The 54,902-nt window shown below is 61.9% G+C and carries 61 protein-coding genes and 2 pseudogenes (1 of these 63 running past the window's edge); 34 read left to right on the top strand and 29 right to left on the bottom strand.

Features of this window, described 5'->3' with window-relative positions; genetic code table 11:
- The 3 genes in view from VF769_RS17795 to VF769_RS17785 are tightly spaced (each overlapping or abutting the next) and all read right to left on the bottom strand, a layout consistent with a single transcriptional unit that may run on beyond the window.
- Positions 1–195 carry the 5' end (the start) of a FecR family protein gene (locus VF769_RS17795; RefSeq protein WP_331009776.1) on the bottom strand. It extends 762 nt beyond the left edge of the window, so 195 of the gene's 957 nt are visible here — the first part of the coding sequence; its start codon is at positions 193–195; its stop codon lies beyond the left edge, outside the window.
- The gene (locus tag VF769_RS17790; protein ID WP_331009775.1) at positions 167–721 is read right to left on the bottom strand and encodes a sigma-70 family RNA polymerase sigma factor; all 555 of its coding nucleotides are present in this window, start codon (positions 719–721) and stop codon (positions 167–169) included. Before VF769_RS17790 ends, VF769_RS17795 begins: the two co-directional genes overlap by 29 nt.
- Entirely contained in the window at positions 708–1,016 is a 309-nt protein-coding gene (locus VF769_RS17785; protein ID WP_331009774.1) for a hypothetical protein, read from the bottom strand. The genes VF769_RS17790 and VF769_RS17785 overlap by 14 nt, the downstream gene beginning before the upstream one ends.
- A gap of 82 nt (positions 1,017–1,098) precedes the next feature.
- Here VF769_RS17785 and VF769_RS18500 point away from each other — a divergent pair, with 82 nt between their 5' ends.
- Positions 1,099–1,335 (top strand): helix-turn-helix transcriptional regulator, encoded by a 237-nt coding sequence (locus tag VF769_RS18500; protein ID WP_349258165.1) that lies wholly within the window; start codon positions 1,099–1,101, stop codon positions 1,333–1,335.
- 98 nt (positions 1,336–1,433) lie between these two features.
- On the opposite strand, the gene VF769_RS17780 is transcribed toward VF769_RS18500, so the two are convergent.
- The 5 genes from VF769_RS17780 to VF769_RS17760 all read right to left on the bottom strand — a co-directional run bounded on the left by VF769_RS17780 (position 1,434) and on the right by VF769_RS17760 (position 4,588).
- Positions 1,434–1,850, bottom strand: coding sequence for a hypothetical protein (locus VF769_RS17780; protein WP_331009773.1), 417 nt, complete (start codon positions 1,848–1,850; stop codon positions 1,434–1,436).
- A gap of 53 nt (positions 1,851–1,903) precedes the next feature.
- Positions 1,904–2,209, bottom strand: coding sequence for a hypothetical protein (locus tag VF769_RS17775; protein ID WP_331009772.1), 306 nt, complete (start codon positions 2,207–2,209; stop codon positions 1,904–1,906).
- The gene (locus tag VF769_RS17770; protein ID WP_331009771.1) at positions 2,206–2,514 is read right to left on the bottom strand and encodes a hypothetical protein; all 309 of its coding nucleotides are present in this window, start codon (positions 2,512–2,514) and stop codon (positions 2,206–2,208) included. The genes VF769_RS17775 and VF769_RS17770 overlap by 4 nt, the downstream gene beginning before the upstream one ends.
- Positions 2,515–2,945: 431 nt before the next feature.
- The gene (locus tag VF769_RS17765) at positions 2,946–3,707 is read right to left on the bottom strand and encodes a hypothetical protein (protein WP_331009770.1); all 762 of its coding nucleotides are present in this window, start codon (positions 3,705–3,707) and stop codon (positions 2,946–2,948) included.
- A 5-nt stretch (positions 3,708–3,712) separates the two neighbouring features.
- Positions 3,713–4,588 carry a hypothetical protein gene (locus tag VF769_RS17760; RefSeq protein ID WP_331009769.1) on the bottom strand — a complete coding sequence of 292 codons (876 nt, stop codon included), beginning with the start codon at positions 4,586–4,588 and terminating at the stop codon, positions 3,713–3,715.
- A 119-nt stretch (positions 4,589–4,707) separates the two neighbouring features.
- On the opposite strand from VF769_RS17760, the gene VF769_RS17755 reads away from it, so the two are divergent.
- Positions 4,708–5,352 carry a rhomboid family intramembrane serine protease gene (locus tag VF769_RS17755; protein WP_331009768.1) on the top strand — a complete coding sequence of 215 codons (645 nt, stop codon included), beginning with the start codon at positions 4,708–4,710 and terminating at the stop codon, positions 5,350–5,352.
- A gap of 24 nt (positions 5,353–5,376) precedes the next feature.
- On the opposite strand, the gene VF769_RS17750 is transcribed toward VF769_RS17755, so the two are convergent.
- The 3 genes and pseudogenes from VF769_RS17750 to VF769_RS18540 all read right to left on the bottom strand — a co-directional run.
- Positions 5,377–5,979 carry a hypothetical protein gene (locus VF769_RS17750; RefSeq protein ID WP_331009767.1) on the bottom strand — a complete coding sequence of 201 codons (603 nt, stop codon included), beginning with the start codon at positions 5,977–5,979 and terminating at the stop codon, positions 5,377–5,379.
- Complete coding sequence (locus VF769_RS17745; RefSeq protein ID WP_331009766.1) at positions 5,960–6,655, bottom strand: hypothetical protein; 696 nt, start codon at positions 6,653–6,655, stop codon at positions 5,960–5,962. Before VF769_RS17745 ends, VF769_RS17750 begins: the two co-directional genes overlap by 20 nt.
- 45 nt (positions 6,656–6,700) lie before the next feature.
- Positions 6,701–6,874 (bottom strand): annotated as a pseudogene (locus tag VF769_RS18540) (HNH endonuclease); the annotation flags it as partial.
- 231 nt (positions 6,875–7,105) lie between these two features.
- Between VF769_RS18540 and VF769_RS17740 the strand changes: the two are divergent.
- On the top strand, positions 7,106–7,663 hold the full coding sequence (locus VF769_RS17740; RefSeq protein WP_331009765.1) for a hypothetical protein: 558 nt from the start codon (positions 7,106–7,108) through the stop codon (positions 7,661–7,663).
- 10 nt (positions 7,664–7,673) lie between these two features.
- Here the strand turns inward: VF769_RS17740 and VF769_RS17735 are convergent, their stop codons facing one another.
- Positions 7,674–8,489, bottom strand: coding sequence for a hypothetical protein (locus VF769_RS17735; RefSeq protein ID WP_331009764.1), 816 nt, complete (start codon positions 8,487–8,489; stop codon positions 7,674–7,676).
- Between the two features lie 349 nt (positions 8,490–8,838).
- Here VF769_RS17735 and VF769_RS17730 point away from each other — a divergent pair, with 349 nt between their 5' ends.
- From VF769_RS17730 to VF769_RS17710, 5 genes are all read left to right on the top strand, one after another.
- The gene (locus VF769_RS17730) at positions 8,839–9,504 is read left to right on the top strand and encodes a hypothetical protein (protein ID WP_331009763.1); all 666 of its coding nucleotides are present in this window, start codon (positions 8,839–8,841) and stop codon (positions 9,502–9,504) included.
- 211 nt (positions 9,505–9,715) lie between these two features.
- The gene (locus VF769_RS17725; RefSeq protein WP_331009762.1) at positions 9,716–10,348 is read left to right on the top strand and encodes an HNH endonuclease; all 633 of its coding nucleotides are present in this window, start codon (positions 9,716–9,718) and stop codon (positions 10,346–10,348) included.
- Between the two features lie 202 nt (positions 10,349–10,550).
- Positions 10,551–11,189, top strand: coding sequence for a tyrosine-type recombinase/integrase (locus tag VF769_RS17720; protein WP_331009761.1), 639 nt, complete (start codon positions 10,551–10,553; stop codon positions 11,187–11,189).
- A 36-nt stretch (positions 11,190–11,225) separates the two neighbouring features.
- Complete coding sequence (locus VF769_RS17715) at positions 11,226–11,702, top strand: thiol-disulfide oxidoreductase DCC family protein (RefSeq protein WP_331009760.1); 477 nt, start codon at positions 11,226–11,228, stop codon at positions 11,700–11,702.
- Between the two features lie 2 nt (positions 11,703–11,704).
- Entirely contained in the window at positions 11,705–13,336 is a 1,632-nt protein-coding gene (locus tag VF769_RS17710) for a DUF4166 domain-containing protein (RefSeq protein ID WP_331009759.1), read from the top strand.
- A gap of 98 nt (positions 13,337–13,434) precedes the next feature.
- Here VF769_RS17710 and VF769_RS17705 read toward each other — a convergent pair whose 3' ends face one another.
- Positions 13,435–15,747 carry a putative bifunctional diguanylate cyclase/phosphodiesterase gene (locus VF769_RS17705; protein WP_331009758.1) on the bottom strand — a complete coding sequence of 771 codons (2,313 nt, stop codon included), beginning with the start codon at positions 15,745–15,747 and terminating at the stop codon, positions 13,435–13,437.
- Positions 15,731–16,348 (bottom strand): methylamine utilization protein, encoded by a 618-nt coding sequence (locus VF769_RS17700; protein ID WP_331009757.1) that lies wholly within the window; start codon positions 16,346–16,348, stop codon positions 15,731–15,733. The genes VF769_RS17705 and VF769_RS17700 overlap by 17 nt, the downstream gene beginning before the upstream one ends.
- Before the next feature lie 104 nt (positions 16,349–16,452).
- On the opposite strand from VF769_RS17700, the gene VF769_RS17695 reads away from it, so the two are divergent.
- From VF769_RS17695 to VF769_RS17665, 7 genes are all read left to right on the top strand, one after another.
- Positions 16,453–17,316 carry a DUF3034 family protein gene (locus tag VF769_RS17695; RefSeq protein ID WP_331009756.1) on the top strand — a complete coding sequence of 288 codons (864 nt, stop codon included), beginning with the start codon at positions 16,453–16,455 and terminating at the stop codon, positions 17,314–17,316.
- Between the two features lies 1 nt (position 17,317).
- Positions 17,318–17,812, top strand: a complete 495-nt coding sequence (locus VF769_RS17690) for a group 1 truncated hemoglobin (RefSeq protein WP_331009755.1) — start codon at positions 17,318–17,320, stop codon at positions 17,810–17,812.
- A gap of 328 nt (positions 17,813–18,140) precedes the next feature.
- Positions 18,141–18,797, top strand: a complete 657-nt coding sequence (locus VF769_RS17685; protein WP_331009754.1) for a hypothetical protein — start codon at positions 18,141–18,143, stop codon at positions 18,795–18,797.
- A 282-nt stretch (positions 18,798–19,079) separates the two neighbouring features.
- Positions 19,080–19,412: a hypothetical protein gene (locus VF769_RS17680; protein WP_331009753.1), complete on the top strand. Its 333-nt coding sequence runs from the start codon at positions 19,080–19,082 to the stop codon at positions 19,410–19,412.
- A gap of 136 nt (positions 19,413–19,548) precedes the next feature.
- Positions 19,549–20,856, top strand: a complete 1,308-nt coding sequence (locus VF769_RS17675; protein WP_331009752.1) for a hypothetical protein — start codon at positions 19,549–19,551, stop codon at positions 20,854–20,856.
- Positions 20,857–21,299: 443 nt separating this feature from the next.
- Positions 21,300–21,695, top strand: coding sequence for a hypothetical protein (locus VF769_RS17670; RefSeq protein ID WP_331009751.1), 396 nt, complete (start codon positions 21,300–21,302; stop codon positions 21,693–21,695).
- Positions 21,696–21,940: 245 nt separating this feature from the next.
- Entirely contained in the window at positions 21,941–22,279 is a 339-nt protein-coding gene (locus VF769_RS17665; RefSeq protein ID WP_331009750.1) for a hypothetical protein, read from the top strand.
- 87 nt (positions 22,280–22,366) lie between these two features.
- Here the strand turns inward: VF769_RS17665 and VF769_RS17660 are convergent, their stop codons facing one another.
- Entirely contained in the window at positions 22,367–23,416 is a 1,050-nt protein-coding gene (locus VF769_RS17660) for an AraC family transcriptional regulator (protein WP_331009749.1), read from the bottom strand.
- Positions 23,417–23,510: 94 nt separating this feature from the next.
- Here VF769_RS17660 and VF769_RS17655 point away from each other — a divergent pair, with 94 nt between their 5' ends.
- Positions 23,511–24,239, top strand: coding sequence for a DUF4386 domain-containing protein (locus VF769_RS17655; protein WP_331009748.1), 729 nt, complete (start codon positions 23,511–23,513; stop codon positions 24,237–24,239).
- An 11-nt stretch (positions 24,240–24,250) separates the two neighbouring features.
- Positions 24,251–24,655: a DUF6326 family protein gene (locus VF769_RS17650; RefSeq protein WP_331009747.1), complete on the top strand. Its 405-nt coding sequence runs from the start codon at positions 24,251–24,253 to the stop codon at positions 24,653–24,655.
- A 155-nt stretch (positions 24,656–24,810) separates the two neighbouring features.
- Here VF769_RS17650 and VF769_RS17645 read toward each other — a convergent pair whose 3' ends face one another.
- The 3 genes and pseudogenes from VF769_RS17645 to VF769_RS18495 all read right to left on the bottom strand — a co-directional run bounded on the left by VF769_RS17645 (position 24,811) and on the right by VF769_RS18495 (position 25,923).
- Complete coding sequence (locus VF769_RS17645; protein ID WP_331009746.1) at positions 24,811–25,098, bottom strand: addiction module antidote protein; 288 nt, start codon at positions 25,096–25,098, stop codon at positions 24,811–24,813.
- Complete coding sequence (locus VF769_RS17640) at positions 25,095–25,400, bottom strand: type II toxin-antitoxin system RelE/ParE family toxin (RefSeq protein ID WP_331009745.1); 306 nt, start codon at positions 25,398–25,400, stop codon at positions 25,095–25,097. Before VF769_RS17640 ends, VF769_RS17645 begins: the two co-directional genes overlap by 4 nt.
- A gap of 72 nt (positions 25,401–25,472) precedes the next feature.
- Positions 25,473–25,923, bottom strand: a pseudogene (locus VF769_RS18495) (tyrosine-type recombinase/integrase).
- Positions 25,924–26,085: 162 nt separating this feature from the next.
- On the opposite strand from VF769_RS18495, the gene VF769_RS17630 reads away from it, so the two are divergent.
- Positions 26,086–26,376 (top strand): helix-turn-helix transcriptional regulator, encoded by a 291-nt coding sequence (locus tag VF769_RS17630; protein WP_331009744.1) that lies wholly within the window; start codon positions 26,086–26,088, stop codon positions 26,374–26,376.
- Positions 26,377–26,445: 69 nt separating this feature from the next.
- On the opposite strand, the gene VF769_RS17625 is transcribed toward VF769_RS17630, so the two are convergent.
- Entirely contained in the window at positions 26,446–28,191 is a 1,746-nt protein-coding gene (locus VF769_RS17625; protein WP_331009743.1) for an alpha/beta fold hydrolase, read from the bottom strand.
- 114 nt (positions 28,192–28,305) lie between these two features.
- Here VF769_RS17625 and VF769_RS17620 point away from each other — a divergent pair, with 114 nt between their 5' ends.
- Entirely contained in the window at positions 28,306–29,304 is a 999-nt protein-coding gene (locus VF769_RS17620; RefSeq protein ID WP_331009742.1) for a hypothetical protein, read from the top strand.
- Between the two features lie 99 nt (positions 29,305–29,403).
- On the opposite strand, the gene VF769_RS17615 is transcribed toward VF769_RS17620, so the two are convergent.
- A complete protein-coding gene (locus VF769_RS17615) occupies positions 29,404–29,823 on the bottom strand; it encodes a hypothetical protein (protein WP_331009741.1) in 420 nt (139 codons plus the stop codon).
- Positions 29,824–29,983: 160 nt separating this feature from the next.
- Here VF769_RS17615 and VF769_RS17610 point away from each other — a divergent pair, with 160 nt between their 5' ends.
- Positions 29,984–31,126 carry a helix-turn-helix transcriptional regulator gene (locus VF769_RS17610; protein ID WP_331009740.1) on the top strand — a complete coding sequence of 381 codons (1,143 nt, stop codon included), beginning with the start codon at positions 29,984–29,986 and terminating at the stop codon, positions 31,124–31,126.
- A 53-nt stretch (positions 31,127–31,179) separates the two neighbouring features.
- Here the strand turns inward: VF769_RS17610 and VF769_RS17605 are convergent, their stop codons facing one another.
- The 3 genes from VF769_RS17605 to VF769_RS17595 form a co-directional block, all read right to left on the bottom strand.
- The gene (locus VF769_RS17605) at positions 31,180–31,572 is read right to left on the bottom strand and encodes a hypothetical protein (RefSeq protein WP_331009739.1); all 393 of its coding nucleotides are present in this window, start codon (positions 31,570–31,572) and stop codon (positions 31,180–31,182) included.
- Positions 31,573–31,898: 326 nt separating this feature from the next.
- Positions 31,899–33,344: a TonB-dependent receptor gene (locus tag VF769_RS17600; protein ID WP_331009738.1), complete on the bottom strand. Its 1,446-nt coding sequence runs from the start codon at positions 33,342–33,344 to the stop codon at positions 31,899–31,901.
- 234 nt (positions 33,345–33,578) lie between these two features.
- Positions 33,579–34,493, bottom strand: coding sequence for a LysR family transcriptional regulator (locus VF769_RS17595; RefSeq protein ID WP_331009737.1), 915 nt, complete (start codon positions 34,491–34,493; stop codon positions 33,579–33,581).
- Positions 34,494–34,599: 106 nt separating this feature from the next.
- On the opposite strand from VF769_RS17595, the gene VF769_RS17590 reads away from it, so the two are divergent.
- The 14 genes from VF769_RS17590 (at position 34,600) to VF769_RS17525 (ending at position 50,147) form a co-directional block, all read left to right on the top strand.
- On the top strand, positions 34,600–36,168 hold the full coding sequence (locus VF769_RS17590; RefSeq protein WP_331009736.1) for a proton-conducting transporter membrane subunit: 1,569 nt from the start codon (positions 34,600–34,602) through the stop codon (positions 36,166–36,168).
- Between the two features lie 14 nt (positions 36,169–36,182).
- A complete protein-coding gene (locus VF769_RS17585; protein WP_331009735.1) occupies positions 36,183–38,735 on the top strand; it encodes a DUF2309 domain-containing protein in 2,553 nt (850 codons plus the stop codon).
- 330 nt (positions 38,736–39,065) lie between these two features.
- Positions 39,066–40,928, top strand: coding sequence for a type IV secretory system conjugative DNA transfer family protein (locus VF769_RS17580; RefSeq protein ID WP_331009734.1), 1,863 nt, complete (start codon positions 39,066–39,068; stop codon positions 40,926–40,928).
- Positions 40,929–40,932: 4 nt separating this feature from the next.
- Positions 40,933–41,367 carry a hypothetical protein gene (locus tag VF769_RS17575; protein WP_331009733.1) on the top strand — a complete coding sequence of 145 codons (435 nt, stop codon included), beginning with the start codon at positions 40,933–40,935 and terminating at the stop codon, positions 41,365–41,367.
- Complete coding sequence (gene trbB, locus VF769_RS17570) at positions 41,364–42,281, top strand: P-type conjugative transfer ATPase TrbB (protein ID WP_331009732.1); 918 nt, start codon at positions 41,364–41,366, stop codon at positions 42,279–42,281. Before VF769_RS17575 ends, trbB begins: the two co-directional genes overlap by 4 nt.
- 140 nt (positions 42,282–42,421) lie before the next feature.
- Positions 42,422–42,796: a TrbC/VirB2 family protein gene (locus VF769_RS17565; RefSeq protein WP_331009731.1), complete on the top strand. Its 375-nt coding sequence runs from the start codon at positions 42,422–42,424 to the stop codon at positions 42,794–42,796.
- A gap of 9 nt (positions 42,797–42,805) precedes the next feature.
- Positions 42,806–43,087: a VirB3 family type IV secretion system protein gene (locus tag VF769_RS17560; RefSeq protein WP_331009730.1), complete on the top strand. Its 282-nt coding sequence runs from the start codon at positions 42,806–42,808 to the stop codon at positions 43,085–43,087.
- Positions 43,088–43,097: 10 nt separating this feature from the next.
- Entirely contained in the window at positions 43,098–45,560 is a 2,463-nt protein-coding gene (gene trbE, locus VF769_RS17555) for a conjugal transfer protein TrbE (protein ID WP_331009729.1), read from the top strand.
- Positions 45,560–46,267 carry a hypothetical protein gene (locus VF769_RS17550; protein WP_331009728.1) on the top strand — a complete coding sequence of 236 codons (708 nt, stop codon included), beginning with the start codon at positions 45,560–45,562 and terminating at the stop codon, positions 46,265–46,267. Before trbE ends, VF769_RS17550 begins: the two co-directional genes overlap by 1 nt.
- Positions 46,268–46,276: 9 nt before the next feature.
- Positions 46,277–47,338 carry a type IV secretion system protein gene (locus tag VF769_RS17545; protein WP_331009727.1) on the top strand — a complete coding sequence of 354 codons (1,062 nt, stop codon included), beginning with the start codon at positions 46,277–46,279 and terminating at the stop codon, positions 47,336–47,338.
- The gene (gene trbF, locus VF769_RS17540; RefSeq protein WP_331009726.1) at positions 47,335–48,018 is read left to right on the top strand and encodes a conjugal transfer protein TrbF; all 684 of its coding nucleotides are present in this window, start codon (positions 47,335–47,337) and stop codon (positions 48,016–48,018) included. The genes VF769_RS17545 and trbF overlap by 4 nt, the downstream gene beginning before the upstream one ends.
- A 2-nt stretch (positions 48,019–48,020) precedes the next feature.
- A complete protein-coding gene (locus VF769_RS17535) occupies positions 48,021–48,842 on the top strand; it encodes a TrbG/VirB9 family P-type conjugative transfer protein (RefSeq protein WP_331009725.1) in 822 nt (273 codons plus the stop codon).
- Entirely contained in the window at positions 48,839–49,855 is a 1,017-nt protein-coding gene (locus VF769_RS17530; RefSeq protein WP_331009724.1) for a TrbI/VirB10 family protein, read from the top strand. Before VF769_RS17535 ends, VF769_RS17530 begins: the two co-directional genes overlap by 4 nt.
- Before the next feature lie 31 nt (positions 49,856–49,886).
- Positions 49,887–50,147 carry a hypothetical protein gene (locus VF769_RS17525; RefSeq protein WP_331009723.1) on the top strand — a complete coding sequence of 87 codons (261 nt, stop codon included), beginning with the start codon at positions 49,887–49,889 and terminating at the stop codon, positions 50,145–50,147.
- Between the two features lie 9 nt (positions 50,148–50,156).
- On the opposite strand, the gene VF769_RS17520 is transcribed toward VF769_RS17525, so the two are convergent.
- From VF769_RS17520 to VF769_RS17495, 6 genes are all read right to left on the bottom strand, one after another.
- Positions 50,157–50,420: a type II toxin-antitoxin system VapC family toxin gene (locus VF769_RS17520; protein WP_331009722.1), complete on the bottom strand. Its 264-nt coding sequence runs from the start codon at positions 50,418–50,420 to the stop codon at positions 50,157–50,159.
- A gap of 360 nt (positions 50,421–50,780) precedes the next feature.
- The gene (gene galE / locus VF769_RS17515) at positions 50,781–51,758 is read right to left on the bottom strand and encodes a UDP-glucose 4-epimerase GalE (RefSeq protein WP_331009721.1); all 978 of its coding nucleotides are present in this window, start codon (positions 51,756–51,758) and stop codon (positions 50,781–50,783) included.
- 58 nt (positions 51,759–51,816) lie between these two features.
- Entirely contained in the window at positions 51,817–52,344 is a 528-nt protein-coding gene (locus VF769_RS17510) for an adenine phosphoribosyltransferase (protein WP_331009720.1), read from the bottom strand.
- Between the two features lie 17 nt (positions 52,345–52,361).
- Complete coding sequence (locus VF769_RS17505) at positions 52,362–53,492, bottom strand: DegT/DnrJ/EryC1/StrS aminotransferase family protein (protein WP_331009719.1); 1,131 nt, start codon at positions 53,490–53,492, stop codon at positions 52,362–52,364.
- A 14-nt stretch (positions 53,493–53,506) separates the two neighbouring features.
- Positions 53,507–54,430: a Gfo/Idh/MocA family oxidoreductase gene (locus VF769_RS17500; RefSeq protein WP_331009718.1), complete on the bottom strand. Its 924-nt coding sequence runs from the start codon at positions 54,428–54,430 to the stop codon at positions 53,507–53,509.
- A gap of 8 nt (positions 54,431–54,438) precedes the next feature.
- The coding region (locus VF769_RS17495) for an SIS domain-containing protein (RefSeq protein ID WP_331009717.1) at positions 54,439–54,902 on the bottom strand (464 nt) is incomplete at its 5' end.

The following is a 54,902-nucleotide window of genomic DNA, read 5'->3' as shown; positions in this document are numbered from 1 at the left end:
CGCTTCCAGCCGCGCCAAGAGATCAAGCTCGTGCCAGGTTTCGGAGGCGCCCACGAAGGCGGCGCGATGCGCATCGGACTTGGCGATCCAGCGGCGAAAGCGGGCCACATCACGCGCGTCCCAATCGGGGGTATCGAACAGCACGACCCAATGGGCCGCCTCCATTTCAATCCGCGTCGGTTCCTCGCCCGCCATGTTCCAATCCGTGCGCTCCGGCGTGCTCGAAGGCGTGCAGCGCCTTTCGGCATTTGGCAAGCGCGCGCGCAAGGTAATAGGGCACGTTGTGTTGGGACTCGCCCAAACGTTCGCCAATCTCGCGATGGGTGAGCCCGTCCTGCTTGGCCCACAAGAGCGCCAGTCGCTCTTTTTCCGGCAGCGCCAAAATCGCGCCCATCATGGCGGCAAAGCGTTCGCCGCGGACAAGTATCTCCTCGGCCGAGAGCGCGTCCGATGCGCCGGCCAGATCGTCCACATCTTCCGCGCGCACCGATGTCACCGGCGCGTTGGCGGACCGTCGCGCCTCATCGATCGCCAGATTCATGGTCATCCGCGCCAGATAAGCGCGCGGCTCGCCGATCTGAGACACATCAACCTCAAGCATCTTCGCGAATGCGCTCTGCACCACATCCTCGGCTGCGACCTTTCCCCGAAACCGCCGCAAGCGCTTCAGCAGACGCGGCGCCTCCGTCGCAAACAGCCGCGCCAGATCAGCCGGCTTCACGATAGGCCTCCTGCAACTGCACCAACCGCGCCACCAGGCGATCAAGCTCGCTCACATGGAAGCTCTCGATCCCATCCACGCCGCCAGGGTGATCCAGGGTCTCGTAGACCAGTCCTGCCCACACGAACGTGCGCTCAGCGACCATCGTTGCGAGGGCGGTGCAATCGGCGTCGCTGTTTGTAGAAGTGCAGCGCACGACTCCAAGCGCTCCCCGATCAAGCTCGATGGCTAGGTCGGTCGAGCGATCCTCCAAGGCAACTCGAGCGATGACGCCGAGTGACGTCTCGGATTCCACCCGTCCCTCAACATGGTCCGCGAGTGTCGAATACATATTATAGTACATAACACTAAAGTGTGTGCTTTGCCACCGTGCCGCCATGGATATGCGGGCGCTGGTTGGGCGCAATTTCTCGCGGATCCGACGGGAAAAGGGCCTCACTCAAGAGCAGGTGGAGGAGCGATCCGGTTTCAGCCAGCAGTACATCTCTGGCCTCGAAAACGGTCTGCGAAATCCGACTGTGGTGACCTTGTTTGAGTTAGCGCAGGCTCTCGGTGTTGGCCCTGTCGATCTGCTGATGCCCGACGGAAAGGGCAGACAACCTCGTAAGAGGTGATTGAAGTTGCATCCTACGATCGCTCGCTCTCGGCGATCGCCTCACGTCCTGCAGTGTTTTCACCTAAATGGCGCCCGATGCTAGCGGGCAGTAAGGGATCACTCCGCCGGCGGCTCCTGATCGTATTGAATCAGCTTCGCCCAGGCGATGACGCTGATTATCAGGGCTGAGAGCGCGGAAATGATGATCCGCCATACAAAGGTCGCGTCGCCTTCCGCCGTGAGCTGCCACACGAGCGCGTACGTCACAAAAGCAGGCGGCGTGACGAAGATGATGGAAAGCAAGGCGCGAGCCGGCAAGGAACGGAGCCGCGCAAACAGAACCCGCATGGTCCAAAGGCACACGAGCGCCGCCAAGCCTCCAATGAAGTAAGCCCCACCGCTGCCGGCCCCGCTTTCGTGCGCGAGCATGCCGACATAGATGCCGACGGCCAACGGCATCGCGTAGGTCACAAACCCGTACGCGAGGTAGGCGAGGAACGCGAGCACGATCCCGATGAGAAGAACGAGCAGCATGGCGAACACTGCAATGCCAGCTCTTTGCGCTGAGCCCCATTGGGGGAGTTCCCCTATTTGCTTTCGAAGCGCCTTCCGCGAAGTCGTGATCCGAACTTCTTGCGCCGCTCGTATTGGCTCGACGTCTCGCCGCCCAACCGCTTTGCCTTCGCGATCTCTTTCACGTCGCGCAGTGTTTTGATCTTGTGGCAGGCAACGCACATGAGTTGATCGGGTTTGCCAGGGCGCAAGGCGTTGGGTGTGGAATGTTCGGCGATCAAGCCTTCGGTCTCCGGGCAATCGGGCGTGACGCACTTGAAGCCCTGGCGCTCCAGCATCGCATCGTACTCGCGTTGGGTGAGATGGAGCCGGCCGGTCATGAGCCGCCCTCCGGGCCGGATGGGATGCGCTCGACCGAGTGCGCAACGAAGCTCAGGCTGTGATAGGCAAGTTCTCGGACCTGGCGTCGGTTTTGCTCGATGTCGCCTTCGACGCTCACCGGATCGCCGCGACTGAGCGTGTTGACCTTTGCCAACAAGGCGCTGTCGCGCACTTCGCAGAGGATGAAGGTCTCATGCGCTGGCGCATTGGCGCGGGTCACCTGCGCGGAGACGACCAAGGTGGCTGCGCCGCGCGTGCCTTCAAGCACGCAGCAAACCAAGCCAGAAAGTGAAAAGGTGAGCATCGGGATCATCCGGCCGGGTGGCGCCGGCGGCGCGCCGCGGACCTTTCCCGCGACGTTCATCTGCGGCGCACGTGGGAAGAGGGCGCGTGCAAGGGCGCGCGGAACGCGCCCGCAAGGCTTGGCCCTTGCGCGCGGCCGACCGCGTGCGAAGCAAAGGAGGAGCGGGAAGGGGCGCGGTGCTCAGGTGCTGGAGCGACTGAGGGTAAGGTCTTGCCGAGCGCTGGGGGCCGCTCCGGGGCATTTTCAGACTCTGCAAAGGGTACCCAGTGGCACAATTGCGGACCTTCGCCGATCAAAGCTCAGGTGCCCGGGGGCCATCAAATCCGCGGCGCGCCAACCGATAACCAGTTGACTGGATTCTAGCGCGAGTGGCTCGCGATCCATGCCACTTGGCGCGATTCGAAGAACGAAGGCTATCGATCATAGCCGCCTCAATAGTGCATGATATTGGAGTGAAGCTTCAGCGCGTAGGTCATGGGAAGCAACGTCTGACATGCTTCACTGAAAAGCTCTTCCGCCCTCTCTCTCGTTGGCCTGTAAGCCCGACCATGCGCTACTTCATTCCGTTCTTGGTTGATCTTGGATTTTTTGATCCGAAGAAATTGCTCGGCAATCCCCTTGCCGGGGATCGCTCCGATCGCTTCGTCTGAGGGCTCCGTGGGTCTATTCGGCTTCTTCGGGATCGCGGCAATAAATGCGGCGGCCTCAGCGGCATCAAAGGGCCGCGTGTGATCGGCTTGGACCGCCACGGATAGGGTCAGGTTTCGCATGTCTTGAAATGCGAACTTCCTGATTGCTTGATAAAGGTTCTTTGATCGCTCGTTCACAGCGTCAAGCGCGGCAACGCCTCTGACCTTGCCAAAGGGGCGATAAACTAGCTCAGCGTATAGATGCAAGTTGAAGAACATCTCATAGGCTTGGCATGTCTGCGTCACGCACTCCATGTAGCGTTTGCGGTCGAGCAGTCCGCCGCCACGCTGTAAGATCATGTCGTGAGCCTCATTGATGCTATCGCCGACAATGCGGAATGGCTTAGCGCACGCGGGCAACAGGCAAACTACATCGCGTCCCCCGATAGGCTCCGTTGTCTTCAAGTCCGATATGCGATTGAAGATGATTTCTTGCTGGCAATGGGGGCAAACGGCGAAGACGTTTTCGTAGTCCGCCTCGATATGAACATCGGGAAGGATCATGTCAGTTATGCCGTCTCGCGGCCTCCGGCTGACGGTGGACTATCGATGGGCGCGCCGCCATCGCGAAGCAATGGAGTCATGTCCAAGCCTTCGGGAATCAGGATCGACCGCTCAAGATCGTTCAAGTGCTTCCAGTCTTGGCCATTCCAAACCGCTGCTTCGTCTCGCCACATTTGCACTTTGCATTTCGGGCACTCAAAGAGCGTCGTGGTCATGCGGACGTTCCCTTTGCTCGCGCCAAGATTGGATTTGGCCGCGAACTCCACGGAGTCCACGGGGTTCGCGAATAGATTGTCGTAGTAGGCGCCAGCGGCATCGCCGGATTCAAAGTGCCGTTCTTTCACAGCGCGACGCCGATAGAAGAGATTGCAGGGTTTGCACGTTGGCGCCGTGAACAGCATGAGCACGACGAACAGGCCGCCGACGAGGAAGCCCACGAACTCGATGATCGCCAGCCAATAGCCGAATTCACCAACCGGCCCTGTTGGCGTCGCTCCCCGACCGACACGCAATTCCGTTTGTGTCAGCGAAATATCGAGATACTCGGCAAATCCGACAACGGCGCTCGCTCGCGTGCCGTCGTCCAAAACAAGTGTCTGATACTCAAGATAGTAGATCAGTAAATTCGTCGCTGCGGCGACGGCAATCATCTGCACAATGAGGAAGAAGCCGGGGCGCAGTTGGAGATACTTGCAGCCGAAGTAATAGCCGGAAGCCGCAGCGGCTCCGACAAGCAACGCGCCAACGGGGATGACGACGAAGAAGCTAAAACCGAAGACGTTGAAACCCGTGAGATTGGAGACGACTGTCTCGGCAATGGCGATTAAGAGCGCGGTCGCGATCCCGATTATCGAGACGCCTAGGAATTTGAAGAGACTCATTCGAACACCCCCAGGGTTGCACTTTATGCGCGAGCACACGCGGTGCATAGTGACGGCGTTCGGGGGCCGCGATGTTTCCATTAGGCGACGACATAGCGAGGGGACTGAAGTACCCGGGCGTGCTGGTGCTCATGCTCGCTCTTGTCGTGGGCGAAGCGCTCCAGTGGTGGTTAGGCGTTGATTTTTCAGCGTTCGCAGGGTTTCGCCCCATCGAGTTTTCCGTTCATCCCTGGGTGAGCGTGCTGACGCTGGCGTCGTCGGTTTTCTTGCACGCTGGCATCATTCACCTACTTGGAAATCTGCTCTTCCTCTGGGTGTTCGGTCGCACGCTCGAAGGACTCTTCGGCCATCGAAATTTTCTGATCGCATTCCCATTGCTGGGCATGGCCGGGAATCTCGTTCATTGGGTCATCTATCCGAACTCAGACATCCCCGTGATTGGCGCATCTGGCGCTATCTCCGCGCTCATGGGCGCCTATCTCGGGCTCTTCCCCCGTGCCCGTGTACGAATTTTGTTTTGGCTCGCCGTTCCTCTCGGCATTTGGGCGCCAAGAGCATGGCTACCGCTTTCAGTTTGGATTGCGCTTCAACTGCATTCGGTGTTGACCGGCGAAGGTGAGGTCTCAGGCGTCGCCTACGCTGTTCATGTTGGCGGGTTTGTTGTCGGTTTGGTCGCGGCGATTATCTGGAAGGTTCAATCTATCGGCGGTGAGGAGCAATTGACTGCTTACATCGCGGAGCGCCAACGGCAGAACGGCAGCTAGCGCTTATGTGGGAGACAGTGGTCACTACCGCGCTGGCGGACCCAAGAGTTGAACCCATCTCCGATCAAGCGCTGTCCAGACCCAAAGCCGTTGGACCGGGTCAGATATGGAGTGAATAAAGACGCGATTGTAGGAGGAATTTCGCAGTGCCTTTTGCGTCCACCTATCAATCTCGCCGGTGTCTACCCAAGGCGGCAAAAAAGTAGAGACGACGGCGCCCGGGATTGGGACCCCACACGAAATCAGAAGCCAAGCCTCACTGAAGGTGCTGAAGTCATGCCGCTTGGCGATGGCTGACTTTTCTTCAATCGACCGACGAAAGGAATTTAGCACCTGGTTGGGGTTGCCGGTGCCCCAATGGAAGTAGACGCCATCGTTTTCATTCTTTGCTCGCTGATACGCTTTGGCTTCAGAGCTTCGATCCGCACCACGAACCACGCCAAAGTCAGGCGTCGTCACTTGAACGCCAAACTTCATCCCCCGCGAATGAGCGATGACATCGACTCCGCGTTCGGGCACGTTGCCAGCGTGTGGGTCTTCGTAGGAATCAACGGGCAGCGTCAGCGCGTCGCAAAGCGCTCGAACGAGTCCGCACTCCAGATCAAATTTAGGCTGCTTCGCTGTCATCTAAGTTGTGCCAATGCTCGCCGGTCTCCAGATCGTGTGTGTATGCAATCGGCTTGTGTTGAACCGCGATTCTCCGAAGGTGAACTCGATAGGCGGGCTTTCCGAAGAGTCGGATTTGAAAGACCGCGTGCGGTTTATTGCCTTCGAATGCGATCCCATGAAACGGCGCGACATCCTTCGCCGTCAGCTTCTCCAATTTGAAGGCGTCGGAGTCACGGCGTGTCTCCTTCAACACGGCGCGAAGCTCTTCAAGCTGAGGGCTGAGGGCGTAGATGGCTTGGCCGACCAGCAGCGCTGTGAATTCATATGCGATCTTCACGAAGAGAAGCGGGTCGACTTCCGGCGCTCTGAGATCGGGCCCGGCAAGATAGGCGGCAAGTTTCTTCGCCGCCCATGTCGGCGACATGTTCACGACTTCGCCCGGCTCCGCAGCCGTATAGCGGGCAATAGAGGCCGCAATCTCTTCGGGCCTCAGTCCCTCGGCTCGCATCCTACCTCGAAGGGATTCAATCGCCTGATCCTCGGGGGCAATGGCTGAGCCATCTGGCATATGATGCCATGTGCCTTGGATTTCGCCGCCGCGTTGCTTGCCGTGAAGCATCGCCACTTCGGTATGTATGAGGAACCGCTGTCCTTCGTCGATGTCCGCGACGATCTTGGGCACATTCTTGGCCACGGCGCGGGCTGCGCTCCGAATGGAGGGATCGCTCTTCGCTGACGCGTCGATAGAGTGCCCGAATAAGCTATTGCAGTCTTCGCAGAGGAACCGACACGTCAGCGCACCGCCCAGCGCGTCCGGGAATATGTGCTCCAGTGAGAGTTTGCGCTCTTCCAGGCAAGTAATGCAGAGATTTCCGGGCCACGGAATTTCTTCGATTTCGCTCTTCGTGCTCATGCTTGCAGTTTAGCGCGGATCATGACGGGCTGCGCCGAAATTTTTGGTGAGCCATTTTTCAATCAGCGGCTCTTGGCCGATTTTTCGTGTAAAATGTTGAGGTTGCGAAGGCTGTAGCGTGGGTGTCCGACGTCTGCTTTGCGACGTGATGGCGCGGACATCCGCTGCTGGGATTGCTCCGAAGCCGAGTAGATTCAACAAAACGTGCGTAGATTAGTTGGGGGAGCGTCGATGGCAAAAGCGCCTACAGTACTCAGCGACTTTGATGAGGTCGCGCTACAGGTGGGCTGGGCGCACGACCGTTGGGGCGGCGTCGAGCACGAGCTGTCCAATGTCTATGTCTATGCACTCAAGGCCCAATATTTAGTCGCTGCTCTCGATGCCTTCTATGCGGTGCAAAGCTTTGAAGGGAAGCTAGGCGTCGCGCATGCAGCCGTTTCGCGCATCCTCGCGTCAGAATCGCCGCTGCTCACGGAGTGGGAAGGTCTTCGAGAGCGCATGAAGAGCAAGAATAGGTTTCGGAATAGAATTGCTCACGGCCGGATAATGGAGCTTCTTATCGACAGCCCGCGAGGCGTCTTCTGGATGTCCTACTACAAGCCCCATCAGTTGGTGGACGCAATGAATGCCGCGCAAAATCCCCTTGGCGCGCGCAATGCAAAGCAGAAAGGGTTGGGGCATCTGACAGCAAAGCAAATCCAGAATGAGGTGGCGGAGTTTGAGGTGCTCGGGAGAGACATTGGAGTGTTTGCAGAAAAGCTGCGCGTGGAGGTCGGCTACGTTAGTTGAATTCTAGCGCTCACCCTTGCAGAAAAGGATACTCCGACTCTGGAAGGTCGCGGTTGCCGCCGCGCCGGTACGCAATGAAGCGGTCCATGACCCGCCATGCGCGTTCGGAGATTTGCGCTCCCACATCCGCCTCAATGCGAGGATGATTTCCGTGCCGCTTAGGTGCTGACGTATCCGTGATGAGCTTCAGGTATTCCATGTCAAGATTGAGAGCCGTTCGCATTCGTCGCCATGCTTCAGGTGTAGCCGCATCCTCTCCGGCAATCATCACGCGGATCGCCTCAACGACGCGGGCGAAGTTGGTTGGAGAGAGATGGTAATTGGCGAGCGCGGCATTCAGATCGTTTAGTGCGACGAAGAACGGTGCTTCCTTCACAACCAAAGACAGGACCTCATCAAAGCCATTGTCGATAGAATAGGAAGTGCAGAACTCAGCTAGATCCGGAGAGGAGGACATCATGGGGTGCTCGATGCCGTCTTGAACCGCTGTGTCCAATAGGACAGCTAAGTGCATCCCGCGAGCAAAACAGATCAGGTCAATGATCGTTTGGGTTAGGTCTAGGGCGCGCCGGTGGAGTCCCCACAGGTCCCATGACCCACCGGTGGTGCAGTCAATGTGTATTTGCGACTCTTGAATCGCGATCGAGAACTCAGCAGAGGAACCAGTTTCACTCAGCGTAGCTCGCACTGTGTAAGGGTGATTAAGCGTTATTCGAAAAAACTCTGGCAACACGCGGCCTCTAAAGGCCACGGCGCTCGTGTCTGTCAGCGGAACGCGAGCGGAGTTCACCATGTGGCCTGTTGTCCCGGCCTCGTTCTCAGTCATGTGCGTGCGCCTTCTTACGGTTTCCTGCGACAGATTTAGAAATTGTCGGATCGCCGCGCGACATCTCGCGTGAACCTAGCGGGATTGAAGTTCGGCCGAAACGGAATGTCCGCTCACGGGCCGGCAACCCGTATGTCTCTTCTTGGGATTTTCAGGACCCGTCGAACGGCACGAATGGTGCCGCGTTCTGGTCGCTCGTAGCTGATATGTCAGTGGGGCAGGGGATGGCCCAATCCGGTCGCTGGACCTCCATCTTTGATGCGTTAGAGATTGTGAGCGATGGCGAGGCGATGCAATTTGTCGGCGGCTATCTGAAGTGAGCGATAAATTCAGAGAGGTGGGGGGATAGATGGCTGATCTCGACGCGCTCTATTTTGTCCTGCCAGTGTTATACGATGCGGTTGACAGACATCAGTCGAAGTCGCACGCACTCAACCACGTCCTGGCGTTTGGCCTCAGCATGCAGGACCGCAGGCTGCAATCCATGATGTACGAGAAGTACGATGTGATGGGCTCAAGTGGTGCGCTCGCCCGCACGGTCGATTGCGGCTTGGTCCAGCACTGGATGGAAAACGAACTGCGACCGTACCTTAGGCACGGCATCAAACCCACAGAATATCTGGCTGTACACAATGGCGTCGCCGCCACGTCAATATATCTCGGCACCTGGATTCCGCGCTACGTCGACGCGGAGAACCAGAAGATTCACGCCTTCACATTGCAAGCGCTGATCCTTCTCATGGCGCTCCAGTCCATCGCGCTCGTCAGAGGATCCAAGGGCGATGTGATGACAAGCGCGGAGGAAGTGCTGACGCGCATGGAAGCGCAGAAAGAGCTGAACCGCTGGGTAAGAAGGCTCGAAGTGTTGGACGAACGGGTCGAACGGCACACCGTTGCCTGTGCGGATGAAGAAAACCAGCCCATCTCTCGAATGGACTTAGAGTTCTTTGGTCACGAGGAATACTTCGCGGCTCTCCGTTCGAGAATCTCAGAGCAACTCGCCGCGATGCGCTAGCTTGACCGCTTCTCGCCCGGCGAGCCGCTCAAAAACTGTAGTGATGCCGATAGCTATCGCGCTCGCGCCCGCCTCCTAAGGAGCAGGCTGCATGACGCGAATGTCTGTTTTCGAGTGCTTTGCCAGCAATGTCTGCTAATGGGATGTCGCGCAGGATGGAAGCCGGAAAAGTCGCGATTGGTGTGCCCCGATCGTACAGCGGAGTAATGAAATGACGATGGCCATGAGACGGTGCCTCCTGGAGCCGCCACCTGAAGTCTGGCCCGCCGCTGAACGCCTCTTAGAAGCTGTGCGCCTGCACAACGCAAACGACATGTCAGGCGCAGCTGAATGCTTCCGTGAGGCCGACCTACCGATCATTGGCGTCTGGTTCAAGAAAGTGGTGGGTCCGTACGACGCGTCCCTGCATGGGCCGCACCCTGAAGCGCTGGATCCGCCACGACTGCCGATGCATGAGCGAAGGCGGCCTCGGATGGTTAGCTCCGCCGGAAGGCGCGATATACTCGCCCGCGACGGTTATCACTGCCGCTTCTGCGGAATGCCAGTGATCCCCAAAGACACGATCAAGGCCATCGCCAGCGTGTACCCGAAAGATGCGCCCTGGACGGACAATGCCGCTGAACAGCACCGGTTCTTTCAAGCGGCAAACCTGCAGTTCGACCACATCATTCCGCACGCTCGCGGGGGCGAAAGCAGCGTCGGCAATATGGTCGTTACCTGCGCCGTGTGTAACTACGGTCGCATGTCCAATACGCTTGAGGAGTCGTTCCTCATCGATCCCCGCGCATTTCCTGTCCAGCGCTCTAGCTGGGACGGGCTCCAATGCTTTGTCCCACAGCCTTAACTCAAGCGAGCCGCCGAGCGAATGTCGCGTTCGAGCCGCGCGCGGACTAGGGGCCGACGTCCGCTTGCGGGCGCGCTCGCGCCGCTCGGATTTCAGAGTCCGTTCCTGGGATGTCTCACCGAATGCACGGGCGGGTGTATCCGTTTGAAATCCCGTCCCACTAAGCGCCGCTATTCCCGTCCTCCAGCAAAGGAGGACAGAGATGGAAACGCATACACAAATTATCGAAGCAGTGCGCACGCCGTTCGTGCCGTGGAATAAGGGTAAAGTCACTGGCCAGAAGCCGCCTCTCAAACCGCGCGAGGTTTGGGCGATCAGAGTGAGGCTGCAAATCTCCAATCGAGTGCGCGACCTGGCGCTCTTCAATTTGGCCATCGACAGCAAGCTGCGCGGCTGCGACCTGGTCCACCTGCGCGTTGAGGATGTCATGCAGGACGATCAGGTGCGCACGCGGGCCTTGATTTCGCAGCGCAAGACCGGTGCGCCAGTCCAATTCGAGATCACCGAGCAGGCGCGGGCTGCTTTGGCGGCCTGGGTCAGAGGCAAGGAGCTCAAAGCGTCCGACTGGCTCTTCCCCAGCAGGGTGGACAAGCGCAAGGCCATGACCACCCGGCAATACGGCCGCTTGGTCGACGAATGGATCGCGGCCATTGGGTTGTCGCCGAAGGCTTACGGAACTCATTCACTCCGGCGCACCAAGGCAGCGCTGATTTATCGTAAGACCGGCAACATCCGGGCCGTTCAACTTCTTCTCGGGCACACCAAGTTAGACAGCACCGTTCGATACCTGGGCGTGGAGGTGGAGGACGCGTTGGCAATTGCCGAAGGGATCGATGTGTAACCCAAAGAGCCATCAGCTCAATTTGGCGCATGGAATATGAACGCTAGTGTCGCTAGCTTTGCGGCGATGGAGCGCTTCTCGTATCGGACCGACCTTAGGGTCCCACGTTTCGACGATCGCTACCCGATTGTCGTGATGGATGGCGAGTGTGCGCTCTGCACCGGCGCGGCCAGGACCATTGCCCGGATGGACAAGAAGGGCGAGTTCAGAATTTGCCCGGTCCAATCCGATCTCGGGAGCGGCTTGCTGCAGCATTACGGACTGAACCCTGACGATCCCTCGACCTGGCTCTATCTTGAGGACGGAGTGGCGCACGGATCGATGGATGGCGTCATTCGCGCGGGGAAGAGGTTGGGTGGAATAGGCCGTGGCTTGGTTGTGTTGCTTATTCTACCGAAACCAATGCGGGACTGGATTTATAACATGATTGCCCGCAACCGGATCCGTGTCTTTGGGCGCGCCGATATGTGCGCCACTCCAGACGAGGCGCTCAAAAAGCGATTGTTGTTGTGAGGGTGCAGATCATCGGCGGTGGCGGCGTATTCGGGAGCCGATTGGCGCGCTTGCTTGTGCGGGATGGTCATGACGTTACGCTTGCATCGCGAACGGCCAAGAGCGTCAGCACGCTCGCAGCGGAATTAGGCTGTGCCGTCGCGATAGTTGATCGGGACGGCGACCTATCGGCTGCACTGAACTCTAAGCCCGACGTCATCATCGACGCGGCGGGGCCTTTTCAATGTTATCAGAGCGATCCCTATGGGCTGGTGCGGTTCTGTATCGATAACGGCGTCAACTACCTCGATTTGAGCGACGACGCAGGTTTCACGGTTGGCGCGGCAGCTTTCGACGAGCAAGCAAAACGCGCGGGCGTGTTTGTTCTCTCTGGCGCTTCGAGTGTGCCGGCAATCTCGTCGGCCGCCGTGATCGCGCTTTCGAGCGCCATGAGGCGGATCGACACGATTGAGACTGTCATACTTCCCGGAAACCGCGCCCCGCGCGGATGGTCCCTGGTCGCAGCCATCTTGCAGCAGGCCGGAAAGCCTTTGCGGGTCTGGCGCGGGAAATGGATCAAGGCGGAGGCGTGGAGCGAGCCAAAGCGGTACGAAATCGGGCGCGGCCTCGCTCGTGTTGGACGATTGATCGGCGCGCCCGATGTATTGATCTTTCCCGAGCGCTTCCAGGCCAAGAGCGTCACATTCAGAGCAGGCATGGAGCTCGGCGTTCTTAATTGGGCCGTCTCGGCTTTTGCGTGGCTTCACAAAAGAAATTGGCTGCGTCCCTCAAAGGCTGTGGTGGATCTGGCCTTGGCGGCCTCGCATCTGCTGGAGCCTTTTGGCGGCGATCGCGGCGCCATGATTGTCCGTGTCGCAGGTGAAGAGGGCGGCGCTCCGGCTCGCCGCCAGTGGCGTTTGACGGCAGAAGCCGGCGACGGGCCCTTTATGCCTGCGATCCCGATCCGCGCCTTGCTGCGGCGGCCGGGCGCAATAGAACCGGGCGCCCGGCCCTGTGTCGGGGAATTGACGCTTGATGAGGCGGTGAGCGCAACATCAGATCTGCGTGTCTCGACCGAGTGCGAAGAAACTCGGCCGCTCTTCCAACATGCCCTGTCCAAGGCCTGGGGCAAGTTGCCTCTTGAAGTGCGTGACTTGCATAACGTGCCTTCCGCGGCGCGGTTTGAGGGATGGGCGAAGGTCGAACGCGGTGGCAACTTCCTTGCTTTGTTGTTGGCGCGCATCTTTTCATTTCCCGAGGCGGCCGCCGCAATTCCTGTTAGTGTGACCATCGAGGAAACGGAGCGCGGCGAGATCTGGACACGAGAGTTTGGAGCAAAGCGCTTTCGATCGTACCTCTCGCGTGGAACGAACGGCGCCTCGACGATCGTCGAGCGGTTTGGCTTGTTGTCCTTCGATATTACCCTGGAAGTCCGCGGTGATGAGCTGCACTTTCCGGTGTCACGCGGGAGACTTCTTGGTTTGCCATTGCCGAAGTGGCTGTTGCCCGTCAGCGAAACCCGTGAGTTCGTACACGAGGGAAAGTTTCACTTTGACGTCGCTCTGAGTGGGCCGATCGGGCTGGGACTGATGGTACGATATCAGGGCTATTTGGAGCAGGTCGCTTCGCGCTTGACGGCTCAAGAGGCCGCTTAAGGTCTGTTTTCGGGCGCCTCCGAGCTTACTTCCGCAATTGGGATCAAGCTACGCCCGGATTTTAGCGGGATGGCCGCAAGGCTCATCCGCGTTGCGCGTTACGCGCTGGCCGACAAATCTTGGCGCAACGAGGCGAGCAGGTCTGACACAGGTTGGGGCTTTCCGATCAAATAGCCCTGCACGACATCGCAGCCCATGCCCCGCAGAAGGGCGAGCGTGGCGGCGGTCTCGACGCCTTCGGCGGTAATCTTCATGCCCAGGCCGTGCGCCAAGTCGATGGTCGAGCGTACCAACAGCGCTTCTCTGGAGTTTGCGGCGAGGGCGTCGATGAAAGATTTGTCGAGTTTGAGTTCTTGAGCGCGAATGCGTTTGAGATAGGCAAGCGACGAATAGCCTGCGCCATAATCATCGATGGAGATAGCGATGCCTGCGGCGACATAAGCGTCGATATTGCGCAACGCCGCGTCCGGATCATTCATCGCGGCGGTTTCGGTGATTTCCAGGCAAAGACGCGCGTCGGCGTCGTCGGCGAGAGTGATCGCCATCTCGGTGAAGGCGTCGTCACCGATGAGCCGGCCGGATAGATTGACCGAGACGGGCACGTCAAAGCCAGCGGCTCGCATGATGTGCTGGTCGGCCATGGCTTGGATCAAGGTCCATTCGGTCAGGGCGCGAATGTGGCCTGTCTGCTCGGCCATCGTTACGAAGAGATCGGGCGCGATGCGGCCGCGTGTTGGATGCGTCCACCGCACGAGGGCCTCGACTCCAATGATGATGTTCGCGCGGAGATCAAGCTTCGGTTGGTAGTGAAGCGAAAGTGCGCCGCGATTTATCCCGTCAATCATTTCACTCATGAGCGAAAGATTGCGGGCGGGGTCGCCGTAGGCCTCGGCGTCGAAGACCGCGTGGTCCTGGAAGGCCGCGCGGGCTTGCTCCACGGCAATGAGGGCGCGGTCGAGTGGCGTGCGGTCGCCGGGTGTGGCGGCGCAGGCGAGACCCGCGCACAGGGCCACATCGACGGCCACGCCCTCGACGCGCAGTGCGCCATTGACGTTGGCGCTGACATGATTGGCGAGATGGCGCGCTTCATCGAGAGAGATTGCGGGTGCAACAACGCCAATCGTATCGCCGGAGAGGCGGCCCGTATGAGCGTTTGGCGCTAATACGGCGATGCGTTGTCCAAGTTCAGCAATGAGTCGCGTCGCGAGTTGATAGCCGATGGCGGCGCGGATGTTCGGATAATGGTTGACTGAGAAGGCGATGACCACGCCTTGACCAACGATCGCATCGAGCGCCGCTTCCAGCGCGCGACGGTTCGGAAGATCTGTGTCGCTATCGTGCAGCGCCATATAGGTAATGTGCTGTTCGCGACGCGTGATCTCGTCGGACATATGATTGAAGGTTTGCGCGAGGCGGCCGATCTCATCGTTCGTTTCGACGCGCACCTCGGTGCGTTGACCTTGCTCCAGCGCGCGCGCGGCGGCGTCGAGTGCGGCGATCGGGCGTGTGAGGCCGCGCGCGAGCAGCCAACTCGCGAACGACAAAGCGACGACACCACTCAAACCTAAGATCAGGATGGCGGCGAGCAGCGGCTGGTGTGTGCGCATGGCCAACGCCAGCGGATAGCGCAACATGAGCACGGCGCCATTGTCCTCGCTGAAGGCGCCAAGCGGCGTCGCCTGAACCAAAGTGTCGCCGCCGTGAAGACGAACGCGACGTGGTCCGGCCGACGCCTCCGTCGCCAATTGGTGTTCGAGCACGCTGAGATCATGTGCGTTGAGCGTGGAATCAGTCGCCCGCCAACGGCCCTCGTGGCGTGACAAAACGCTCGCGCGCAGCGGAATCGCAGCCAGTGTTTCGAACTGTTGCATTTGGTCGTCGTTCAGCTCCGCGGCGAAGACGATCCAGCCAATCAGATTGGGCGCGAGTATGGGTGAGGAGACCGCTTGGTAGGTGCGATCGCCGATTGTGAGGATGCCTTCGGCCCGTTCGGAGGAATCGAGCGCGGTCCAAAGTGCGTCGAGCTCAGCGTCGGAGATATCATCTAGTCCAGTGATGTCGCCATCGAGCGTCATCATGAAAGCGCGGTCGAGTTGCAGGCGGTTGCGCAGATTGTCCAAGGCGGATTGGATGGTGGGCGCGTCTTGGCTAGCGACGGCCTCGCGGAACCCGAAATCGAGACTTAAAATGTCGGCGCTATCCCCAAGCTGGCGCGCGCGAAGATCCCATACGCGATCGAACACCGCGGCGTTGGCTTGCAATTCCGCGCGCACCGAGCGTGCGGCGCTCTCGGACACCATCGCATAAACCAGTCCCGCCAGGGCAAGCATGGCGACGCCGAAGAGGCCCGCGTAGAGGATTGTGAGTTTGGTGCTGAGGCGGTTGAACATGGCGTTAGTGGGCGTGCCCACCCGCGCTTCGCAGCTGAATTTGGAAATGTTCTTGCGCCATACCTGTGGGGCTGAGCGTGACCGCGCGCACCATAGCGCCGCCGCGCGTGCGCAATTGCGGATGCCACACGCGCAGTTCACCGGCGCCGCGTACGCCGGTAAGCAATGTCGAGCCGCCGACATTGGTGCGTCCGACGTGGGGCGTATCCACGATCACGATGTAGGCCTGCATCTGGTCGTGAATGTTGCAGCCGATCGCGGCGACGCCAGCTTGCCTGAAGCGGTGAGTGCGGCTTTCGTCTCGACCATAAAGTTCAAGTTCGAAGCGATTTGCCTGCGATAGCGAATAGACGTGGTGGCGCACGCGATCGAGGTTGGGAAATCTGACTTCGGCGCCGACCGGAACGATCAAGATGTAAGGGTCGAACTGGAGGTTGTGTTGCGAGACTTGGTAGGGCCAACTGAAGCGAATGGGTCCGCTCGCGCCGCCATTAGGCGTGAAGGTTACCACGGCGTTTTCGATTGGCGCGCCGTCAGGACCGACAACGCGCACCGTCAAATCAGCAGCGTAAGCTTCGCCAAATGCAGCAACGGCGATCAGAAAGGCGATGAGCGCGCGCATGCATCTTGAAGGTGGCACATGCGCGTAAAATTGCGGTGAAGCGCTCGGTACACTCTCTGTTAAGCGAACACTTCGACTTTCCCGCATTGATGAACAAATGGTTGATGCTCGGAACTGCAGTCGGTGTGGCGGCCTCATGCGCCGGCGTTGCGGATGCGCGCCCGATGGTGTTCGGAGGAAAATTGCCTCTCACGCGAGGCGTAACCTCCATTGATGGCGGCACAGGTGGCGGGCTTTCCACCTGGGCGCTGATCGCGGGCAATGAGACTGATGATGGCGTCGGCGCTTCGGCTTTCGTCACACGAGTGCCGCTGTCGGATTACGACTTCGCGGCGTATGGCGTCGCTGTTGGATTCTTTGATCGGGTCGAGCTTTCACTCGCGCACCAGGAATTCGATACCGGCGCGACGGGCGCTGCACTTGGCTTGGGCGAGGGTTTTACGTTCGAGCAAGACATTGTGGGTCTGAAAGTCCGCGTCCTCGGCGATGCGGTCTATGGTCAGGATAGCTGGCTGCCGCAGGTCGCTGTTGGCGTGCAATACAAGCATGCCGAGGACGATTGGCTGCTCGCGGCGTTGGGCGCCGAGGACGACGAAGGTTTCGACTTTTACGTATCGGCAACCAAGGTGGTGTTGGAGCAATCGCTGGTGTTGAACGCCACGGTGCGCGCCACGCGCGCCAACCAATTTGGCCTCCTCGGTCATGGTGGCGACCAGAACAACGATTATCAGGCCGAAATCGAAGTCTCGGCGGCGTACATGCTGACGGATCGCCTGATCATCGGCGGCGAGTATCGCACGCGTCCAGACAATCTAGGCTTCGCTGAAGAGGAGCGCGGCTACGACGTGTTCGCCGCTTACGCACTGACTGATAATCTCACGCTTGTAGGCGGCTACGTCGATCTTGGTTCGATTGCCACGTTCGACGATCAAGAAGGCGCCTATCTCTCGATTCAGATCGGATTCTAAAATGCGTTTGCGCTTCGCATGCGCGGTATTGGCCGCTTCACTCTTCACTTTTGCAGCGCCAGCGTTGGCGCAGGAGGGCGAGGAGCCGGTGGCGCCTTACGTGCAGTCTGACGCGAACGCAGGCGCGGCGCCCATCACCGACCCTGCCGTGTTCGCCGCCCTCAACGGTCGCGAGGGCGTCAATCGGATTGTCGATCGCACGGTCGATTTGGCGCTAGCCGATCCGCAACTCGGTCCGATCTTTCAGCCCTTCGACATGGTGCGCCTGCGCCGGACGTTGAAAGAACAATTCTGCTATTTGCTCGGCGGCGGCTGCACCTACACCGGTCGCGACATGACGACATCGCACGCCGACATGGGCGTGCAGACGCGCGACTTTAATCTACTGGTCCAGCATCTGCGCACAGCCATGCGCGAAGAAGGCGTCTCCAATCGAATGCAGAACCGCTTCCTCGCTGTGCTCGCCCCTATGCATGGCCAGGTCGTGCAGCGCTAGGCCAATGGCCCGGTTTGTGTGGTGAGCGGACTCTCGTCTTCCGCTTTGCGGCGCTAAAGCGCTTACGACCGGTTCTGGGATGTTGCTCACCCCCAGTTTACGAGCGCTGCAAGGCTCGGTCGAAACGGTCATTCGCGTTGAGGTGTGTAAGGTATGAACCAACTTTGGCCCTTGCTCGTGATTGGCATAGCGCCGCTCGCCACGGCTGCTTTTCTCAAGCGCGGCGGCGACTGCCCTTGTCTCGACGCTGCTTTGTGCGCTCTGCTTTTGCCTAACCTTCCTTTGGCAGGAAATTTGGCTTGTCATCCCGAAGGCGCTAACGCCCGACTTGCATCCCACGCTCTATCACAACGACCACGCCTGGAGCGGCGACAATCCGATCGCGGAGTTGCTGCAAGGGAGCGGCGCTATAGCCACGCTGGCAAGCGGGTTGGCGTTCCTCATGGTCTCAATGCGCGCGCAGCGCGCGACGCCAACCTGGCAGTTGTTCTTTTTCTGGATGGCGTTTCAAGGGCTTTTCCAAGCGCTCACGCAGCTCGTGATCGGTACGCTCTTGGCGGGGAACGATGTTGGAAGGGCGCTCGCTTATCTGGGCGTCGGCGGGACGGCAAAGGCAGTGTTGCTCGCGTGCGCCGTTTTGGCCATGTACTACGCCGGAAGAGCGCTTGCGCGAATTTATCCGACGGCAAGCGTAGCCGGCGCTGAGAGATCGCTGGGATTTGCAGCCGTAGTGCTCATCCCTGCATTGCTCTCAATTACACTCATCATTCCGTTTCGCATCCCTCGTGAGGCCATCGAAGTCGTGCTGATCCCGCTCATCGTCAATGGGCTTGGCTCAGCTTGGCTGATTGCGGGGGCGGTTTCCACGCGCGCTCAAGGCGGGACCGATCCGAGCGCGTCGCCCAAATTTGTCGGCCCCGCACTCTCACTTTGCGTGCTACTGGCGTTCTTCCAAATCGTCTTGCGTCCAGGGATATCGTTTTGACCACGTCGGCGGCGTGTGTGTCGGAGTGGCGCGCTCGCCGAGATGTCCACTGAGAGGCGCGACTCGCACATTTCGGACGCGAGGAGTCTTTTGTCGGGTGACGAACGGTGGATTTCCGCTTCTGGGATGATCCGGCAGTTTCCGGCTCAATACGCGTCGTTCGAAAGCTTGTCGCGGTCAGGCTAAGATTGGCCCTTTCCGGTCATCCGGCGATGCGGGCCAATCTCTCAAGGCCCATCGCGGACGTTGGCCTGCGATGCCGACATCAGTAGGTTTAGGTTCATGTCTGAGCCGACCGTTTCCCTCGCTGGTTATTCGTTTCTCGTCAGTAAGGGCTGCGCCGCGTGTCGCCATGTGATGGAGGGAGCGCCGGTCCTTCTGTTTGTGCACGAGGTGCGCGGCGGCCTTCAGATGCTCTGTGGCGCAGCGGATCACGTGGAGGCTGACCGTCGTTGGGTGCACTTGCATCACGTGCTTGATGCTCAGCCCGATCTGCTTGAGCTACCTACCGTCGATTTCGGGCAAGAGGCGGAGCGAGATAGTCAGGGAGGCAGATGGCGGGTTGCACAAAGCCCGATCTGGCCTGCCGCCCTCGGCGACGGCGTGCCGGATTGACGAGTAGGGCGGGAACGGCTGCTTTGTGGCGAGCCGGTCATTCTAGAAATATTGCTCGGTGCCGGTCTGTGGCCCAATCGAGACATTTGGAAATTCCTTGCGTATGGTGATCCCCAGTACACGGCGGAAAATCGAAATGTGGCAATGGACCGGCGCGTTGGGATTGCTTCGCCAAGGCGTGGTCGCTGTCGTTATGCTAGCGTTCGCCACTCTTGCAGCGCCAGTTCCAGATTCTGTCGCGGAGCAACATGAAGCCGTTGAAGCCTTGGAAACGGCTTTTTCAGAAGTAGCACGCCCGGTCGGCAGCTTTACGCTAAGTGGCTGCAGTCCGGCCCCCAAGAATCCAATCGCCAATCATGGAGCGTCTTTGGTCGTGCGCTGTAGCGGAGCGCTTCGACTACTCGACGTCCGAGATTTTCTCAACGGCGAGAGTGACATTGCCAGCGCGCCATCGCTCGAATATCCGCGCTGTCCAGAGCCGCGCGGCTTTGCCAGGCCCACAGTACATGTCGATGGCCCAGGAGGTAGTGTCGTTTTCCTCTGCGAAGGGCGAGCGACGCAAACGGCACAAGGGCTTCAGTTGCCCATCTTCGTTTCAAAAGACTGGGCTCCGAGTTCGCAGCTCATCGTTGCCAGCGATGGAGCGACGGCCTCCCTTCAGGACGCGCAATTTCACCCCGCTCGCGGAATGAATGCCTCTGATGTGGGCAGCCTAATGGTGGTCACAGCGGACATCGAAGACGAGCGAGTTGCGGTCGTCATCGATGTTGAGCGCCGCACATTGCACCGGGTATTGCGCGCCTCAAATCTGCCATTTGCAGGCATGTCGTCGGGCTATCGTGATCTCAGATCGGCGATGTTTGCGCGCAATTCAACAACCGTGATTGCATCTGTTGATCGCGAGTCTGGGCGTCCGCCATATCGCGTCAACACGCTCGTGAGGTGGGAAGACAATGGGACGATAGCGGGAATAGACCTCATGGAACACGTGGATTTGCCCATCCGATTCACCGGAGCCTTCGCTAGGAACGGGGGCCTCATTCCGGTTGGCGTGCAGTGGCAGGTATTTCCCGATGAGGTCGATGCGCCGGTCAACCAGGTCCATGGGTTCCAGGCATTTACTTTTTCCCAATCGCCGCAGCGAAGCGAGCGATCGTATTTGGATCCGGCGTGGCTAGACCCAAGAGACATGTGGTTTGGCGACAATGCTCACGCCCAAACGCGGTACGCTCAAGCGTCAGGTCCTATCCATTGTGAGGTGCAGGCGCATGGCCGGCAGTTGAACCGAGTAGTTCTGGCACGTGCATGGGCCGTTCGACCATTTGCGGCGCGATTGTTCGCGGAGGAGCCATATGTGGATTGCGCGATCGATGCCGCGTCTGAAACGCTTGTTGTTTGGGGAAGTAGCGGCGTGGTGCAGGTTTACGCGCTTCAAGCCAACTGAGCTTGTCGCATAAGAGTCCGCTAGCATCGGGCTGGTCAGGAATGACCGTTGTCGGCGAGTTCCTGCCGGTCGCCGCTGCGGACGTCTCTTGTGCGGCGCTTTCAAGCCAATGACCGCTTCTGGGATTGAGCTCTCGTAAACCTACCTGAGCTACGCTTTCGCGATGTCGTCGCCCTGGGAACGTCCTCGGCTGAACCGCGCCGGCTCTGAACGTCGGGCTGCGAACTTGCGCTTGTCGCCGTGGTTCGCGTCGGCCGTCTGTTGATCAGAGATGAACCCATGTCCGCCGCCCCTTTGACTGGCGAGTAGCGTATCGTTCGGCGTGGGGAGCCGTAAGCGACGGCGCGTCGCAGAGGGATTGCCTTGCGAGGGTTCTTGGTCAAACTGGGCGCATGCTAGACGGAAGGAATAAGCGCCGCTTCAGTCCCAAATGGATCGCAATCGTGTTAAGCGCGATTGCGATCGGATGGTTCGTCACCGAACGGATTGAGATACCGATCTGGGTCTATGCAACGATCTCTATCGTCGGTGCGATTGTGATTGCATGGGTGGCGCTCTACGTCGCGCTGCCGAGCGTTCATTTTGAGAACGAGCACTTGGTGTGGAAGCGGCGCGAGGCGCGAACGATCAAGATCCCGGTGGCGGACATCGTGTCCATTGACGATCGTCGGCTGTTTGCGCCGAATGCGCCGCAATTGCGGCTGCGGGGCCGAGGGGGCCTGGAGATTATCATCGACCGCGATGCGCTCGACGCGCGCCAGATCGCCATCGTGCTGGCCAAGCTGCGCGAATTGCGTCCGGATTTGGTGGTGCCCGACCTGCTGAACGATGGGAGGTGATCATTTCCGCCAGCAGCGGAACGGAAATTCGGCTTTGCAGCACAGAAGGCGCTACGGCCGCGGTTGAGATCGAACGGCAGGTGAGAGCTTCGACCCTGTCACGCGTAAGGATGTTGCGGCGCGGCTATAATTGGCCCATTTCAGTAGTTCGAACTCAAACGCATTTGTGACATCTTGGCCGTATGACGCCGACAATAAGCCTTGGGTCGTGGGGCTCGCCTTCCATTGAATTCAGGGGGCGAGATGTGGAGCCATTGGTCATTCTATTATTGCAGAAGTGCGGCCCGTTGGGCGAGGACACGCTCGGCAGCGTATGGTCGTTCGTCACTCTCGATACGCTTCATCTTAGCAACACCTCCGCTGACTTTTTCCGGAAGCTCGAAGATATCTGCCAGCAGGTCGTGGTCGGACGGCTGACGCAATTTGACCCTGACCAAGTTAGGGGTTCGGAATTCGATGGATATCTGCATCGCTACCTTGGGGACGGCACAATCACCCCCGGGGTGCGCAGCGCCGCCGAGCGATTTCTGGCGTTCCTCGCTGAGAATCCCCGCTTCTGGCCACCGTCCGATTCAAACCGCTGAAGGTCAGCTTCCGGCGAGACCGGGCCTTGTCGATACGAGAGTCGCCGGTGACCGGTTTGGAGTTGTTATGCCGTTCGCAATTGCGCCTTAAGGGCGCTTCTTCCGTTCAACGCCGCGATCCATCGCCCGACTGGGCGCGTGTCCCGTCCAGCGTTTGAAAGCGCGCGAAAAGGTTGAGGGGTCAGAGAAGCCGACGAGATAAGCCGTCTCATTCACCGACGCCTTGCGGCCCTCCAGATACTGGTGCGCCATGCGGCAGCGCAGCTCATCCAAAACTTCGGCGAAGGTCACGCCTTCGGCTTTGAGCCCGCGGTAGAGGGTTTGGCGACTGGTTTCCATCAACGCTGCTATCTGCTCGACGCTGACGGCGCCGGTGTGCAGACGCGGCAGCATCAACGCCTCTATTTGCCCGCGCAGCGTGGTTTGGCGCTGAAGCTCTTCGAGAAGAGCGTCGCCCCGCTGGGTCAGTACCCCAAACACATAGCGATTGTCCGGAGCGATAATGGCGTCGTCGAAATCGAGCGTGGTCTGGATAGCGTTACGGCCGGCGCCGAACGCAACTGGCACCTGCCAGAGCCGTTCATAAGCTTCTGCGTGGGCGGGCGCGGCATGCGTGACTTGCGCGGCAAGCGCATAGGTTAGATGCGGAAAGGCGTGACGCGTAAAGCAAATGAACCGCGACCATGTGGATTCTGTAAGTTCTGGGAAGGCGTTGGGGTTGGCGCGGCGATCGAGCATCCAGCGCTGGCCGTTCTCCATGCGAATCTCAAAGCGGGGTCCATCGCCTACGCCTTCGACATCGGCGACGAGGCGGCCATAGCGGTTCAGCTGGACCAAGGCTTCGGCCATGGTGGCGGCGTTATGGGCGATGAGGCCCGCGATCGAGAAGTGGCGCAGATCGGTCGCTGCGCCAAACTCAAGCGGCAGAGCAGGGTTGCCGGTTAGCGTCTTGCCGGCCGTCACCAAGGCTTGAAAGGCGCCAAGCGGCACGCGCGCGTCGGGATCGTCAAGCTCCGCCAAGCCCGGCCCACCAGCGCTCAAGAGCTTTGCGCGCTGTGCCCCGCGGCCGACGGCAAATTCAACGAAGGCGTGCGCAAACCCTGCTGAAACGGTCGGAGAGACTGCGAGCTGCGCCATATTGCAACGAAAAGCCAGATGGGTGTTACCGATCGCTATGGCCATAGCCCGGACCGGCGATAGGAGGTGAGCCGATCAACATAGGGCGCCCGTCTTGAACGAACAGCTTCCCTCCTTGCGCGACCTTCAGTCTAGCCTGCATGGGCAGGCCCGTTCGGCGGGCGCGTTCTACCTGCTTGTCGTGGTCACCGGCACGTTCAGCCTGGGCCTCACGCCCGAGCGCCTCTTCGTGGGCGACACACCCGAGGCGCTGGCTGCTTCGATCGCGGCCCAGGACTGGCTCCTGCGTGTCTCGATACTTGCCGAGGCGACGTGCTACGTGGCGTTCGGATGCCTTGCGCTGGCGCTGCATGCGCTCTTGCGTCCGGTTCATAGAGGCGCCGCCGCGGGCATGGCGATGCTCGTATTGATCAGCGTGCCGTTCGGCTTTTCAAATCTCGCTGCCCTGGTGGAAATCCAGCGGATCGTCGAAAGCGGCGCAGCTCTCACCTCGGCCGAGGCCATGGCGGACGCGTATGCGCGGTATCGCGCCGGCCATTTTCTGCAGAGCGCGCCGTGGGGGCTCTGGCTCTTGCCGTTTGGATATCTGGCGTTGCGCTCAGGCTTCATGCCGCGGCTCTTGGGCATTGGTCTCATCTTGGCGGGGGCAGGCTATATCGCCCACTTTGCGGCGCGCCTGCTTGTTGACGGATATAGAGAGAGCATCTGGCCGGATATATTCGCCGCGCCGCGCACTGCTGAAATCCTCATGGCCTTTTGGCTTTTCGCATTCGGCGCGCGTCGCTCGCTTTGGCGGGCACGACCAGCAGCGGACCAGAGCTAAGGGAGCGCCTCATGCGCAAGGTCATCGCATCAAACGCAATCAAGCTGGCATTCATGTGGACGTCGTTGATGTTTCTTTACATCTACAACGACTACTTCATGCTCTACATGCCCGGTGAAATCGAGGCGATGCAGGCAGGGCGGATTGGACCGCTGGGCGCGGCGACCGAAACGGTGATGGTGGGCGTCTCCACGATGTTGGCGATCCCCGCGCTGATGATTGGGCTCTCGGTCCTCTTGCCGAGGCAAATCTCCAGGTGGCTAAATGTCGTTTTCGGCGTGGTCTATACTGCGATTGAGGCTTTGACCCTGACCTCACCGCATCTCTTCTACAAGATCGTGGTGGCGCTCGAGATCGCCGTCACACTTGGCATTGTCGCGCTGGCTTTACGATGGCCAAAAGACGAAAGCGCTTAGCGGCTTGGCAGACAAAGTGCGCCGGGGCGATTGGACATCGACCGCGCAGCGCCGGAAAAGACCACCGTCCGAGTTCGGCGAGAGCGTGCCGAATTGAAGGCAAGGGCGCGAGTTGCTGGATTGGAGCGCGTCCGCCGCTGAGCGCCGAAACCTGACTAAGCTGCCGCGACCGAGAGACGAAGGCCCATGGCGCGTAGGACGCCGAGCAGGGTCGCCAGTCTGGGATTACCGGCGTCGCTCAGGGTTCGATAGAGGGTTTCGCGCGAAAGTCCGCTTTCCTCAGCGATCGCCGCCATGCCTTGGGAGCGTGCGACCACGCCAAGCGCTTCGGCGATTTCGTTCGCATCGCCATCCGCCAGGACGGCGTCGAGATAGTGCGCCGCATCGTCTGGGGTTTTGATATGGTCGGCCACGTCGAAGGCGGAGAACTTAGCTTTCGTCATCGGTTTTGCTCCTTCCATTCGTCCCACAGTCTCTTGGCTGCTTTGATGTCCCGCTCTTGGCTGGACTTGTCGCCGCCAGCGAGAATGATCACCAATTCTTCGCCGCGTTGCCCAAAATAGACGCGATACCCCGGCCCGAAATCGATCTTCAGCTCGCTCACGCCCTCGCCAACGGGCGCCACATTGCCAGGATTGCCCCGTTCCAATCGAGCAAGGCGACGCAACACCTGGGCGGCGCCGGCGCGATCGCGAAGGTTATCGATCCACTCCGCGAACGCGTCGGATTTGATAATCGTCGGCATGCAGCAATGTAGCCTATTGGCTACAATTGTCAAGGGCGCGCTGTGGTAGGCCGGGAACCACCATCGGGGGACTTACAGATCGACGCTCTCGGAGATGGCGATGGCGTCATCCACTTCCACGCCCAAATAGCGCACGGTGCTCTCCAGCTTCGAGTGGCCCAAGAGCAATTGCACGGCCCGCAGATTGCCCGTCCTCCTGTAAATCAGCGCCGCCTTGGTGCGCCGTAGCGAATGTGTGCCGTTTGCCTGATCGAAAGATGAGGCGAGGAGACGAGGCGGCTCTGGAATAGAAAGTCGCTGGATCTGAGATAGTGCCGGCTCATCAGACTGCGCTTCGCGATCCGGCTCTGCTCTGTGATTTCAAACTGCGCCGGTCGCTCGATCTTCTTCTGTACGATGATGCCGCGTGTCTTCACCTCGCCGCCTGCGGCGACGTCTTCGACCCGGCCAGGTTGAAGAGGGCGAGATCACGCCCCCGCTTCTTCAACGCCAATCGGGTGCGGATCGACCAGACCTCCTTCATCTTGAGCGTCGGTTTCTGGCCTGTCAGCTTTCCGCTCCCAAAACCCTTGTGGGCGTTCCTTTCTTGTCTTCATCGCCAACACCCGCGATTCATTTGCATCGTCCGGTTGCTTCAATGCTTGCGCGCATCAGATCAGACATCGACAAGGCAAGGGGAGAAGGCATGGCCAGGTCCGAGAAACGCGCGCGCAAAGCCAATACAAAGCCGCCCGGCAAGCGCAAAGGCGGCGACAACCGCGCCGCAGGCCTCGTCGACCGCCAGATCGGCGAACTGATCCGCGCGCGTCGTCTTTCCCAGAACATCTCGCAGGAAAAGCTCGCCGCCGCCCTCGGCATGACGTTCCAGCAGGTGCAGAAATACGAAAAGGGGACCAACCGCGTCGCCGCTTCCACGCTGATGCGGATCGCGCGCGCCCTCGATTGCGAGATCACCGAACTTCTGCCGGGCGTTTGAGCGCTTGTGTGCGCGGCGGACGCGGTCCCGCTCGCCTTGTGGGACAAATCCACGCTGTTGCGGCGCCGCTCAAGGCGCAGACAAGGAAGGGGTCTGAACCGGGCGATCAAGCAGCGCGGCGATCTCGCTGGCATGCGTGGTGATGATGAAGCGGCCTGCAGCTGCGAAACGCGCGCGTTCGAGTGCGGGAAGCTGTGACCACGGACAAAATTCCCCTGCATTGCTTTCGCCCCATAAGGGGTCTTTGCCGCCAAGCACGAGGACATATCGCGGACCTGGCGGGAGCGATGGAATGCGCCAATCGGGATAATGCGTTTGCTCGGCTTCCAGGCCGGCCGCGGTTCGCGCGCCGCAGGTCAGCAATTCTGCGATCATGGCGTGACGAAAGCGCTCGTCCTCGATGAGCGGGCGATCGAGTGGGTGCTCGCCAATCAAGCTGCGCACGAGCATTTCACTCAAAGCGACGCCGCCGCGTCGGCGCAGGAAGCGATATGCGCCGACGATGAGCGCAGGTTGATCGACGCAGGCGCGCACGAATTGATCCACCAGCCGCGCGCCGGAGCGCGCCGGCCGCGGTGGGCGAGGGGAGATCAGCATGATTGAGTTGAGCCGGCATGCGCTGCGCGCCGCGAACTCAAGCGCGGGTGCGGCCCCGCCGTCGATGGCCAGGATGTCGAGGCGATCAAGCCCAAGCGTGCGCACCAGATGTTCGCCATCTTCGGCGCCGGCGTGGAACGGATCGCGCGATGAAGCCATGTCGGTCAGGCCAAAGCCCGGTCGGTCGAAGCCGATCGGGCGAAACCCGCGCGCCTGCAGCGCTTCGCGCAGCGCAAGGCCCACGCGGCGTGTGCCCAGGCCGCCGTGAAACAACAGCACCGGCCGGGCGTCCAAGGGACCATAATCGGTGAAGGCGATACGGCGGGCGCCCGAGGCGCTGATCCGGGTCGCGGCCAAAAGGTCTTCACGGTCGTCGTGGAGAATTTCGTCGCTCACCGCCAGGGCGATGAGCGCGAGCGCTTCGGCGCCAAACAAGCAAAGGTCACGCAGGCGGCTCAGGCCGCACTTGCCGAGCACAGCGCGGGCCTGGTCGCGCACCGTGTGTGCGGAGAGGCCGAGATCTCCGGCGATATCGGGAATGCTCGCACCTTCGAACAGGCGCACAGCCACGCGCGCTTCGCCCGCCGTCAGGTCGAGCGCTTCGCGCAGACCTTCGGCGCGCGCCCAGTCAGAGACGCACTCGTCGGCGACGATGCGCGTCATGTTGGCGATAAGTACGGCGAGCCGGCTCGAGCCTGTCGCCTCGAACAGGGCGCGCATGCGCCGGCGCAGGCCCGCCAGCGTCAGGCCCAGCTGAGCGGCGGCCTCGTCCAGATCGGAAGAAGCGAGCAATGCCGCAAGCGTTGCGCGCTGCTGCGGCGACAGCGCATAGGCGCGCGCCGCCAGTTCGGGAAAGTCTGCGACGCGGCTTGGCGTAAAGCAGAGCGCTGCGATCGCGTTCGGCGTCGATGGCGCATGCGCAAAGCCCGGCCAGCTTGCGGCAAGCCGCCTGGGCGCGATAGCGGCGAACACGGCGCGGCCGGTCGCATCGGCGCTCACGACGAAGCGGCGCTTCTGCAGCATTGTTTGGTGCGCGATGCCTGGCGGCGCAGGCCCCATCACCGCGCGCCAGGAATCATTACTCCAGTGCAACGAGCCGCCGACAAAAAGCGCAGCGCCTAAGCCGATCGTCGGGGCGACAGGGCGGCACGCGGGCAGGTGGGTCCGCGCCGCGGCGGCGGCTTGTGTGAGGAATTCATCTCCGACGCGAATGTCCATGGCGTTGGCTTAAAGGCGCGCCGCCCCCGCCCACAAGCACGCTTGTATCGAAAAGGGGGATGTCTTCGCCGCATCCGCTCCGCCACCTCTGAAATGATGGCAGCAGGGGATTCCATGACCTTTCACTTCAACAGATTTGTGCTGGCGGCGCTGGCCGCGTCGATGCTGGCGTTCGGCGCCGCTGGAGCGGCCGCGCAGACCACGGCGCCCGCGCTTGCGAACACATCTTGTCTGGTCGCCTTTGGCGTCGGCAACGGCGCCGCCTCGACCGCGCGCCCGGGCTTGTTCTCGTCTTCGGGTTCAGCGCGCGTGTCGACCATCTACCGGCTTCAAGGGATCGACGACGCGCGCATGCAGCGCATCACCGATGAATTGTGCGCCGCTTTCGACACAAGCTTGCGCGAGACCGGCGCAAGTGTCGCCACCGATGCGTTTCGCGCCCACGCCAATTATCAAAGATACCTGGACGCGGGTGTCGCGAGCGGCGCGTCCTTCGGCGACCGCCCGGTGGAATATCGTGTGTTCGCGCCGTCCGGCGATCGCATCACCCATCCGGCCTTCTCGGTCGGCACAGGCGTCGACAATCTGCGGATCCGCGAGGCCGGGGTCGCCAACGCCATCGGCGCACGACCGGTGCGGGCGGTGTTTCAGATCGATTTCGCCGAGGTGGACGCACGCCGCGACCGCGGCGTGTTGACCGCCATGGTGGGGCAACGCACAGCCGAGGTCGAAGCGCGGGTCGGCATGCGCGTCAATCTCGCGGTGACCACCTATGACGCTACGCGGTTTCGCTGCTGGAACCGGTTCGGCATGGCCGAATGTAATCCCGCCGACGTGCGTCGCACGGAGCGCACCTGGGCGCCGGAGGCTCCGCTGCAATCTTCCGCCGCTATTGTCGCGGTGGAAGACACCACGACCGGAGGCCAGCGCGCCGCGCAAGCGGCGATCAATGTGCTGGGCGCGTTGGGCGGCGGGGGACGTCTTGCCTATAGCCAACACGTGGTCGAGGTCGATGGCGCAGCCTACGAGGCGTTCGCGCTTGAAGCAGGCCGCGAATTGCTGGCGCCTTCGCTGCAATGGCTGAATACGCCTGCGGTTGAGGCGCGGCGCTGAGACAAGACGCGCGCGCATGCAGCGCGCGCGTCGCCTGGCGTCTGGGCGTTTTGGCGCGACTGGCGGCGGTCACAGGACCAGAGGCCTTGCAGTCGGCTCTTACGCCTTCAACAGGTTGGCCGCGCGCGTATAGGTGTAGGCTTCATAGAGCGTCCAGACGCCCCCGGCGAGAAACACGATCCCGACCAGAATGACGAGGGTCATGAGGCCCAGCGCGACGAGCGTTGCGCCCATCAGATAGCCGACCAAAGTGGGCATGGAATAGATGGCCCGCGTCTTGTCGTTGCGCAGCGCGAGCGCGCGAAATACGCCGTTCTTCTCATGTCCCGCAAGCGTCACCTGATCGCCGTCGCGGATGTCGGGCACGTCGGCGAGCTTGATCTGCGCGGAACGGTCGCCGACGCGAAAGGCGATGATCTGTCCGGTTTTCACCGACCCGCCATTGCGTCCGACCGCGCCGCGCGTCTCGGTGGAATGGCGGATGCCGCTGACAATGCCGCTGAGAGTGGTAAGGCGCATCTTTTTCCTTCAGGCGATGTCCAGTTTGGGGGCCGCGCGCACGCAATCGCTCAACGTTCCTGAGGCCCCGGCATGCGAACGGGCGCGCATGATAGGACTGGCGCGCGCTGGCCTGCGTCCCCTAAACAGGGGACATGAAGCTCTGGGCGGGAGGGGCGCTGTGTCAGACGAGATCGGTGACGCGTCGCGTGTGTCGGGCTTGATCGGGCTTTTCTACGAAGCGGCCATGGACGGCGGCTTATGGCGCTCCGCCGCCGAGCGGATCGCTGAAACGCTGGGCTCAAGCAGCGCCGTGCTTAAGCTGCACAAACCAGGCGATGAGGTTCAGCTTCTGCAATCCACCAGCAATCTCGTGGTGTCCGCGCGCGAACAGGAATGGGCCGATGAATGGCACCGCAACGATCTGTGGGTGGCGCGTTCGATCGGGGCTGGCCTGGCCCGCATCGTCACGGACGAGGATTTGGTGACGCGCGCCGAGCAGGAGAGAAGCGGCTTCTATCAGGAATGGCTGCCGCGGCTTGGCATTCATCACATGATTGGCGCGGTGTTTTCCGCCGCGGATGGCGCAACGGGCGTGCTGGGCGTGCATCGCCCGCGCGGGGCGGGCGCTTATGGCGCGCTGGAGCGGCGGCAGGCTGCTCTTGTATTGCCGCATCTGCAGCGTGCGCTGCGGCTGGGGCAAAGGCTTGCGGTGCTGTCGCGCACCGAAGCGGCGACGCTTGCGGCGCTCGATCTTCTCGCTGCGGGCGTCGTGTTGCTCGACGAGACCGGCCGGCTTGTGCATGCCAACCAGGCCGGGGAAGCGCTGTTGCGCGACAATAGCGAACTCGCCCTCGTGCATGGACGGCTCGCGCTGCGCAGGCCCGCGCTGCACGACAGGTTCCTGGCGCTTCTGCGCGCCGCCGCCAGCGTTGCGCGCGGGGGAGTGACGCGCGCGCGTGCGGCGATGTCGGTGCCGCGGGCCAGGCGCATGCCGCTTTCGCTCGAGATCGCGCCGCTGCGCGCGCCTGCGCTTGAGCACGCCGCCAGGGGCGCAACCGTGCTTGTGTTTCTCAGCGATCCCGAGGCGCCGATCGGCGTGACGCGGCTGCGCGAGCTGTTTGGCCTGACCCGCACGGAAGCGGCGGTGGCTGAAGCCCTGGCCCGGGGCGCATCGCCCGAGACGATCGCAGCGGAGATGGGCGTGGGCTTAGCCACCGTGCGCACCCACTTAAAGCGGATCCTCGCCAAGACCGGCGCACACCGCCAGGCCGAGGCCGCGGCCTTGCTGGCGCGCAGCGTGTCGACGCGCGGTGATCATTGATCGCCGGCGCATGGGCGCAAACCACCTGATGGAGGCTCTCGCTTGAGATGATCTCAGGCGGCGGCGCTTGGGTGTTCTGAGAGCGCGCGCGCGATGGCGGCTTCGAGCGTGTCCATGGAGGCTGGCCGTTCGATAAAGGCATCGGCGCCGAAAGCGCGTGCGACAGGCCGCGAGGTCAGCAGAAATCCGCTCGAGACGACCACGAGCACGGCCTTGGGCTGGGCCCGTCGCAGCCGGTCGACGATCTCGCCGTGCGCCAGCGGCGCCATCACCATGTCGGCGACGATGGCGTCGAACGCGCCCGACAGAGCCTCTGCGATCGCGGGCCATTCGCCCAGCGCAACGACATCATGGCCGCGTGCGCGCAAGGCCAACATCGTCGCGTCACGGGTGTGCAAGTCGGCGTCGGCGACAAGAATGCGCAGTCTCTGGGCGATCTGAGACATCCCTTGGCTGCAGGGGCGTGTTCAAAGCCTTAGACTGAGCTTGAAGGAGGAGGCGCTTCGCCGGAAGCTGGTCGAACGGCCTAGGCTGAACAGCATGCGGTAGCACGGAGCACTGGGCGCTGGATCAGCAGGCCAATTTCGCTTCGGGCCGGAGCGCATCGCGAGGCGGCAGCGCGCACAGCGACACCGACCCCGGCGTGGCGATTCCGCAGTCTGGCGCAATCGCAGGGCGGCGAAGGCGGCGCGGTCCGGTGGATGCGGTGAGGGTTTGGCTCGCACGGCTGGTGCGCTTCTTTTATCGCAAGCGGCGGCGCGGGTCGCCTTGCTCAGAACGCGCCGCTCAACCTCATCGTCAGCCACGGAGAGGTTTGGTAGAAACGCTGCGTAATTTGCCGCCCCACGCGGGATCCGTTGCGATCGCCGTCAAAGAAAATTCGGTCGCGATCATAGACGCGGTCAGCTGCGTTTATTGCGGTGATGCGCAGTTTCATGTCGTTTGGGAGCGCCGAGGTCTCCCACCAGAGTTCAAGCCATGAACCTTCTTCGGTCGTGTCGATTTCGCTCAGATAATAGCCCTGAATTTCGCCTTCCCTGGTGAAGTCAAAGCCCCATGACCAGCGCATGTCGGGAAAGTCTTGGCGGAAGCCAATTTCGACAGAGGATTCCGGTTGCCCGGAGATGATGCGCGCAGCGCCCGTGACGGGATCCGCCACTTCGCTGTCCCAGAATTCAGCGTCGAGCATAAGCCTGGCGTTGGCGATAAGCGGGACAGGCGATGCGAGACTGAGATTGAGGCTCCAAGCCTCGGCTTGGCTGAGATTGCCGGGCGCATCGAAAATGATCTCGATCGTTTCATCGCCTGGGACGCCGGGGTTTTCATCGGGATTGGGCACGGTGGCCGTCAGCGGCACGAGATCGTTGACGTCGGTGATGTCGTGATGGGTGAGCGTTACGCCAAGCGCTGCACCGCCCGGGAAGCGCAGATCAGCGCCAAACTCGAAGCGCCAATCGCTTTGCGGCCGCAAATCCGGATTGCCGCCGTCGATACGCTCGTCCGCCAGTGACACGGCCGATGCAAAATCGTTGAAATCGAGCTGTCCGACATCGCGATAGAGGCGCACGCGCGCATGGCTCTCGCCGCCAAAGTTGTGGGTGAGTTGGAGGGATGGTTTCCAGAACGCAAGTTCTGTAGCGTTGTTTGCGTCGCCCGTGAAGGTAAGGGTTGAGGTCTCCCAGGCCACACGCGTTTCGAGCGACCAGGCTTCGCTCAAGGTCCAGCTGTGTACGCCAAAAAATTCGGCCCGCTCTTCCTCAACCACGATATTGGAGTTGGGGATCGGCTGCAGCACGGGCCCGCCGCCATCATCGACCGTGAGACTGAGCGCTGAATCTAAAGTATTGAGAGCGCCTTCGCCGCCAAACTCAATGCGGTGATCGGCGTTGAGCACGCGCGATAGCGTACCGCGGACAATTGTCTCGACATTCTCGTACTCAATGTCTTGGATGGTGAACTCTTCCACCGCGCCGCTTGCATCGGTGCTTATGGCTTCCTCATGATATTGGCGTGGGTCTTGCGAGCGTAGTCCGACCAGGGCGAGTGACCATGGGCCAATGTCACGGTCATAGTTGAGGCCGATTTCCGGCAGCGTGCCTTCTTCATTCCAGTACGTATCCAACGCGCCAACGGGTGGGTCGGCTGCGTCGAAGAATTGGTACTGAAACTCGCGCGTTGATCGCCGACCCCCGTTCGCCGGTCGCCCGAGTTTCGCCAATCACCGTCGGCGCACAATCGTGGATCGCGAATGCGGGCTCGCGATGAATGGGCGTCCGTTGTGATCCGTCCACCGCGTGCGCGGAAGCAGCTGCCATGGCCATCAGAGTACGGCAAACGCGAGCCAAATCATCGCCCTGACATGAGCCATGACCGTTTTGCGATTTATCAGTTTGAGTGGCGGGCCATGCGCTCCGAGCACCGGCGTGTGCGCGGCCAGAGCTCCGCGGGACGCTCAGAGGCGTCGTGATCGCTTGTGCGCCGGGACGTCGCCGGCGGCCGCCTTCGCAGCCATCAGCTCCTTAATAATGGGATTTGGAAAGCGTCGGGAGGGGGTAATGGCGTAGAAGCGCTCCTTGAGGCCGGGCAATGGGCCGCATTCCTTCAGCACGTTCGACGCCAATTCATCGCGCACCACGATGGGCGGCACAATGGCATAACCAAGACCTTGGCGCGCGAGCAGTCGTAAGAGCGCCATGTCGTCGACTTCAGCCACTATGCGTGGGGCAACGCTCATGCGCTCAGCATAAGCGTCGAACTCGCCGCGTATATGGTTTTCCAAAGTCGGCACGATGAGCGGGACGTTCGCCAGGAGCGCTTCTGGCGTCCTTGTCCGCTTGGCGGTTGCAGGACCGATGAGGCTGATCGCCTGATCGGCGATCAGGTGCGAGGTCCAGCTTGTCGTCTCATCGCGCGGCGGCTGCATATTGGAGAGCAGGACATCGATATGATGCGAATCGAGCATCTGCATCAATTCGCGCATCGAGCCAGAACGAAGCACGATGCGGACATCGTCACGCCCCAGGATCGGCTTGAGGAAGGCGATCTGGAAATTGCGCGAGAGCGTCGCTAACGCGCCTATGCGCACCACGGTGCGCTTGGCGCGGTCGAGACCCTTCAACGTGCTTTCCAATTCATCGGCGGCGTCAAAGATGGCCTCGGCGCGTTCGAGCGCCATGCGCCCGGCTTCGGTCAGGACGAGTTGGCGTCCACGCCGCTCGAAGAGATCGTGACCAAGTTGCGCTTCGAGCGCCTGCAATTGCACCGACACCGCCGAGGGCGAAACATTGAGCCGCTCGGCGGCTTTCACGAGGCCGCCGGCTTGGGCGATGGCGTGAAAATAGCGCAAATGGTGGAGGTTAAGGCTCATGCCTAGTCTTCTATATTATCGAACAAACGGTTTCAATAATTGAACTAGATGCAATGAACGGCGCGTCCTAGCTTCCGCGAAGATTTCGATCGCGGAGATGAGCTTCATGGACTGGACGCCTTGGCTGGCGGCGCTTGCGCCGCTGGCGCTGATGCTGGCTGGCTTGTGGCCGAACCCGCACCGCGCCCCGCTTGTGTTTGCCGATTGGGCGTTTGGCGCAACGCTCCTTGCGCTCGCGGTCAGTCTAGGCGTTGCTTTGGCGGTCGCGCTCTATGGCGTCCAGGCGACCGCGACACTGGGCGCGGCAGGCGTGGGCGTCAGCCTCTATCTCGACGCCGTCAGCGCGATCATGCTGGTGCTGGTGAGTTTTGTCGGCGCCGTCGTCATCCGCTACAGCCGCAATTACCTCGACGGTGATCCTAACCACGGACGTTTCCTTCGCCAGCTCTGCCTCACCATCGCTGCGGTGCAGGCTCTGATCGTCGCGGGCAATCTCGCGGCCCTGATTGTCGCGTCGGTGCTGATGAGCCTATCGCTCAACCAGCTGCTGCTCTTCTATGGCGAGCGCCGCGGCGCGGTCTTGGCCGCGCGCAAGAAGTTCGTCGCCAGCCGGCTGGCGGACCTAGCGCTCATCGGCGCGGGCGCGTGCCTCTACATGGCCTTCGGCAGTCTCGACTATACGACGCTATTTGCAGGCGCCGAGCGCAGCGGGGGGGCAGGCCCGCTCGTCATCGGCGCCACCGTGCTGATCGCGATCACGGCACTCATCAAGTCCGCGCAGCTGCCGCTGCATGGCTGGATCCTGGAAGTGATGGAGACGCCGACCCCGGTATCGGCGCTGCTGCACGCGGGCATCATCAATGCCGGCGGCTTTCTCGTCATTCGGTTTGCCGATCTCATGGCGCTCTCCGCGCCGGCCTTGCATGTGCTCTCCGTCATTGGTCTGCTCACTGCGCTCTTCGGGTCGTTGGTGATGCTGACGCAGACCTCGGTCAAATTGAGCTTGGCTTATTCGACGGTCGCGCAGATGGGCTACATGCTGCTGCAATGCGGCTTAGGCGCGTTTGGCGCAGCGCTTCTCCATATCGTTGCGCATTCTCTTTACAAAGCGCACGCCTTCCTCTCGTCCGGCAGCGTCATTGATCTCTTGAGGGCCTCCTGGTCGCCAAGTCCGGGCGGGGCGCCGCATCCGGCGCGGTTTTCGATCGCGCTCGTACTTGTTCTGGGCGGAGCGTTTGCGGTTAGCACCGTGTTCGGCGCGACGTTCGCCGACAAGCCCGGCGTCTTTGCGCTTGGCGCCATTCTCATGATGAGCCTGACGCTGCTTATTGCGAACGGCGTAGACGAGCGTCCCAGCGCCTACGTGATGGGACGAACGCTTGCTGCAGCGCTCGGAATTGGGGCGCTCTATTTCGGTCTGCAGGTCGGCGTTGAACGCCTGCTGGCGGGCGCCGTGCCGTCGACAGCGCCGCTTTCCGGGCCCTTTGATCTCGCCATCCTCGTGATGGTGATCGCAGCTTTCGCGGCCGTCACTTTGCTGCAAAGCCAGCTCGGACGGGTAGCGTGCACCTCGTGGGGTCAAGCCCTCTACGTGCATCTCAGCCACGGGTTCTACCTCAACACCATTGCCAATCGTCTGGCGCTCAGGCTCTGGCCGGCGCGGGCGGCGATCTGAAGGAGACGACGCCTATGCTTTCTGAACTTTCGCGCGACGATGGTGTGAGGCGCGAGCCAAAAGGCGAAGAGCCAGCGCTGTTGGACATCGCGGGCGCTGCCCGCGCTGCCTGCAATCGAATAGCGCCGCTCTGGCCGCTGAAGCACTTCGTTGCCGTCAACCCATTCTTTGGCTTGGCCGATAAGAGCTTCACTGAGGCGAGCGTATGGTTGGAGCGGGTCGCGCGTACGGATATGTTGATGCCGCGCGCCTTCTATCTGCAGAAGATTGCGTCGGGCGCGATTATCGACGCGGACCTTTCAGCGGCGCTTGCCACGGGGCCCCGAGTTGCGGGTCTGTCGACGCTGGCCGATCTCAAATCGGCGCTCGCGCAGCCGCCCCGTAGCCATGACCGGCCCGTGGTTGCGACGGTCGCGGAGATTTTGGACTCGCTGGCCGACGGCGATCGCGAAGCCTCGCGCACCGCCTTCATGATCGAAGAGATTTCCAAATGGTGCGCAACCTATTTCGATGAAGGGCAGGCGGCGTGGCGGTCGCCTTGGCGCGCGCTTACTCCATACGCGGCGTGGCGCGCGGCCGTGCGACATGATCGCAACGCCGCGGCGATGGGGCTGAAGCGCTTTCAGGCGACGATCGCAGCGCTCCCCGATGATGCGCTGGATGCGATCGCCTACATCGTCGCCGAACTCGGCATCCCTGAGCGGGCGCATGAAGATTATCTCTTCCGCGCGCTTTTCGACATCGGCGGCTGGGCCGCCTACGCGCGTTACCGGGTCTGGGATTCTGGTCTTCAGGGCCGTGAGGACGACACCCTGCTTGAGCTCCTGGCGATCCGCTTGGCCTGGGGTTTTGCTCTTTTTGAAGAGCGGACCGACAGTGCTTTTCGCGGCGCGTGGCGCAACGCGATGATCGCCGCTGCTCTCCAGCCGACGGACACAAAGCTCACCGCCGGCGACGATCTGGCGCTCAGGGCGCTTTTGCAGGAAGCCTATGATCACGCGGCGCAGCGGGATCTTGTGGCCAAGCTCGGTGATGCGCCCACAACGACCGCCAGCGGTAAACGTCCAGCCATACAGGCTGCGTTCTGCATCGATGTGCGTTCGGAAGTCTTCCGCCGCGCCTTCGAAGCCCAATCGCCCGATGTCGAGACGATTGGCTTTGCGGGCTTTTTTGGTTTCCCGATCGAATATGTTCCGATCGGGCGCCTGCGGGGCGGGGCGCAATGCCCCGTCTTGCTCAAACCCAGCGTCATTGTATGCGAGGCGGTGGGCGGCGCGAGCGCCGAGGAAGAGGCTTCGATCCTCAGTGCGCGCCTGTTGCGGCGGCGCGCCGTCAAGGCCTGGAAAGCCTTCAAGCACGCGGCCGTCTCCTCTTTCGCCTATGTCGAGACCATCGGACTTTCCTTCGCGCTCCGCATTGTGGGTGACGCACTCGGGCTCACGCGGCCGGCGCCCGATCCCAATGTGGATGGAGTAGGCGCTGACGACGCAGCACGGCTTGGGCCGCGCATTGAACCGCGCGAGGTGGACGGGCGCGCCACCGGCTTTGCGCCCGATTTGCGCATCGCCATGGCGGAGGCCGTGCTGCGCGCCATGTCGATGACTGGGAATTTCGCGCGCCTTATTCTCTTGGCTGGGCACGGCTCAACCAGCGTCAACAACCCCCATGCGTCTGGTCTCGATTGCGGCGCCTGCGGGGGACACACAGGCGAGGCCAATGCCCGCGTCGCCGCTGCGATTTTGAACGACCCTCTCGTGCGCGAAGGTTTGAAGAGTCGCGGCATCGTCATTCCGCACGACACGCACTTTGTCGCCGCCTTGCACGACACCACCACCGACGAGATCAAATTGTTCGATCGCGAAGAGGCGCCAACCACGCATTGGCGCGAACTCGATCGTTTGACGACGCTGTTGACGAAGGCCGCGCGGCAGGCGCGCGGCGAGCGGGCGCGGCTTCTCGGGCTTGAGAAGGCGCCTGATATTGACGCCGCTATTGGCGCGCGGGCGCGCGACTGGTCGCAAGTGCGCCCGGAATGGGGGCTTGCTGGCAACAAGGCGTTCATAGCCGCGCCGCGGGCGCGCACCAAGCACCTTGCGCTCGATGGGCGCGCGTTCCTGCACAATTACGATTGGAAGGCGGACAAGGGTTTCGGCACGCTTGAACTCATCATGAGTGCGCCAATGGTGGTCGCGAGCTGGATCAATCTTCAATATTACGGCTCGACCGTGAACAATCGCGCGTTCGGCGCCGGCAACAAGACTTTGCACAATGTCGTTGGCGCGCTTGGTGTCCTCGAAGGCAATGGCGGCGACCTGCGCACTGGCTTGCCCTGGCAGTCTGTCCATGACGGCAAGCAACTCGTGCACGAGCCGCTGCGTCTGAGCGTCGTGATCGAAGCGCCGATCGACGCCATCAATGCCGTCATCGCCAAGCACGCGATCGTCCGCGATCTCGTCGACCACAAATGGCTCCACCTCTTCGCCATCGATCCCGATCACGGTCTGCAACTCTATTGGGGACAGGGGACCTGGTCCCAATCGCAATTGCCGATGCCGAAGGCCGCATGAGTCTTAGTGACCTGGCGGCGCTGAGCGTGCGGCGTGAGGGAGTAAGGCGCGTGCGCTCAATTGCGAGATCACGGAACTTCTACCGAGCGGGTGAGCAGCCTGAAGAGCGCGGCCTCAAAAGCGCTCGGGGCCAATGCTTGGATATGGGGTTTCGCCAGAAAGCATGGGGCAAACCATGCTTGGTCCCTTGGCGGTCACCATGGGAAGCGGCCCTGACCGCTGGCCCAATCGTGCAGAGTGAGACTTCGGCGCGCATCGCTTGAAGCTCATCCGGTGGATGGGGGAATTCCCCTAGTGGTCAGTCTGTCCCAGCTGCGGTCAGATGGCTTCATGCAAGGGGACACGCACAATGTAGGCGCCGGACGCGCTTTGGGCGCATTGGCGATTGGCGTCGCGGCGATGTCGGCGTCGACGCAATATTTGGCGCATGTGTTTGCCTACCAGGACGCGCTGGGCGCCAATGCGTGGGGTCTTTATCCGCCTTGGCGTGGTTTGGCGTGGTCGTTGCGTTGGGGCGATCTCTATCCCTGGCCGTTCTTCGTCGCCCAAATCATGCTCATCTGCGGCCTGATCGCAGCTTTGGCGCTGGTGTTTGGGCTGAAGCCCAGCGCCAAACCCTTCGGTCTCCGCGCATGGGCCGATTTCGCCGATGTCGAAGCCGCTGGGCTCTTTGCAAAGCGCGGGATCGTGCTTGGGCGCTTTCAGGGTGAGCTCCTCTGTTACGATGGCCCTGAACATCATTTGCTCATTGGCGCTTCACGCTCGGGCAAGGGGCGGGGCCACATCGTGCCGACTTTGCTGGCCTGGCCCCATTCAGCCATGGTGCTCGATGTGAAAAGCGAACTCGCGTTTGGCGACGGTCGCCACGGCTTTCCCGGAACCGCCGGATTTCGCGCCACGCTAGGCGAGGTTTTGGTGTTTGCGCCAACGCGCGTCGATTCGAGCGCTTTCAATCCGCTCTTTGAAGTGCGGCGCGGCGTCAACGAAGTGCGCGACGTACAAAATCTGATTGAGATCATCGTCGATCCAGCCGGCGACAGCCGATATCAGGATTTCTGGGACCGGTCCGCCAAGCAAGTCTTGGTCGGCGTCGTGCTTCACGTGCTCTATACAGAGCCGCTTGAACGCAAGACCTTGGCGGTGGTGCGCGAGCGCTTGAGCGATTTGGACCAAACCGCGGAGACCATGCGCGCGACGCTGCACCGGCTTTGCCCAGAGACCGGAAAACCTGAAACGCACCCAGAGATCTTGCATGCTGCGCTCTCCTATCTCTCAGGCGAGGAGCGCCTCCGCTCGGGCGTCAAAGCCACGGCGGAATCGTTTTTTGGCGTCCTCGCTGATCCGATCGTCGCGGCCAATACGGCGCGCTCTGATTTTCGGCTGGGCGATCTGGTTTGCGGTGCGCGGCCTTTGACGCTTTATCTTCAGCCACCGCCCTCGGATGCGGCGCGTCTTATGCCGCTCATGCGCTTGGTGCTCAATCAAGCGGCGCGCGCGTTGACCGAAGATCAGGCCATGGACGCACAAGGGCGCGCCAAACAACATCCGCTATTGCTGCTGCTCGATGAATTTCCCCAACTCGGCCGCATGCCTTTCTTCGAGACCGCGATGGGGGCGATGGCGGGCTATGGCGTGAAAGTCTATCTGGTCTGCCAAAGTCTCAACCACATTCAGCGCGCTTATGGCCGCGAGAATGTGATCTTGGACAATTGTCACATCGTGACGGCCTTCGCCGCCGCCGACATGGAAACGGCCAAGCGTATCGCCGACATGGCCGGCGATCTCTGGGAGATGCGCCCCCAATTGAGCGAGCAGCGTCCGCGCGCGCTGCTGGGGCCGCGAAAGGGCAGTGTCACGTATCGTGAAGAGCGGCGCCCGCTGCTTTCGCCCGGCGATGTGCGCGCCTTGCCGCGTGACCAACAATTGGTGTTCGTCGCCGGGGCAAAGCCAATGCGGGCTGAAAAGCTGCGCTTCGATGCAGAGCCCATTTTTGTGAAACGCCTGCGTCCTCTTCCAAAAGCCGCGCCGGCCCCCGCCGAGATTGCACACGATTGGATCGGCGTTGCCGCACTTGGCGTACGTGACATCGAGCCGCTGCGTAAGAAACCCCAACCCGCGCTGTCGCGCGGCGTTGAGCGCATGCCAGGCGTTGAATGGCCCCATCAGGGCCCGCCGCGATCGAGGGGGATCTAAGCTTATGGCCAAGAATGGGATTACGGTTTATTTGCCGAAAGACCTCGAAGGCAAGGTGACGCGCCTGGCCTTCCTTCAGCATAGATCGGCCTCGTCCATCATCGCCCAGGCGGTGCGCGCGCGCATTGGCGGCCAACACGATGATGGCAGCCTTGAAGGCTTGGTTGAGGCGTTTCGCGCGCGGATGGATGCGCGTCTCGACAAGGCCATTGGCGAGACCTTGATCCTCAAGGAGATCGCTTTGCTTTTTGTGCGGATTTGGCTCGAGCACAATCCCCCGATCGATGAGGAGCTTGAAGACGCCGCCGCCGCCAGCGCCGAGGCGCGTTATGAGCGCTTCGTGGCCCTCGTCGCGCACGCCGTGCACGGCGGGCGCACGGAGCTGGCTGCGGACCCCCAGAGCCCGCGCCTAGAGACGCGCCTGGACAGTACAACTTGAGTAACGATGGGCGCGCGATCAGCCGCGCGCGACGCCGTGACGTGCTTGCCCGCGCCTTGGGTGAAGACATCGCCCACGCCCTCGACGATCCAAGCGTGGTCGAGGTGCTCGTGAACGCCGACGGGCGGTTATGGGTCGAACGGGTTGGCGAAGGCATGAGGGCAGTGCAGCGGACGCTCTCCTCTGATGCGCGGGAAGCCATCATTCGCCTGCTCGCCCATGAAGCCAATGCGCTGGTGAGCGATCAAAGCCCCGCTCTGTCAACGAAACTGCCCTCAAGCGGCGCGCGCGTGCAGGCGCTGTTGCCCCCGCTTGTGGAAGCGCCCGTACTGGCCATTCGCAAGCGCCCCGACGCGATCTACCGGCTTACTGATTATCTGGCCCAAGGGATCGCTACCAGCGCGCAGGTCAAGACGCTGGCCGAGGCGGTGGCGCGGCGGCGCAATCTTGTGGTCGCCGGCGGCACGGGCTCTGGCAAGACCACCTTGCTCAACGCCTTGCTCGCCGAGCCTGCGTTCGCGCAAGCGCGCGTGATCCTTTTGGAGGATACAGCCGAGCTGCAATGCCAAAGTCCAAATCGCGTTCAATTGCTGACCAATCCGCCAAGCATCGACATGCGCGCCTTAGTGCAAATGACGATGCGGCTCCGACCCGATCGCATTGTCGTCGGCGAAGTGCGCGATGGGGCAGCGCTTGAAGTGCTGAAGGCGTGGAACACCGGCCATCCGGGCGGATTGTTGACCGTGCACGCCAATTCAGCCGCCGATGCGTTGGTGCGGCTGGAAGATTTGGCGGGCGAAGCCAGCGTCTCGTCAACGGCGCGTCTCGTCGCGCAAGCCATTGAGCTTGTGGTCTTCATGCAGCGCACCGCTTCTGGGCGTGCAATCGCTGAGATCATTGATCTGACGCGCTAAGCGCGCATGCGTTGGCGCGCGCATTGCCGCCGCGCTGTCGGACGCGTGCGCATATGCGCGCATAGGCACTGATCCGAGGTGTGAGGGGGTGTTTGCGCGTCGACGATGCGCGCGCCGCGCGTGAAGCGCGTCAGATGTGAATGCGATTAACGTCGCAGCTTATGCGTGAAACCTTATTCGCCATCGAAGCGGAGGGCTTCATGGCGCACAAAACCAAGCTTTCATCGGCGGCGCTCAGCTTGGCCATCATCATCATCGCAACGCCCGCTTATGCGGCAGGCTCCGGGATGCCGTGGGAAGGCCCGCTTGAGCAAGTGGTGGATTCCATAACCGGGCCCGTCGCGCGTGCGGCCGCGGTGATCGCGATCGTCATCGCAGGCGTCACCATCATCTTTTCCGAAGGCGGAGGCGGGGTGCGCAAGCTCGCCTTTGTCGGGCTGGGCATCGCCATCATGTTCGCGGCGGTCAGCTTCTTTCTGGACTTTTTCGGCTTCGCCGGCGGCGCGTTGATCTGAGTGGCGACGATGCAAGAGATCAGCACCGATGAGACCCTGCTCGAAGGTTTTCGCCTGCCGCTGCGCACAAGTCTGACGCGGCCCATTCTGCTTGGCGGCTCTCCGCGCGCGTTTGCGATCCTGAACGCCACCATGGGTGCGGCGATCGGCTTTGGCCTGCAACAACCCTTCATCGGCTTGCCGCTCTGGGCGGTCGTGCAGGCGTGCGGGGCCTGGGGTGCGGCGCGCGATCCCTGGTTCTTGGAAACCTGGCCCAGGCATTTGACCAAGCCCGGCTATTTCGCGGTCTAGGAGCGCTTCGATGTTTGAGCTTCGCCCGTTCCGCCAGAAGCGTTCGCCATTGAGCGCCTATCTGCCATGGGCGGCGCTGATCGCGCCGGGCGTCGTGCTCAACAAGGATGGCGCGTTTCAACGGACGCTGCGCTTTCGCGGCCCGGATTTGGATTCCGCCACGCCCGCGGAATTGCTGGGCGTCAGCATGCGGCTCAACAATGCGCTGCGTCGTCTGGGCTCGGGCTGGTGTCTGCACATCGAAGCGCAGCGGCGACCGGCGCCGCATTATCCTGATGCGGCTTGGCCTTGTGCGCTCTCCTGGCTCATCGACGAGGAGCGGCGCGCCATGTTTGCGGCGGCAGGCGCGCGCTTTGAAAGTCATTATTTCCTGACCTTGACCTGGCTCTGCCCCGAAGAGCGTCACGGACGTCTGGAATCGCTCCTCTTCGAGGGCGGGGCGAGCGCTGGTGAGGTGGATTACGAGGCGCATCTGCGCGCGTTTTTAGAAGAGAGCGAGGCTTTTCTTGCGCTTTTGCAGACGCTGATGCCGGAAGCGTGCTGGCTCGACGATGAGGAGACGCTCACCTATCTGCATGGGACCATCTCTGCGCGCCCGCATCGGGTCAGCGCGCCACAGACGCCCTTCTTCCTCGATCATTTGCTTGTGGACACCCCGCTCATCGGCGGTCTGTCGCCCCAGCTGGGAGCCAAGCATCTGCGCGTCATCTCCGTGCGTGCGTTCGTCAGCGAGACAGAGCCGGGCTTGCTTGATGCGCTCAACCGATTGGCCGTTTCCTATCGCTGGGTCAGCCGCTACTTGCCGTTGGACCGTGAGCAGGCGCGGCGCGAGATCGAGAAGATTCGCAAACGCTGGTTCTCCAAACGCAAGGGGCTGCTCACTTTGCTGCGCGAGGCGCTCTTCCGAGAAGAAGCGCAATTGTTGGACAATGACGCCAGCAATCAAACGCTCGATGCCGATCTGGCGCTGCAAGATTTGGGCGCGGATGCGCTCTGCGCAGGGTATGCGACGCTCACGATCACAATCTGCGAACCCAGCGCCAGTCGCGCCGATGAAGTGGTGCGCGACATCCAGCAGGTGACGGATGGGTTGGGGTTCGTCACCCAGGTCGAAAGCGTGAATGCGGTGGAAGCTTGGCTCGGATCGCTGCCAGGCCAAGCCTATGCGGATGTGCGCCGGCCGCTCATCATGTCGGCCAATCTGGCGCATCTCTTGCCTGCAAGCGCGGTGTGGGCGGGGCCCGAGCGCAATGCCCACCTCGACGCCGCCCCGCTCATGTTGACCGCGACCGATGGGGCCACACCCTTTCGGCTCGATCTTCACGCTGGCGATGTGGGCCATACAATGGTCATTGGACCCACCGGCGCGGGCAAATCGGTTTTGCTTGCAACACTCGCGGTGCAATGGCGCCGCTACGCCGACGCGCAAATCTATCTGTTCGATAAAGGCCGCTCCGCGCGCGCCACAATTCTGGGTCTGGGCGGCGATTTTCTCGACCTGGGCGATGATGATGCTTTTGCGCTTCAGCCTTTGGAGCGGATTGATGATGAAGCCGAGCGCGCCTGGGCGCTTGAATGGCTCATCGGTTTGGCGCGCGGGGCAGGGGTGCAAGTTGCATCCGCCCAGCGCGCCGAGCTCTGGCGCGTGCTGGAATTGCTGGCGGGGCGCACGATCCGCGAACGCACGATGAGTCTATGCGTGGGCCTCATTCAAGATGACGACCTGCGCGCGGCCTTGGAGCATTTCACCCATGCGGGCCCTTATGGGGCTCTGTTGGACGCCGATCAGGCAAGTTTGGGTTATAGCGCGGTGCAGGCCTTTGAGATGGACGCGCTCATGCGCCGGGGCGATGCGGCCAAAGGGGTGTTGGGCGTGCTCTTTCATGTGCTGGAACGCCGCTTCGACGGGCGTCCAACCTTGCTGGTGCTGGACGAAGCATGGCTGCTTTTGAAGGATGTTTATTTTGTCGCCCAGATTCAGGATTGGTTGAAGACGCTGCGCAAGCGCAATGTCGCGGTGGTCTTTGCGAGCCAAGAGCTCGCCGATATTGAGGCCAGTCCCATCGCCTCCACCATCATTGAGGCTTGTCCAACCCGGATCTTTCTGCCCAATGATCGCGCGCGCGAGCCGCGCAGCGGCGCCTTCTATCGCGCGCTCGGCCTCAACGACCGCCAAATCGCCATCATCGCAGGCGCGCGCCCCAAACGCGACTATTATCTGACCACACGTGCGGGCGCGCGCCTCTTCGATCTGGATTTGGGGCCGGCGGCGCTGGCCTTTGTGGGCGCGTCCAAGCCGGAAGATCACGCAGCGCTCGATGCGCTCTTGGACGCGCATGGCGCTGACGGGTTCGCCGCGCGCTGGCTTGTCAAAAGCGGGCTGCCCGAGGCCGCGGCCGCGCTCGAACGCTTTGCAGGCGCGAACAATCTTTCTGTGCGTGCACAAGCACAAGAGACGGAGGAGACGGCGTGATGGCGTATTGGCGTAGTGTCATGATGGCGATCGTTTTGGCGTCAGCGGGCGTGGCGCAATCCGCGCGCGCCCAAGAAATCGTCCACGATCCGAGTAATCTCGCGCAGAATGTGCTGCAAGCGGCGCGCGCGCTCGAACAGATCCGCAATCAGGTCCGTCAGATCGACCAAGGCGCCGCCATGCTGCGGCAAAATCCGCTGCAGCTCGCGCCCGAATTCGCAACGCAATTGGAGCAAGCGCGCGCGCTGTTTGCGGCAAGCCAAGGGCTTGCCTTTGAAATGGAACGCCTCGGCGACGATATCGAGGCGCTCTATCCGGAGACCTGGGAGGCCTACGATCTGGCCCAGGTGCTGGCGCAATCGCGCGCCTGGCAAGGCGAGTCGCGCCAAAGTTTGGAGCGGGCCATGCGCGCTCAGGTGCAATCGGCGCACGCGATCGCTGCAGCGCAGACCCAGATTGATCGCGCGCTTGCCGCTTCGCGCGCCGCCGAAGGACAAACCAGCGCGATGCAGGCTGGCAATCAATTGCTTGGCGTCACCGCCGCGCAAATCACGCAAATCCATGCTTTGCTGACCGCCCAAGGGCGCGCCTTGGAGACCGAGCGGCTTGAGCGGAGCGCGCGCGAGGCGCGTAGCCGCGAGATCAGCCGCCGCGCCTTTCCCACCGAGGCCCCTGTCGCACGCGCGCCGGCGCGTTCAGCGTTCTGAGGGCGGCTCGTGGACCCCTCCGCCTTCAACGCCTTTCTCGATCAGTTTCTGGCGCTCGCAGACGCTGGCTTTGGCCTTATCCGCGGCGATGTCGGTTACGTGCTGAACGCGCTCATTGCGATCTCCATTGTGCTTGCGGGCGTGCAATGGGTGCTCGCGGGCGAAGCCCCGCTTGCGCCCTTTATCCGCAAGCTGCTCTTCATCGGGCTCTTCGCTTTTCTGATCGGCAATTGGGAGAGCTTGGCCGGCGCGATCGCGCAATCTGGCGCCATGCTGGGCCTCAAGGCCGGCGGCGACTTCATGTCGATGGAGGAGCTGCATGATCCCGGGCGGGTCGCGGCCGTTGGGGTTGAGCTTTTCGGGCGAACAGCAGCGCTGCAAGAGGGCATGAACGTCCTCAGCGACGGCTTTGCGATGGCGACGATTTGGCTGGCGGCCGTGTGCGTCATGCTGGGTTTTTTCTACCTGGCGCTGCAATTGTTCGTCTCGCTGATCGCGTTCAAGCTGGGCGCCTTGACCGCCTTCATTGCGCTGCCTTGGGGCGTCTTCAATGGCACCGCTTGGGTGGCGGAGCGGCCGATCGGGTGGGTTGCAGGCTACGCCGCGCGGCTTTTTGTTCTGGCCTTCATCGCATCCGGCGCCATCGGCTTTGTGCAGACCTTGCCCGCGAGCTTCACGCTTGATGCCGGCGGCGTCCTGGTCGTGCTTCTGTTTGGATTGACCATCCTCTTGCTTGCCTGGTTCGCGCCGGCCCTCGCTGGCGAAGTGGTGCAAGGCCAGCCGCAATTGTCCGCCGCCGACGTCGCGGGCGCAGCGCAGGGCGCGGCCTTCAACGCGGCAGGCATGGGTTACGCGGCCGCGGGCGGTTATCGGCTTGTCACCAACACCATGGTGCAGGCGGCCCACTTTGCCGGGCGCGCGGGGCGCGTGGCGGGCCGTATCGTCACCGGCGGCGGCGCAAGCGGCGGCAAGGGCGGCGGCGGCGCGGGCTCCGCCAAGAGCGGGGCGGCCAGACAAGCTGTCAATTACGCGGCGATGAAGCCGCCGAAACCCAAAGGAGGCGGCAAATGAACTTTCCCTTCCATGCGCCCGTTCGCGCTTACACCGCAGAGACGCCCGAAACGCCTTATCAGCGCGCGCGCCAGGAATGGGATTCGCGTATGGGATCGGCGGTGTTGTCGGCGCGGGCTTGGCGTGTGACCGCGCTCTGTGCGCTTGGGCTTTTAGCGGCAAGCAGTCTGGGTCTTGTGGTGGTCGCGCTCCAGCAACGCAATTTTGTGCATGTGGTCGAAGTCGATCCCCAAGGCCAGGTATTGAATGTGCGCGCCGCTGATGCGCGCTGGACGCCGAATGAGGCGCAGATCGCTTTTCATCTGGGTCGGTTTGTACGCCTGGTGCGTTCGCTTCCCACCGATGGGGTGGTGTTGCGCGAGAATTGGCTTGAGGCGTATCGGTTCTTGACGCCGCAGGCGGCCGCGCAATTGAGCGAGATCGCGCGCCAAGACGATCCTTTTCTGTCCTTGGGGCGTGTGGGGCGCACCGTTCATGTGCGCTCGATCATCGCGCGTTCGAACAGGTCTTGGGAAGTGAGCTGGATCGAACGCGCGACCAATGCAAGCGGCGTCGCCGATCCTGAAGCCTATATCGGGGTTTTCACCGTGACCACGCGCCGGCCGCGCAATAGCGACGACGTCGCCAACAACCCCTTGGGTCTCATCATTGAAGATTTTTCTTGGAGCCGTGAGCGATGAGCATGCGGATATTTCATCTCGCGCTGATCTTTGCGTTGGCGGCGTCCTTCCCAACCTTTGCCCAAGCACAGCGGGCTGAGCCTGGCGCCAATTTGTTGAGCGAGGCCAACCGCGCCGCGCGGCAGGGGCCGTCAACCAACACATTCGATCGCGCCCGTCAGATCCATGCCTATGCGCCGGGCGCGATCTACGAGATCTATACAAACCCATCCTTCGTCTCGGCCATTTTGCTGGAGCCGGGCGAAGAGCTGGCCGAAGCGGCCGCGGGCGATACGGCGCGCTGGTTGGTGAGCCAGGCTGTGAGCCGCGCCCAAGGCGCGTTGCGCACGATTGTCTTGGTCAAACCTAACGCGGCGGGGCTTCGCACCAATATTGTGCTCATCACCGATCGACGCGTCTATTTGATCGAGGCCGTGTCGCAGAGCGGACGCACCTATTCAGCCGAGCTTGCCTGGACCTATCCCGCCGACGAGACCCTTGCGCCCCATGTCGCGGATGCGCATCTCAATTCCAATTATCGTATCCGAACCCGCGCCGGTCGCCGTCCGGTCTGGCTGCCCGCGCGGGTTTATGACGATGGGCGGCGCACCTGGATCGAATTTCCGGCGGCGGCGCGGTCAAGTGAGCTGCCGCCGCTCTTCTTGGTCGGAGCGAACGGTCCGGAATTGATCAATTATCGCACCCAAGATGGCGATGGCGCGCTTCGCTACGTGGTTGATCGTGTGTTTGACGCCGCCGAATTGCGCCTTGGCGCACGCCATCCCGTCGTGGTGCGCATCGAGCGCGGTCCAAGGCCTGCGCGGGCGCGGCGGAGCCAGCCATGAGCGCGCACGTAGGCGCTGAGGCGCCAGACATCGCCATTCGCGAACGCCCGCCCAGACCCAAACGCTTGTCGCGGAAAATGTTGCTCGCAGGCGTGCTCGCCGCTGGCGGGATCATGGCCTTTGCCCTTTGGGTTGGCCTTTCGGAACGGACGTCGCCGGTCATGGCCGCGGAAAGTCGCGCGGGCGCGGCGCGGGCGCCGCAAACCATTGAAGACGCTGCAGCCCAATATGGCGCCGATGAACTCGCGCCGCCGGAAATGTTCACCGATGCCGCAAGCAACGACGCTGGCGCTCTCACATTGGGTGAGGAGGCAACGTCCTTCGCACCAGCTCAGCCGCCCATCGCCGACGAGGCCGCGCCGGCCGCGCCCATCCTTTTTGCCCCGCCGGCGCGCCCTCCATCCCCTGGCGCGCACACCGCGCGCCTCTCTCCGCCAGCTTCGCGCTATGAGATCAAGGCCGGCGACACGATCAGCGCGGCCCTGGTCACGGCGTTGAATTCCGATGCGGAGGGCAGGGTCGTGGCCCAAGTGACCGCCCCCGTCTATGACAGCTTAAGCGGCGATCATCTGCTTATTCCCCAGGGCGCGCGGCTCTTGGGCGCCTATTCCAGCGCTGTGCGCTATGGCGACGAGCGAATCGTTGTTGTGTGGGATCGCCTTATTCTGCCCAACGGGTGGAGCATTGAATTGGGCGCCATGCAGGCGACCGATGCGCAAGGCGCCGCCGGAATCAGCGACACTGTCGACCACCATCTCGATCGCCTAGGGATCGCGGTGGTTTTGTCTTCCTTGATGTCTGTTATGGCCAACGAGACCGAAGACGAGAGCAACGACGTGGGTTTACGCGCAAGCGTCGCCGACGCCGCAGCCCAACAAGCGGCGCAAACCGGCGCGCGTATTGTTGAGCGCGATCTTGCGGTGCGGCCCACCTTGCGCGTGCGTGCAGGCGCGAGCGTCCGCGTGCTGGTCACGCGCGATCTGGTGCTTGCGCCCTATGCGCCGTCGCGATGAAGAGCGTGGAGGGATGGCGCGTGAGAGACTTTTGGGCGTCAAAGCGGTGATCGATGCACTTGGCGTGAGCCGCACCACCTTTTGGCGTGCGCGCGCGAGCGGCATCGAAGGGCTTCCCGCACCGATCTTGATTGGCGGCCGGCTCCATTGGAAGGCAAGTGATCTGGAGCAGCTCGGCGACGCCATGCTGCAATATCAGGGACGTTGCGTTTTCGAGCAGAGACCCAAGCCTGCCCTTGACCCGGTTTTACATCCGCTCAAGCGCAGGCGTCGCCACCAGCGCGAGCGCTAGGACCGACAATCATGATCTCGCCGCTATTGGCGAGATGACGCGCCCGCGCCCGTTTCCCGCGTCCAATTGGAAAAGCGCACGGATCGCCCTGACAATGGCGAGCCGCGCATCGTTGATCTCCAAGCCAAGCCGGCGGCCAACAGCGATTGTTGTTTCCCAAATCGCCAGCGGCGATGTGAGGCGCGCGTTGGAGTTCTGCATGCGCGCCAGCAATTCGCGTGCGTCTTGCTCGCTGGTGAGGATGGCGGTGAGCGCCGACGCGTCGATGAACATTAGGGCTCGCCATAAAGGCCGTCGACAAAATCTCTGTCGACAGGCTGTCCAGCGTCAGGCTTCGCGCGCGCATTCAACGCCCGCACGAACGCAACGCCCCGTTCGATCAGGCCGGGGGCCTGTTCTTGGCGCTCCAATTCATGTCGAAGCGCATCACAGACAAGTTCGGTCGCACCGGCCTTCGTAGCGTCGCGAGGCGCACGGCGAGGCGCACGGGCACGGCTAGATAAAGTGCGCCGCGCCCGGCGCCGAACCCCGCTGCAAGCGCTCGGATAATTGCAGGGTGTGAGCTTTGCCCGCACCTCGTGCGCTAGGTGCGCACAATGGATCGGTTCAGGTCGCGCGAGGCGCGAACGGCGGCTATCGCTCCTGGGCGTGCCAGCGCCAGGCGGAGGCAATGATGTTCTTGATGTCGGAATGCTGCGGCTTCCAGCCGAGAATGCGTTCGGCCTTTTCGGCGCTGGCGACGAGCGCGGGCGGATCGCCAGCGCGTCGCGGGCCGATCTTGCGCGGCAAGGGCTTGCCGGAGACGTATTCAACGGCGGCGGCGATCTCTTCCACAGTGGTGCCGTTGCCGGTGCCGAGATTGAAAACGTCGCTGGCGCCGCCGTTCAGGAGATATTCAAGTGCGCGGCAGTGCGCGTCGGCGAGATCGGCGACATGAATGTAGTCGCGCAGACCGGTGCCGTCGCGCGTATCGAAATCGTTGCCGAAAATCGTGAAAATGTAATCGTTCTTGAGCGCTCCGCGGATGGCGAGCGGGATGACGTGTGTCTCCGGCTCGTGGCGCTCGCCGATCGTGCCGTCGGGATCGGCGCCAGCGGCGTTGAAATAGCGCAGCGCCGCGTAGCGCAGGCCGTACGCGACCGAATAATCCGCCAGCATCTTTTCGACGATAAACTTCGACCAGCCATACGGATTGATCGGCGATTGCGGGTGCTGCTCATCAATCGGCGTCCGCACTGGTACGCCATAGGTGGCGCACGTGCTGGAGAAGACGATGTTTTGCACATTGTTGGCGCGCATCGCGTCGAGGATGTTCAGCGTGCCGACTGAATTGTTGCGATAATAGATGGCTGGATCATCGACGGATTCGCCGACATAGGCGAAAGCCGCGAAGTGAGCGACGGCGTCTGGCTTGACCCGCGCCATGGCCGCCTTGAGCGCGCCGAGGTCGAGAATGTCGCCCTCGATTAGATCGCCCCAGCGCACCATGTCGCGCCAGCCGCGCGACAGATTGTCAAAAACGACGACTTTCCAGCCGGCTTCAGCGAACGCCTTACAGCAATGGCTGCCGACATAGCCGGCGCCGCCGGTGACGAAAACTGTCTTGCTCATAGGCTTCCTTTAGGCGGTGGCGCGGACCCGGGCAATCAGCGGACGCCGTCCCCCCTCATTAGTGACCCTCAAAAGCGCAGAGCGCTTCAACCTTAAGCCCCAGCGCGCGTAATTTGTCCGCGCCGCCGAGGTCGGGCAGGTCGATGACGAAGCTTGCGCCGATCGGCTTTGCGCCCAGGCGCTCGATCAGCTTGACTGCCGCTGTGGCGGTGCCGCCGGTGGCGATCAGATCGTCCACGATCAACACTTGTTCGCTTGCGGCCAACGCGTCCGCGTGCATCTCCATGATATCGACGCCATATTCGAGCTCGTACTCTTGGCTCATTGTTTGCCACGGCAGCTTGCCCTTCTTGCGTACGGGCGCGAAGCCGCAGGAGAGCTGATGCGCCACCGCGCCGCCGAGGATAAAGCCGCGCGCTTCAATGGCGACGACTTTATCGATGCGGATGCCGGCATAAGGCTGCACCAATTGATCAACGACCGTGCGGAAGGCGCGCGCGTTGCCCAGGAGCGTGGTGATGTCGCGGAACATGATCCCAGGCTTGGGATAGTCCGGAATGGTGCGGATGGCGGTTTTGATATCCATCCGCGAACGCTAGCGCCTCAGCCGCCCGCCGTCACGAACTCGCGAATGGCGTTCGCGATTTTGGTTTGCGTTTGCCCGTCGAGATACGGGTGCATCGGCAGCGCCAGCACGCGGTGGGCGATATCTTCGCTCACCTTCAAGCCGCCGGCGCCGACAGGAAAGCTCTCATAGGCCGTCTGCTTGTGCAGTGGTTTGGGATAATATTGCGCTGTCGGAACGCCGGCTTCGCGCAGGTGCGCGGCCAGTTTATCGCGCGCTTCGTGCTCGACAACGTATTGGGCCCAGGTCGAGACGCCGCCTTCGATCACTTTCGGTGTCTTCACCAAGCCTTCGAGCATTTGCGCGTAGCGGTTTGCGACCTCGTTCCGCGCGCGAATTTCGTCGGCGAAGATGGCGAGCTTTTCGATCAGGATCGCGGCTTGGATCGTATCGAGCCGCGAATTCATGCCGATGCGGGCGCAATTGTATTTGTCGTCGCCGCTCGCGCCATGGAACGCGATCGACCGCATCAGCAAGGTTTCCGCATCGTCGTTCGAGAGCGTCGCGCCGCCGTCGCCGTAGCAGCCGAGCGGCTTGGCCGGGAAGAACGAGGTGGTGGCCGCATCGGCCCAATGCATGGGATGTTTGCCGCCCAGCGTGCAGCCATAGCCTTGGGCGCTGTCGGCGATCAATTTCAGACCCTCGCGCTTACAGATCGCGCTGATCGCCGGGTAGTCCGCCGGCTGGCCGAAAAGATCGACCGCGATCACGACTTTCGGCGTCAGCTTGCCGGCCTTCTTCACGCCAGCGATCGCGGCTTCGAGCGAGGCCGGGTCCATGTTGTAGGTGTCGGGCAGCACATCGACGAAGACCGGCGTCGCTTGCACCCATGGCGCGATCTCCGCCGTCGCGGCGAAGGTAAAGGACGGGCAGAACACCGCGTCACCTTCGCCCACGCCCCAGGCCCAAAGCGGCAATACCAACGCATCAGTGCCGTTGGCGTTGGCGATGCAATGCTTGGCGCCGCCGAACGCCGCGAGCTGACCTTCCAGCGTCTTCACTTCGGGGCCAAAGATGAATTGGCCGTGCGCCAGCACGCGCGCGATCGCTGAATCGATCTTGTCGGCAATGCGCGCGCGTTGCGCTTGCAGGTCGATGAAGGGGATCATGACTATTCCTCGAATTACGAATGGGACGGCAGGCCGGACGCGCGATCGACGTCCAGCGCCAATTTCAAAACCGCGAGCGCTTCCTCGCCATTGACGACGGGACGTGGCGCAACACCCAACACGGCATCGATGAAGATCGAAACGTTGGCGCCGAGTGGATCGGCGCCGATGCGCGTTTCGGCGAAGGCGGCGTTGAGCGGGAAGTTCGTCGTGTTCTCAAACGTGCGCGCCAGGAAGTCGATGCGGATTTCGCCGGAGGGATAAACCGCGCGCATGGTGCGCTTGCGATCGGTGGCGATGCGGCTGGAGGTGAACACTGCTTCCGCGTCGCCAAAGCCAAGAGTGGCGACGATCTGGTCCGCTGCTTTGCCGTGTTCTGCGCGCGCGGTGGCGGCGACGCGATCAGCGTTGCGGCCCATCAGCTTCAGCGCCAAGTCAAGATCATGCACCATAAGGTCCAGCGTGACGGAAACGTCGGCGCTGCGGCCGGTCCATGGGCCTTCGCGCACGCTTTCGATGCGCGTCGGGCGCTCGGGGGCGCTGAAAAGGCCCATCGCGTCGAACACCAGACGCTCTTGGTGGCCACAGGCGAGTACGCATTTGTTGGCGGCGGCGATGGCGACGAGTTCGGCGCCAAGTGCAGCATCGGTCGCCAGCGGCTTTTCCACCAACACATGCTTGCCAGCGAGCAACGCTGGACGCGCATTGGCGGCGTGGAACGAGGGCGGCGAAGCGATGGTGAGGACATCGATCTCCGCGAGCAGCGCATCGAGCGAGGCGAACGATTCCGCACCATGCGTATCCGCAAGCTGGCCCGCGCGCTCGTCGTCCGGATCGAATACGCCGACGAAATGTACGCGGGAATCTTCGGCATATTTGCGCGCGTGAATGCGCCCGAAGGCGCCCGCACCCAGAACACCTGCCCTGAGTCGAGTCATGGGCTTGCTCATTCCACCGTCACCGATTTCGCGAGATTGCGCGGCTGATCGACGTCGGTGCCTTTGTGCACGGCTGTGAAATAGGCCAGCAATTGGATAGGCACTGTATACACGAGCGGCGCAACGAAGCTATCGCAGGCTGGCGCAAGGATGATGTGCTTGGCGATGCCGCCAGAGGCCGCGGCGCCCGCTTCGTCGGTGATCAGAATGATCTTGCCGCCGCGTGCGGCGACTTCCTGCATGTTCGAGAGCGTCTTTTCGAACAGCGCGTCGTGCGGGGCGACGACGACGACCGGCGTTTCTTCGTCGATCAGCGCGATCGGCCCATGCTTCAGCTCGCCAGCCGCATAGCCTTCGGCGTGAATGTAGGAAATTTCTTTCAGCTTCAGCGCGCCTTCGAGCGCGACCGGATAGTGCACGCCGCGTCCGAGATAGAGCACGTCGCGCGCGTGGCTGAGCTCCAGTGCGATCT

This window comes from Vitreimonas sp., from assembly GCF_036392335.1.
Lineage (GTDB): Bacteria > Pseudomonadota > Alphaproteobacteria > Caulobacterales > Aquidulcibacteraceae > Vitreimonas.
The sequence above is the reverse complement of the archived record's forward strand: the minus strand, read 5'-3'. Positions and strand labels throughout refer to the sequence as shown.

Coding starts and splice junctions, on each gene's coding strand:
- trbF (WP_331009726.1), top strand. CDS start 47,335: ATGAACTTTCCCTTCCATGCGCCCGTTCGCGCTTACACCGCAGAGACG.
- VF769_RS17595 (WP_331009737.1), bottom strand. CDS start 34,493: ATGAGCCTTAACCTCCACCATTTGCGCTATTTTCACGCCATCGCCCAA.
- VF769_RS17675 (WP_331009752.1), top strand. CDS start 19,549: ATGTGGCAATGGACCGGCGCGTTGGGATTGCTTCGCCAAGGCGTGGTC.
- VF769_RS17720 (WP_331009761.1), top strand. CDS start 10,551: ATGGAAACGCATACACAAATTATCGAAGCAGTGCGCACGCCGTTCGTG.
- VF769_RS17715 (WP_331009760.1), top strand. CDS start 11,226: ATGAACGCTAGTGTCGCTAGCTTTGCGGCGATGGAGCGCTTCTCGTAT.
- VF769_RS17645 (WP_331009746.1), bottom strand. CDS start 25,098: ATGACGAAAGCTAAGTTCTCCGCCTTCGACGTGGCCGACCATATCAAA.
- VF769_RS17560 (WP_331009730.1), top strand. CDS start 42,806: ATGCAAGAGATCAGCACCGATGAGACCCTGCTCGAAGGTTTTCGCCTG.
- VF769_RS17580 (WP_331009734.1), top strand. CDS start 39,066: ATGCAAGGGGACACGCACAATGTAGGCGCCGGACGCGCTTTGGGCGCA.
- VF769_RS17520 (WP_331009722.1), bottom strand. CDS start 50,420: ATGTTCATCGACGCGTCGGCGCTCACCGCCATCCTCACCAGCGAGCAA.
- VF769_RS17625 (WP_331009743.1), bottom strand. CDS start 28,191: ATGGACATTCGCGTCGGAGATGAATTCCTCACACAAGCCGCCGCCGCG.
- VF769_RS17575 (WP_331009733.1), top strand. CDS start 40,933: ATGGCCAAGAATGGGATTACGGTTTATTTGCCGAAAGACCTCGAAGGC.
- VF769_RS17590 (WP_331009736.1), top strand. CDS start 34,600: ATGGACTGGACGCCTTGGCTGGCGGCGCTTGCGCCGCTGGCGCTGATG.
- VF769_RS17660 (WP_331009749.1), bottom strand. CDS start 23,416: ATGGCGCAGCTCGCAGTCTCTCCGACCGTTTCAGCAGGGTTTGCGCAC.
- VF769_RS17640 (WP_331009745.1), bottom strand. CDS start 25,400: ATGCCGACGATTATCAAATCCGACGCGTTCGCGGAGTGGATCGATAAC.
- VF769_RS17690 (WP_331009755.1), top strand. CDS start 17,318: ATGCGTTTGCGCTTCGCATGCGCGGTATTGGCCGCTTCACTCTTCACT.
- trbE (WP_331009729.1), top strand. CDS start 43,098: ATGTTTGAGCTTCGCCCGTTCCGCCAGAAGCGTTCGCCATTGAGCGCC.
- VF769_RS17650 (WP_331009747.1), top strand. CDS start 24,251: ATGCGCAAGGTCATCGCATCAAACGCAATCAAGCTGGCATTCATGTGG.
- VF769_RS17760 (WP_331009769.1), bottom strand. CDS start 4,588: ATGAGTCTCTTCAAATTCCTAGGCGTCTCGATAATCGGGATCGCGACC.
- VF769_RS17725 (WP_331009762.1), top strand. CDS start 9,716: ATGACGATGGCCATGAGACGGTGCCTCCTGGAGCCGCCACCTGAAGTC.
- VF769_RS17780 (WP_331009773.1), bottom strand. CDS start 1,850: ATGCTGCTCGTTCTTCTCATCGGGATCGTGCTCGCGTTCCTCGCCTAC.
- VF769_RS17750 (WP_331009767.1), bottom strand. CDS start 5,979: ATGACAGCGAAGCAGCCTAAATTTGATCTGGAGTGCGGACTCGTTCGA.
- VF769_RS17585 (WP_331009735.1), top strand. CDS start 36,183: ATGCTTTCTGAACTTTCGCGCGACGATGGTGTGAGGCGCGAGCCAAAA.
- VF769_RS17500 (WP_331009718.1), bottom strand. CDS start 54,430: ATGACTCGACTCAGGGCAGGTGTTCTGGGTGCGGGCGCCTTCGGGCGC.
- VF769_RS17730 (WP_331009763.1), top strand. CDS start 8,839: ATGGCTGATCTCGACGCGCTCTATTTTGTCCTGCCAGTGTTATACGAT.
- VF769_RS17680 (WP_331009753.1), top strand. CDS start 19,080: ATGTCTGAGCCGACCGTTTCCCTCGCTGGTTATTCGTTTCTCGTCAGT.
- VF769_RS17510 (WP_331009720.1), bottom strand. CDS start 52,344: ATGGATATCAAAACCGCCATCCGCACCATTCCGGACTATCCCAAGCCT.
- VF769_RS17700 (WP_331009757.1), bottom strand. CDS start 16,348: ATGCGCGCGCTCATCGCCTTTCTGATCGCCGTTGCTGCATTTGGCGAA.
- galE (WP_331009721.1), bottom strand. CDS start 51,758: ATGAGCAAGACAGTTTTCGTCACCGGCGGCGCCGGCTATGTCGGCAGC.
- VF769_RS17620 (WP_331009742.1), top strand. CDS start 28,306: ATGACCTTTCACTTCAACAGATTTGTGCTGGCGGCGCTGGCCGCGTCG.
- VF769_RS17505 (WP_331009719.1), bottom strand. CDS start 53,492: ATGATCCCCTTCATCGACCTGCAAGCGCAACGCGCGCGCATTGCCGAC.
- VF769_RS17615 (WP_331009741.1), bottom strand. CDS start 29,823: ATGCGCCTTACCACTCTCAGCGGCATTGTCAGCGGCATCCGCCATTCC.
- VF769_RS18500 (WP_349258165.1), top strand. CDS start 1,099: ATGGATATGCGGGCGCTGGTTGGGCGCAATTTCTCGCGGATCCGACGG.
- VF769_RS17565 (WP_331009731.1), top strand. CDS start 42,422: ATGCGATTAACGTCGCAGCTTATGCGTGAAACCTTATTCGCCATCGAA.
- VF769_RS17630 (WP_331009744.1), top strand. CDS start 26,086: ATGGCCAGGTCCGAGAAACGCGCGCGCAAAGCCAATACAAAGCCGCCC.
- VF769_RS17735 (WP_331009764.1), bottom strand. CDS start 8,489: ATGACTGAGAACGAGGCCGGGACAACAGGCCACATGGTGAACTCCGCT.
- VF769_RS17775 (WP_331009772.1), bottom strand. CDS start 2,209: ATGACCGGCCGGCTCCATCTCACCCAACGCGAGTACGATGCGATGCTG.
- VF769_RS17550 (WP_331009728.1), top strand. CDS start 45,560: ATGGCGTATTGGCGTAGTGTCATGATGGCGATCGTTTTGGCGTCAGCG.
- VF769_RS17740 (WP_331009765.1), top strand. CDS start 7,106: ATGGCAAAAGCGCCTACAGTACTCAGCGACTTTGATGAGGTCGCGCTA.
- VF769_RS17765 (WP_331009770.1), bottom strand. CDS start 3,707: ATGATCCTTCCCGATGTTCATATCGAGGCGGACTACGAAAACGTCTTC.
- VF769_RS17605 (WP_331009739.1), bottom strand. CDS start 31,572: ATGTCTCAGATCGCCCAGAGACTGCGCATTCTTGTCGCCGACGCCGAC.
- VF769_RS17695 (WP_331009756.1), top strand. CDS start 16,453: ATGCTCGGAACTGCAGTCGGTGTGGCGGCCTCATGCGCCGGCGTTGCG.
- VF769_RS17770 (WP_331009771.1), bottom strand. CDS start 2,514: ATGCTCACCTTTTCACTTTCTGGCTTGGTTTGCTGCGTGCTTGAAGGC.
- VF769_RS17530 (WP_331009724.1), top strand. CDS start 48,839: ATGAGCGCGCACGTAGGCGCTGAGGCGCCAGACATCGCCATTCGCGAA.
- VF769_RS17535 (WP_331009725.1), top strand. CDS start 48,021: ATGCGGATATTTCATCTCGCGCTGATCTTTGCGTTGGCGGCGTCCTTC.